General features: G+C 74.7%; 51 protein-coding genes and 1 riboswitch (1 of these 52 only partly in view). Of the genes, 27 read left to right on the top strand and 24 right to left on the bottom strand.

All coding sequences use genetic code 11. From position 1 onward, the window contains the following. Positions 1-888, top strand: partial view of an aspartate ammonia-lyase gene (aspA, locus tag ACQP6G_RS18135; RefSeq protein ID WP_429766373.1) — the 3' portion only. Its footprint begins 735 nt before the window's first position; 888 of the gene's 1,623 nt are visible here — the last part of the coding sequence; its start codon lies beyond the left edge, outside the window; it ends in the stop codon at positions 886-888. Next, on the top strand, positions 885-2,192 hold the full coding sequence (locus ACQP6G_RS18130; RefSeq protein ID WP_429766372.1) for an anaerobic C4-dicarboxylate transporter: 1,308 nt from the start codon (positions 885-887) through the stop codon (positions 2,190-2,192). Before aspA ends, ACQP6G_RS18130 begins: the two co-directional genes overlap by 4 nt. 6 nt (positions 2,193-2,198) lie before the next feature. Here the strand turns inward: ACQP6G_RS18130 and ACQP6G_RS18125 are convergent, their stop codons facing one another. Both ACQP6G_RS18125 and ACQP6G_RS18120 read right to left on the bottom strand, forming a co-directional pair. Next, the gene (locus tag ACQP6G_RS18125) at positions 2,199-2,615 is read right to left on the bottom strand and encodes a (R)-mandelonitrile lyase (protein WP_429766370.1); all 417 of its coding nucleotides are present in this window, start codon (positions 2,613-2,615) and stop codon (positions 2,199-2,201) included. Further along, positions 2,612-3,535 (bottom strand): helix-turn-helix transcriptional regulator, encoded by a 924-nt coding sequence (locus tag ACQP6G_RS18120; protein WP_429766369.1) that lies wholly within the window; start codon positions 3,533-3,535, stop codon positions 2,612-2,614. The genes ACQP6G_RS18125 and ACQP6G_RS18120 overlap by 4 nt, the downstream gene beginning before the upstream one ends. Before the next feature lie 102 nt (positions 3,536-3,637). Between ACQP6G_RS18120 and ACQP6G_RS18115 the strand changes: the two genes are divergently transcribed. The 9 genes from ACQP6G_RS18115 to ACQP6G_RS18075 all read left to right on the top strand — a co-directional run bounded on the left by ACQP6G_RS18115 (position 3,638) and on the right by ACQP6G_RS18075 (position 11,594). Beyond that, a complete protein-coding gene (locus ACQP6G_RS18115; protein WP_429766368.1) occupies positions 3,638-5,038 on the top strand; it encodes an MFS transporter in 1,401 nt (466 codons plus the stop codon). 60 nt (positions 5,039-5,098) lie between these two features. Then, entirely contained in the window at positions 5,099-5,635 is a 537-nt protein-coding gene (locus ACQP6G_RS18110) for a PadR family transcriptional regulator (RefSeq protein WP_429766367.1), read from the top strand. After that, positions 5,632-6,654 (top strand): zinc-binding alcohol dehydrogenase family protein, encoded by a 1,023-nt coding sequence (locus tag ACQP6G_RS18105; protein WP_429766366.1) that lies wholly within the window; start codon positions 5,632-5,634, stop codon positions 6,652-6,654. The genes ACQP6G_RS18110 and ACQP6G_RS18105 overlap by 4 nt, the downstream gene beginning before the upstream one ends. A gap of 65 nt (positions 6,655-6,719) precedes the next feature. Beyond that, positions 6,720-6,905, top strand: coding sequence for a hypothetical protein (locus ACQP6G_RS18100; RefSeq protein ID WP_429766364.1), 186 nt, complete (start codon positions 6,720-6,722; stop codon positions 6,903-6,905). Positions 6,906-7,052: 147 nt separating this feature from the next. Continuing rightward, positions 7,053-7,943 carry an aldo/keto reductase gene (locus ACQP6G_RS18095; protein ID WP_429766362.1) on the top strand — a complete coding sequence of 297 codons (891 nt, stop codon included), beginning with the start codon at positions 7,053-7,055 and terminating at the stop codon, positions 7,941-7,943. Between the two features lie 3 nt (positions 7,944-7,946). Next, positions 7,947-8,687, top strand: a complete 741-nt coding sequence (locus ACQP6G_RS18090; protein WP_429766360.1) for a carboxymuconolactone decarboxylase family protein — start codon at positions 7,947-7,949, stop codon at positions 8,685-8,687. Beyond that, complete coding sequence (locus tag ACQP6G_RS18085) at positions 8,684-9,049, top strand: DUF2255 family protein (protein ID WP_429766358.1); 366 nt, start codon at positions 8,684-8,686, stop codon at positions 9,047-9,049. The genes ACQP6G_RS18090 and ACQP6G_RS18085 overlap by 4 nt, the downstream gene beginning before the upstream one ends. A 77-nt stretch (positions 9,050-9,126) precedes the next feature. Beyond that, positions 9,127-10,569, top strand: coding sequence for a DUF2252 domain-containing protein (locus tag ACQP6G_RS18080; RefSeq protein WP_429766356.1), 1,443 nt, complete (start codon positions 9,127-9,129; stop codon positions 10,567-10,569). Positions 10,570-10,607: 38 nt separating this feature from the next. Continuing rightward, entirely contained in the window at positions 10,608-11,594 is a 987-nt protein-coding gene (locus tag ACQP6G_RS18075) for an aldo/keto reductase (RefSeq protein WP_429766354.1), read from the top strand. A gap of 17 nt (positions 11,595-11,611) precedes the next feature. Here ACQP6G_RS18075 and ACQP6G_RS18070 read toward each other — a convergent pair whose 3' ends face one another. From ACQP6G_RS18070 to ACQP6G_RS18055, 4 genes are read right to left on the bottom strand one after another with little or no spacing between them, the layout of a single operon-like run. Beyond that, entirely contained in the window at positions 11,612-12,043 is a 432-nt protein-coding gene (locus tag ACQP6G_RS18070) for a GNAT family N-acetyltransferase (RefSeq protein ID WP_429766352.1), read from the bottom strand. A gap of 19 nt (positions 12,044-12,062) precedes the next feature. Beyond that, the gene (locus ACQP6G_RS18065; protein ID WP_429766350.1) at positions 12,063-13,400 is read right to left on the bottom strand and encodes a cellulase-like family protein; all 1,338 of its coding nucleotides are present in this window, start codon (positions 13,398-13,400) and stop codon (positions 12,063-12,065) included. Beyond that, the gene (locus tag ACQP6G_RS18060) at positions 13,397-15,817 is read right to left on the bottom strand and encodes a beta-galactosidase (RefSeq protein WP_429766349.1); all 2,421 of its coding nucleotides are present in this window, start codon (positions 15,815-15,817) and stop codon (positions 13,397-13,399) included. Before ACQP6G_RS18060 ends, ACQP6G_RS18065 begins: the two co-directional genes overlap by 4 nt. A 40-nt stretch (positions 15,818-15,857) precedes the next feature. Next, positions 15,858-19,175: a DUF5107 domain-containing protein gene (locus ACQP6G_RS18055; RefSeq protein WP_429766347.1), complete on the bottom strand. Its 3,318-nt coding sequence runs from the start codon at positions 19,173-19,175 to the stop codon at positions 15,858-15,860. 55 nt (positions 19,176-19,230) lie between these two features. Here ACQP6G_RS18055 and ACQP6G_RS18050 point away from each other — a divergent pair, with 55 nt between their 5' ends. Then, complete coding sequence (locus ACQP6G_RS18050) at positions 19,231-20,121, top strand: AraC family transcriptional regulator (RefSeq protein ID WP_429766345.1); 891 nt, start codon at positions 19,231-19,233, stop codon at positions 20,119-20,121. Positions 20,122-20,163: 42 nt separating this feature from the next. On the opposite strand, the gene ACQP6G_RS18045 is transcribed toward ACQP6G_RS18050, so the two are convergent. After that, positions 20,164-21,450, bottom strand: coding sequence for a cellulase-like family protein (locus tag ACQP6G_RS18045; protein WP_429766343.1), 1,287 nt, complete (start codon positions 21,448-21,450; stop codon positions 20,164-20,166). Positions 21,451-21,625: 175 nt separating this feature from the next. Further along, the gene (locus ACQP6G_RS18040; protein WP_429766342.1) at positions 21,626-22,126 is read right to left on the bottom strand and encodes a nitroreductase family deazaflavin-dependent oxidoreductase; all 501 of its coding nucleotides are present in this window, start codon (positions 22,124-22,126) and stop codon (positions 21,626-21,628) included. Positions 22,127-22,287: 161 nt separating this feature from the next. Between ACQP6G_RS18040 and ACQP6G_RS18035 the strand changes: the two genes are divergently transcribed. Beyond that, entirely contained in the window at positions 22,288-25,185 is a 2,898-nt protein-coding gene (locus ACQP6G_RS18035; RefSeq protein ID WP_429766341.1) for a M4 family metallopeptidase, read from the top strand. Between the two features lie 114 nt (positions 25,186-25,299). Continuing rightward, complete coding sequence (locus tag ACQP6G_RS18030; protein WP_429766340.1) at positions 25,300-26,388, top strand: LuxR C-terminal-related transcriptional regulator; 1,089 nt, start codon at positions 25,300-25,302, stop codon at positions 26,386-26,388. Between the two features lie 104 nt (positions 26,389-26,492). Here the strand turns inward: ACQP6G_RS18030 and ACQP6G_RS18025 are convergent, their stop codons facing one another. Genes ACQP6G_RS18025 through ACQP6G_RS18010 form a run of 4 tightly spaced genes read right to left on the bottom strand, consistent with a single transcriptional unit; the run spans position 26,493 to position 32,116 of the window. Continuing rightward, positions 26,493-28,943, bottom strand: a complete 2,451-nt coding sequence (locus tag ACQP6G_RS18025; protein WP_460624632.1) for a beta-xylosidase/alpha-l-arabinosidase — start codon at positions 28,941-28,943, stop codon at positions 26,493-26,495. A gap of 14 nt (positions 28,944-28,957) precedes the next feature. Then, the gene (locus ACQP6G_RS18020; RefSeq protein WP_429766338.1) at positions 28,958-29,845 is read right to left on the bottom strand and encodes a carbohydrate ABC transporter permease; all 888 of its coding nucleotides are present in this window, start codon (positions 29,843-29,845) and stop codon (positions 28,958-28,960) included. Beyond that, positions 29,842-30,810 carry a carbohydrate ABC transporter permease gene (locus ACQP6G_RS18015; RefSeq protein WP_429766337.1) on the bottom strand — a complete coding sequence of 323 codons (969 nt, stop codon included), beginning with the start codon at positions 30,808-30,810 and terminating at the stop codon, positions 29,842-29,844. Before ACQP6G_RS18015 ends, ACQP6G_RS18020 begins: the two co-directional genes overlap by 4 nt. Before the next feature lie 7 nt (positions 30,811-30,817). Continuing rightward, entirely contained in the window at positions 30,818-32,116 is a 1,299-nt protein-coding gene (locus ACQP6G_RS18010; RefSeq protein ID WP_429766336.1) for an ABC transporter substrate-binding protein, read from the bottom strand. Between the two features lie 216 nt (positions 32,117-32,332). On the opposite strand from ACQP6G_RS18010, the gene ACQP6G_RS18005 reads away from it, so the two are divergent. Beyond that, entirely contained in the window at positions 32,333-33,379 is a 1,047-nt protein-coding gene (locus ACQP6G_RS18005) for a LacI family DNA-binding transcriptional regulator (protein ID WP_429766335.1), read from the top strand. Positions 33,380-33,461: 82 nt separating this feature from the next. On the opposite strand, the gene ACQP6G_RS18000 is transcribed toward ACQP6G_RS18005, so the two are convergent. Continuing rightward, positions 33,462-34,178, bottom strand: a complete 717-nt coding sequence (locus ACQP6G_RS18000) for a DedA family protein (protein WP_429766333.1) — start codon at positions 34,176-34,178, stop codon at positions 33,462-33,464. Continuing rightward, on the bottom strand, positions 34,175-34,969 hold the full coding sequence (locus ACQP6G_RS17995; protein ID WP_429766815.1) for a copper homeostasis protein CutC: 795 nt from the start codon (positions 34,967-34,969) through the stop codon (positions 34,175-34,177). The genes ACQP6G_RS18000 and ACQP6G_RS17995 overlap by 4 nt, the downstream gene beginning before the upstream one ends. Positions 34,970-35,104: 135 nt before the next feature. On the opposite strand from ACQP6G_RS17995, the gene ACQP6G_RS17990 reads away from it, so the two are divergent. Next, on the top strand, positions 35,105-35,392 hold the full coding sequence (locus ACQP6G_RS17990) for a hypothetical protein (protein WP_429766331.1): 288 nt from the start codon (positions 35,105-35,107) through the stop codon (positions 35,390-35,392). An 87-nt stretch (positions 35,393-35,479) separates the two neighbouring features. Here ACQP6G_RS17990 and ACQP6G_RS17985 read toward each other — a convergent pair whose 3' ends face one another. Next, positions 35,480-35,965, bottom strand: a complete 486-nt coding sequence (locus ACQP6G_RS17985; protein ID WP_429766330.1) for a DUF1269 domain-containing protein — start codon at positions 35,963-35,965, stop codon at positions 35,480-35,482. Between the two features lie 103 nt (positions 35,966-36,068). Between ACQP6G_RS17985 and pgi the strand changes: the two genes are divergently transcribed. The 7 genes from pgi to ACQP6G_RS17950 all read left to right on the top strand — a co-directional run bounded on the left by pgi (position 36,069) and on the right by ACQP6G_RS17950 (position 44,002). Next, on the top strand, positions 36,069-37,787 hold the full coding sequence (gene pgi, locus ACQP6G_RS17980; protein WP_429766329.1) for a glucose-6-phosphate isomerase: 1,719 nt from the start codon (positions 36,069-36,071) through the stop codon (positions 37,785-37,787). 157 nt (positions 37,788-37,944) lie between these two features. Beyond that, positions 37,945-38,778 (top strand): STAS domain-containing protein, encoded by an 834-nt coding sequence (locus ACQP6G_RS17975; RefSeq protein ID WP_429766328.1) that lies wholly within the window; start codon positions 37,945-37,947, stop codon positions 38,776-38,778. After that, the gene (locus ACQP6G_RS17970; protein ID WP_429766327.1) at positions 38,775-39,182 is read left to right on the top strand and encodes an STAS domain-containing protein; all 408 of its coding nucleotides are present in this window, start codon (positions 38,775-38,777) and stop codon (positions 39,180-39,182) included. The genes ACQP6G_RS17975 and ACQP6G_RS17970 overlap by 4 nt, the downstream gene beginning before the upstream one ends. Beyond that, on the top strand, positions 39,179-39,598 hold the full coding sequence (locus ACQP6G_RS17965) for an ATP-binding protein (protein ID WP_429766326.1): 420 nt from the start codon (positions 39,179-39,181) through the stop codon (positions 39,596-39,598). Before ACQP6G_RS17970 ends, ACQP6G_RS17965 begins: the two co-directional genes overlap by 4 nt. Next, positions 39,595-40,635 carry an ATP-binding protein gene (locus ACQP6G_RS17960; protein ID WP_429766324.1) on the top strand — a complete coding sequence of 347 codons (1,041 nt, stop codon included), beginning with the start codon at positions 39,595-39,597 and terminating at the stop codon, positions 40,633-40,635. The genes ACQP6G_RS17965 and ACQP6G_RS17960 overlap by 4 nt, the downstream gene beginning before the upstream one ends. Then, positions 40,632-42,395: a sensor histidine kinase gene (locus ACQP6G_RS17955; protein ID WP_429766323.1), complete on the top strand. Its 1,764-nt coding sequence runs from the start codon at positions 40,632-40,634 to the stop codon at positions 42,393-42,395. The genes ACQP6G_RS17960 and ACQP6G_RS17955 overlap by 4 nt, the downstream gene beginning before the upstream one ends. Next, complete coding sequence (locus ACQP6G_RS17950; RefSeq protein ID WP_429766322.1) at positions 42,392-44,002, top strand: SpoIIE family protein phosphatase; 1,611 nt, start codon at positions 42,392-42,394, stop codon at positions 44,000-44,002. Before ACQP6G_RS17955 ends, ACQP6G_RS17950 begins: the two co-directional genes overlap by 4 nt. Here the strand turns inward: ACQP6G_RS17950 and ACQP6G_RS17945 are convergent. After that, on the bottom strand, positions 43,981-44,595 hold the full coding sequence (locus tag ACQP6G_RS17945) for a dihydrofolate reductase family protein (protein ID WP_429766321.1): 615 nt from the start codon (positions 44,593-44,595) through the stop codon (positions 43,981-43,983). The two genes, ACQP6G_RS17950 and ACQP6G_RS17945, sit on opposite strands and share 22 nt — an antisense overlap. A gap of 97 nt (positions 44,596-44,692) precedes the next feature. On the opposite strand from ACQP6G_RS17945, the gene ACQP6G_RS17940 reads away from it, so the two are divergent. Further along, complete coding sequence (locus ACQP6G_RS17940; protein WP_429766319.1) at positions 44,693-45,832, top strand: PrsW family intramembrane metalloprotease; 1,140 nt, start codon at positions 44,693-44,695, stop codon at positions 45,830-45,832. Here the strand turns inward: ACQP6G_RS17940 and ACQP6G_RS17935 are convergent. Beyond that, positions 45,795-46,265, bottom strand: a complete 471-nt coding sequence (locus ACQP6G_RS17935) for a DUF6069 family protein (protein WP_429766318.1) — start codon at positions 46,263-46,265, stop codon at positions 45,795-45,797. The genes ACQP6G_RS17940 and ACQP6G_RS17935 overlap by 38 nt on opposite strands. Positions 46,266-46,429: 164 nt before the next feature. Between ACQP6G_RS17935 and ACQP6G_RS17930 the strand changes: the two genes are divergently transcribed. Then, positions 46,430-47,671: a sensor histidine kinase gene (locus ACQP6G_RS17930; RefSeq protein ID WP_429766316.1), complete on the top strand. Its 1,242-nt coding sequence runs from the start codon at positions 46,430-46,432 to the stop codon at positions 47,669-47,671. Next, positions 47,668-48,369: a response regulator gene (locus ACQP6G_RS17925; RefSeq protein WP_429766314.1), complete on the top strand. Its 702-nt coding sequence runs from the start codon at positions 47,668-47,670 to the stop codon at positions 48,367-48,369. Before ACQP6G_RS17930 ends, ACQP6G_RS17925 begins: the two co-directional genes overlap by 4 nt. Positions 48,370-48,381: 12 nt before the next feature. Here ACQP6G_RS17925 and ACQP6G_RS17920 read toward each other — a convergent pair whose 3' ends face one another. From ACQP6G_RS17920 to ACQP6G_RS17910, 3 genes are read right to left on the bottom strand one after another with little or no spacing between them, the layout of a single operon-like run. Beyond that, the gene (locus ACQP6G_RS17920) at positions 48,382-49,179 is read right to left on the bottom strand and encodes an ABC transporter ATP-binding protein (RefSeq protein ID WP_429766312.1); all 798 of its coding nucleotides are present in this window, start codon (positions 49,177-49,179) and stop codon (positions 48,382-48,384) included. Next, the gene (locus tag ACQP6G_RS17915; RefSeq protein ID WP_429766311.1) at positions 49,179-50,981 is read right to left on the bottom strand and encodes an ABC transporter permease; all 1,803 of its coding nucleotides are present in this window, start codon (positions 50,979-50,981) and stop codon (positions 49,179-49,181) included. The genes ACQP6G_RS17920 and ACQP6G_RS17915 overlap by 1 nt, the downstream gene beginning before the upstream one ends. Continuing rightward, on the bottom strand, positions 50,957-52,030 hold the full coding sequence (locus ACQP6G_RS17910) for a thiamine ABC transporter substrate-binding protein (protein WP_429766309.1): 1,074 nt from the start codon (positions 52,028-52,030) through the stop codon (positions 50,957-50,959). The genes ACQP6G_RS17915 and ACQP6G_RS17910 overlap by 25 nt, the downstream gene beginning before the upstream one ends. A 71-nt stretch (positions 52,031-52,101) precedes the next feature. Continuing rightward, positions 52,102-52,206, bottom strand: a riboswitch (TPP riboswitch). Between the two features lie 159 nt (positions 52,207-52,365). Here ACQP6G_RS17910 and ACQP6G_RS17905 point away from each other — a divergent pair. Continuing rightward, positions 52,366-52,632 (top strand): DUF4235 domain-containing protein, encoded by a 267-nt coding sequence (locus ACQP6G_RS17905; RefSeq protein WP_429766307.1) that lies wholly within the window; start codon positions 52,366-52,368, stop codon positions 52,630-52,632. A gap of 31 nt (positions 52,633-52,663) precedes the next feature. Here ACQP6G_RS17905 and ACQP6G_RS17900 read toward each other — a convergent pair whose 3' ends face one another. The 4 genes from ACQP6G_RS17900 to ACQP6G_RS17885 all read right to left on the bottom strand — a co-directional run bounded on the left by ACQP6G_RS17900 (position 52,664) and on the right by ACQP6G_RS17885 (position 56,420). Beyond that, complete coding sequence (locus tag ACQP6G_RS17900) at positions 52,664-53,443, bottom strand: PAS domain-containing protein (RefSeq protein ID WP_429766306.1); 780 nt, start codon at positions 53,441-53,443, stop codon at positions 52,664-52,666. A 151-nt stretch (positions 53,444-53,594) separates the two neighbouring features. Continuing rightward, positions 53,595-54,521, bottom strand: coding sequence for a sulfite exporter TauE/SafE family protein (locus ACQP6G_RS17895; RefSeq protein ID WP_429766304.1), 927 nt, complete (start codon positions 54,519-54,521; stop codon positions 53,595-53,597). 184 nt (positions 54,522-54,705) lie between these two features. Beyond that, entirely contained in the window at positions 54,706-55,161 is a 456-nt protein-coding gene (locus ACQP6G_RS17890; protein ID WP_429766303.1) for an RrF2 family transcriptional regulator, read from the bottom strand. Continuing rightward, positions 55,158-56,420: an AGE family epimerase/isomerase gene (locus ACQP6G_RS17885; protein ID WP_429766301.1), complete on the bottom strand. Its 1,263-nt coding sequence runs from the start codon at positions 56,418-56,420 to the stop codon at positions 55,158-55,160. The genes ACQP6G_RS17890 and ACQP6G_RS17885 overlap by 4 nt, the downstream gene beginning before the upstream one ends. Positions 56,421-56,523 lie beyond the last annotated feature (103 nt).

The raw sequence follows: 56,523 nt of genomic DNA, 5'->3' as shown, positions 1-56,523 counted from the left end.
GAGGTGAACCTGGGCGCGACGGCGATCGGCACGAGCCTCAACACCCCGCCCGGCTACCCGAAGGTCGCGGCGCGGCGGCTCGCGGAGGTGTCCGGGCTCGCCACGGTGCCGGCGGAGAACCTCGTCGAGGCCACGTACGACAACGGCGCGTACCTGGCCGTGCACTCCGCGGTGAAGCGGCTCGCGGCCAAGCTGTCGAAGATCTGCAACGACCTGCGCCTGCTGTCCTCCGGGCCGCGCGCGGGGCTCAACGAGATCAACCTGCCCGAGCTGCAGGCCGGCTCGTCGATCATGCCCGCCAAGGTGAACCCGGTGATCCCCGAGGTGGTCAACCAGGTGTGCTTCAAGGTGATGGGCAACGACGTCACCATCACGCACGCCGCCGAGGCCGGGCAGCTCCAGCTCAACGTCATGGAGCCCGTGCTGGCGGAGTCCATGTTCGAGTCGATCCGGCTGCTCACCAACGCGTGCGACGCGCTGCGCACCAAGTGCGTCGTGGGGATCACGGCCAACGCCGACGTGATGCGCCAGCACGTGCTCGGCTCCATCGGCATCGTCACGTACCTCAACGAGGTGATCGGGCACCACAACGGCGACCTCGTCGGCAAGGAGGCCGCCCGCACCGGCGCCTCGGTGCGCGACGTCGTCGTCGCGCGTGGCCTGCTCACCGCCGAGGAGGTCGACTCGATCCTCACCACCGAGAACTTCCTGCACCCGCGCTACAGCGGCCGCTTCTACGCGCCGGACGAGCGCGGCATCCCGGCCCCCGGCGAGGAGGGCGAGTCGTCGCGGGTCGTGGAGTCCGACGACGCGACGGGGGCGCCTTCGGACCCGGAGCACGAGCACGACGACGCCCCCGCCGACGAGGAGGGCGAGGCCGCCCGGTGATCGTCGTCCAGTTCGCCGTCGTCCTGGTCTTCGTCTTCATCGGGGCGCGCCTCGGCGGTATCGGGATCGGGCTGGCGGGCGGCGCCGGCGTCATCGTCCTCGGGCTGCTCGGCCTCGAGGTGGACCCGGCGACGGGTGTCCCCTGGGACGTGCTGGGCATCATCATGTGCGTCATCGCGGCCATCGCCGCGATGCAGGCCGCCGGCGGGCTGGACTACCTCGTGGCGAAGACGGAGGTGCTGCTGCGCGCCCGCCCGCGCAGCATCACCTTCCTCGCCCCGCTCGTCACGTACGTGATGACGGTGTTCTCCGGCACGGGCCAGGTCGCCTTCTCCACGCTGCCGGTGATCGCGGAGGTGGCGAAGGAGTCGAACGTGCGGCCGTCGCGGCCGCTGTCCATCGCGGTCGTGGCGTCGCAGATGGCGATCGCGGCGTCGCCCATCTCCGCGGCGGTGGTGGCGATGGCCGCCGTCGTCGAGCCCCTGGGCGTCGACTACCTCACGCTGCTCACGGTGGCGGGGGTGTCCACGTTGGTGGGCTGCATGGTCGGCGCCGTCGTCGCGTCCCGGCAGGGCGTCGAGCTGCAGGACGACCCGGTGTACCAGGAGCGGCTCGCGAAGGGGCTGGTGAAACGGCGCGAGCGCACGGAGTTCGTCGCCAAGCCGCGGGCGCTGCTGTCGCTGATCATCTTCGCGGCGGCGCTGCTCGTCGTCGTGCTCTACTCGACCGCGGTGTCCGACTCGGTGGGCCTCATCGAGGACCCGACCATCACCCGCAGCGGCGCCATCATGACGTTCATGCTGCTGGCGGGGCTGCTCATCGCCGTCCTCTGCAGGATCGACGTCAGCACGGTCATCACGCAGCAGACGTTCCGCTCGGGCATGAGCGCCGCCGTCTGCATCATCGGCGTCGCCTGGCTGGGCAACACGTTCGTGCAGGGCCACACCGCCGAGATCGAGGAGCTGGGCGGCGACATCATCCAGCGCTACCCGTGGATGCTCGCCGTCGTGCTGCTGCTCGCGTCCGCGCTGCTGTACTCGCAGGCGGCGACGACCATCGCCCTCATGCCTGTGGCCGCCGGCATGGGCGTGGCGGCGACGACGATGGTCGCGTCGTTCCCCGCCGTCACCGGCCTGTTCCTGCTGCCCACCTACACGACGGTCGTCGCCGCCATCGAGCTCGACGACACCGGCACCACCCGCATCGGGAAGTACCTGTTCAACCACTCGTTCATGGTGCCGGGGCTGGTGGCCGTCGCGACCGCCGTCGCCATCGGCTTCGGCCTGGCACCGCTGCTGATCTGAGCGGCGTCAGACGTCGAGCCACGGCGCGCGGGCGTACTCCTCGTCGGTGACGTGCTCCAGCCACGTGGTCGTGGCCGCGGGGTCGTCGGCGTTCTCCAGCATCGCCAGGTGCTCCATGAAGTCGTCCGGCGACGCCCCGTGCCAGTGCTCCTCCCCCGGCGGGCAGTACACGGTCTCCCCGGGCCGGGCCTCGACGACGACGCCGTCGCGCGTGCCGACCAGCGCGACGCCGGACACGACGTGCAGCGTCTGCCCGCGGGCGTGCGAGTGCCAGGCCGTGCGGGCGGCGGGCGCGAACCGCACCAGCGCCACGACCATGCGCTGGTCCCCCTCCTGCGGCGTGGTGATCGGGTCGAGCCACACGTCGCCGTGGAACTGCTCGGGCGGGTTCTTCGTCGTCGCCGGGCGGGGGATCTTCTTCATCGGTCGGTGGCTCCTTCTCGGGTGGAGGCGTCCGCGGCGGGCGCCGCGAGCGTGGTCGCGGCCCACGACGCGAGCAGCGCGAGCCCGTCGGCGGACGGCGAGCCGGGCTGCGCGGTGTAGACGTTCATCTGCAGGCCCGGGTCGGCGGGGAGCACGAGCGCCTCGTAGTCGAGCTCGAGCAGGCCGACCGCGGGGTGGTGGAACACCTTCGTGCCCGTGCGGTGCAGCCGCACGTCGTGCGACGCCCAGAGGCGGCGGAACTCCTCGCTGCGGGTGGACAGCTCGCCCACCAGGGCGGTGAGGGCCTTGTCGTACGGGTTCTTGCCCGCCTCGGCGCGCAGGATCGCGACGGCGTCGTGCGCCATCCGCGGCGACTTCTCGCCGAAGAACGTCGCGGCGGCGGCGGGGTCGAGGAAGTGGAACCGGGCGCTGTTGACGGGCTTGCCCGCCACCTGCTCCCGCGAGTCGTACAGCGGCGCGTACAGGGCGCGGCCCAGGACGTTGGTGCCGAGCACGTCGAGGCGTCCGTTGCGGACGAACGCGGGGACGTCGGCCATCGCGTCGAGGATCCGCTGCACGGCAGGGCGCAGCGTGCCGGGCGGGGTGCGGCGCGCCCGCGAGCGGGCCGCGCCGGAGGCGTTCGCCGCCCGCGCGAGGTCGAACAGGTGCAGCCGCTCGGCCTCGTCGAGCTGCAGCGCCTCCGCGAGCGCCTCGAGCACCTCCTCGGACACGCCGCCGAGGTTCCCGCGCTCCAGCCGCGTGTAGTAGTCGACGCTCACGCCCGCGAGCATCGCCACCTCCTCGCGCCGCAGCCCCGGCACGCGGCGGTTGCCGCCGTACGCCGGCAGGCCCGCCTTGTCCGGGGTGATCCGCGCCCGGCGGGTGGCCAGGAACTCCCGCGTCTCCGCCTTCAGGTCCATGTCCTCGACCGTACGTCGAAGCCCTCGGGCCCGGGAGGTACTGGCGTTACCGGGCACGTCCGGGACTCCCCCGCGGCGCCCGACCGGCGTCGACTGGTCGCCATGACCACCACCTCCGTCGCGGCGACCCCCACCACCCGGGCCGCCGTCCCCGCCCCGGCACCGACCCGCACCGACGGGATCCTCGCGATCATCCTCGTCGGCTACTTCATGGTGATCCTCGACAACTCGATCGTCATCACCGGGCTGCCGCACCTCCAGGCCGAGCTCGGGATGTCGGCCGCCGGCCTCGCCTGGGTGCAGGACGCCTACCTGCTGGCCTTCGGCGGGCTGCTGCTGCTCGGCGCCCGCGCCGGCGACGTCCTGGGACGGCGGCGCATGTTCGCCGTCGGGCTGGCGCTGTTCACGCTGGCGTCCGTCGCCGTCGGCCTCGCGCCGACGGGCGGCACGCTGGTGGCGGCCCGCGCGCTCCAGGGCGTCGGCGCGGCGGTGCTCGCGCCGTCGACCCTGGCGCTGCTCACCGCGAGCTTCCCCGAGGGGCCGGAGCGCACCCGCGCGACGGCGGCCTACGGCGCGGTCGCGGGGATCGGTGCCAGCGTGGGGCTGGTCGTCGGCGGCCTGCTCGCCGACCTCGTCTCCTGGCGCGCGGGCTTCCTCGTCAACCTGCCGGTCGGCGTCGTCATGCTCGTCGCCGGGATGAAGGTGCTGCCCGAGACGCCGCGCACCCCCGGCCGGTTCGACGTCGCGGGCGCCCTGCTGGCCACCCTCGGCCCGGCTGCCCTCGTCTACGGGTTCGTCCGCGCGGGCACCGCCGGGTGGGCGGACGGCGGCACCCTCGCGGCGCTCGGCCTCGGCGCCGCGCTGCTCGCCGCCCTCGTCGCCGTCGAGCGCCGGGCCGCGCAGCCGGTGCTGCCGCTGGGCCTGTTCGCGAGCCGGGAGCGCGTCGGCGCCTACGCCGCCCGCCTGCTCTTCATCGGCGCGATGATGGGCTTCTTCCTCTTCACCAGCCAGTACCTGCAGGACGAGCGCGGGTTCTCCGCGCTGGCGGCCGGCGTCGCGTACTTCCCGATGACGGCGGTGAACTTCGTCGTCGCGCTCGCCGTGCCGCGCCTGCAGCGCCGGGCGAGCGGCCCGGCGCTGCTCGTGGCCGGGCTGGTGCTCGCCGTGGGCGGCATGGCGTGGCTGGGCGCCGTCGACGCGGGCACGTCGTACGCCGTCGGCATCGCGCTGCCGATGGCGCTGATCGGCGCCGGGCAGGGCCTGGCGTTCGGCCCGCTGACGGCCTCCGGCATCGCGGGCGTGGACCGGTCGCAGGCCGGCGCCGCGTCGGGGGTCGTGAACTCGGTGCACCAGCTCGGCGGGGCGCTCGGCATGAGCCTGGTGCTGGCGCTGACCGGCACGTACGCGGCGGCCATGACCGCCGGCGCGCTGCTGCTGCTCGCCGCGCTCGCGGCCGCCGTGACGCTCGTGCTCCCCGCGGCGCGGCGGGACGCACGGTCGTGATCGGACGCCCGGCACTACCCTCGAATCGAGATACATCGGAACGAGGTATATGCTGACGGCGTGATCGAGCTGATGATCCTCGGCTTCCTGGCCGAGGGACCGCTGCACGGGTACGAGCTGCGCCGCCGCATGGAGCAGCTGCACGGCTTCGCCCGCACCATCAGCGACGGCGCGCTCTACCCAGCGATCACCCGACTGACCCGGGCCGGCCTCGTCACCCGGGAGGCCGAGGCCGGACGTGCCGGGGCGGCACGCCAGACCCTGACGCTCACCGACGCCGGCCGCGCCCGGCTCCACGACCTGCTGCGCGACGCCGACGGGCACGACATCACCGACGGCGGGCGCTTCGTCGTCGTGCTGTCGTTCCTGTCCCTGCTGCCGGACGCCGACGAGCGGGACGCCGTGCTCCGGCGCCGCCTCGCCTACCTCGGCCAGCCCGCCAGCTTCTTCTACGACGGCGACCGGCCGCTGCGCGCCGCCGACCTCACCGACCCCTACCGCCGCGGCATCCTGCTGTCCGCCCGTGCGACCAGCCGCGCGGAACGCGCATGGATCCGCGAGCTGCTCGACGAGCCACCCCGCGAGGAGACCTCATGAGCCCTGCCGAACCTGCCACCCCCAGCGCCCCCGACACCCCCCGGACCATGCGCGCCGTCGTCCTCGACGCGCCCGGCCCGGTGACGAACCTGCACGTGCGCGACCTGCCCGTGCCGCAGCCGCCGGACGGCTGGCTGCGGATCAGGGTCGAGGCGTTCGGCCTCAACCGGTCCGAGCTGCACACCCGACTCGGGTTCGCCGGCGACGCCGTCACCTACCCGCGCGTGCTCGGCATCGAGGCGACCGGCACCGTGGACCACGACCCCACCGGCACGTTCGCCCGCGGCCAGCAGGTCATGACGATGATGGGCGGCATGGGCCGGTCGTTCGACGGCGGCTACGCCCGGTACACGTGCGTGCCGGTCGGACAGGTCATCCCGTTCACCTCGGACCTGCCGTGGCAGATCCTCGGCGCCGTCCCGGAGATGCTGCAGACCGCCTACGGCTCCCTCACCGTCGGCCTCGACGCCCGCCCCGGGCAGAGCCTGCTGGTGCGCGGCGGCACGTCGTCGGTCGGCATGGCCGCCGCCGTCCTGGGCAAGCGGCTCGGCATGACGGTCCTGTCCACCACCCGCAACCCGGCGAAGGCCGACGCGCTCGCCGCGATCGGGGTCGACCACGTGCTGATCGACGACGGCGACGTCGCCCGCCAGGTGCGCGACCTGCTGCCCGACGGCGTCGACGGCGCGATCGAGCTGGTCGGCACCCCCACCCTGCCCGACACGCTCCGCGCGACCCGCGTGCACGGCACCGTCTGCTTCACCGGGATGCTGTCGAACGAGTGGACGGTCCGCGACTTCTACCCCATCGCCTACCTCCCGTCGGGCGTCCGCCTCACCGGCTACGGCGGCGAGGCGGAGAACCTGCCCGCCGACGTCCTGCAGGCCTACCTCGACGACGTCGCCGCAGGTCGCGCCGTCGTCCCCGTGGACCGCGTCTTCGACCTCGACCACGTGCGCGACGCCCACGCGCTCATGGAGTCCGGCGACGCCAGCGGCAAGCTCGTCGTCCTGCCATAGGTCGTCCTGCAGCAGGTCGTCCTGCCGTCACCGTCCTACCCCGCCCACGCCTGAAGGAGGCACCCGTGACCGTCACCGCCCCACGCCCCGACCACACGTCGAACGCCACGCCCGCGTCACGCACGGGCCGCGTCGTCACGCCGGCCGACGCCCTTGCCGCCGGCGACCAGACCGCGCTGGTCGCCGCGCTCAGTGACCTGGTCCTCGCCGCCTGGCGGCGACGTCGTGCCCGGTCACGCCGCGTCGGATGATGCGCGCCGCACCCGAACCGACGGGGAGCGGCCGCTGGAATCGCGGTGTCCTGCTCGGGGAATCGCAACGGCTCGCCGAGTGGTTCCCTCGAACGGGGTACCAGCAGAGCCTCCCCCGCTCCGCCGCACGTGCCTAGCGTGGAGGGCATGGCCGACACGATCCCCACCCTCACCCTGAACAACGGCGTCGAGCTGCCCGCCCTCGGGTACGGCGTCTTCCAGACCCCGCCGGACGAGACGGTCACGGCGACCGTCGAGGCGCTGCGCGTCGGCTACCGGCACATCGACACCGCCGCCGCGTACGGCAACGAGCGCGAGGTCGGCGAGGCGCTGCGCCGCTCCGGCGTCCCGCGCGACGAGGTCTTCCTCGAGACGAAGGTCTGGATCAGCGACTACGGCTACGACGCGACGCTGCACGCGTTCGACAAGTCCGCCGGCAAGCTCGGCGTCGACACCATCGACCTGCTGATCCTGCACCAGGCGCTGCCGAGCCGGTTCGACCTCACCGTCGAGGCCTACCAGGCCCTCGAGACGCTGCTCGCCGACGGCAAGGTCCGCGCCATCGGCGTCAGCAACTTCATGCCCGAGCACCTGGACCGGCTCCTGCCCGAGACCTCCGTCGTGCCGGCGGTGAACCAGGTCGAGGTGCACCCGTACTTCCGCCAGCCCGACGTCCTCGCCGCCAACGCGAAGCACGGCATCCTCACCCAGGCCTGGTCGCCCATCGGCGGCATCACGTTCTACCGGGACACCGGTCACACCAGCACGCTGCAGGACCCGACGATCCTGCGCCTGGCCGAGGCGCACGGCGCGACGCCCGCACAGGTGATGCTGCGCTGGCACCTGCAGCAGGGCCGCTCCGCCATCCCCAAGTCGGTCACCCCGAGCCGCATCGCGGAGAACCTCGACGTCACGGGCTTCGAGCTGTCGGCCGAGGAGCTGGCCGCGATCGACGCCCTCGACACCGGCCGGCGCGGCGGCCCTGAGCCCGACGCCATCACCCTCGAGACCTTCGGCCGCGAGATCCCGGAGGCCTGACCGATGCCTCTCACCGCCACCTCGCTCGCGGCCACCGACCCCGAGCTGGTCGCGATCGCGGACCGGTTCGCCTCGGACGTCGAGCGGGACGCCCCGCTCGAACCGCGCCTGCGGGCCCTGCTCCGGGTCGCGGCGCTCGTCGCGACCGGCGGCACCGCCGTCCTGCGGGTCGAGATCGACGACGCGCTCGCCGCCGGCGTCACGCCCGTCGCGCTGAAGGAGGTGCTGTACCAGGCCGTGCCGTACGCCGGTCTCGGGCGCGCGGTCGAGGCGGTCGTGGTGGCGAACGAGCTGCTCGCCGACCACGACCACGAGCTGCCGCTCCCCGGTCAGGGCACCGTGACCCCCGCGACGCGCGACGCCGACGGCCTCACCGTGCAGAAGCGGATCGTCGGCGACGACGCCGTCGACGCCATGCACGCGAACGCCCCGGCCGACGAGCAGCACGTGCAGCGCTTCCTGGCCGCGCACTGCTTCGGCGACCACTACACCCGCGGCGGCCTGGACGTCCCGACCCGCGAGCTGGTCACCCTGGCCCTGCTCGTCGCGCTCGGCGGCGCCGACCCCCAGGTGGCCGGGCACGTCCGCGCGAACCTCCACGTCGGCAACGACCGGCCCACGCTGGTCACCGTCCTCACCCAGCTGCTGCCCGTCGTCGGGTACCCGCGCACGCTCAACGCCCTGCGCGCCGTCGACGACGTCGCCCCGTTCACCCCCGAGCCCCCCACCGAGGAGGAGTCATGACCGACTGGAACCCCGCCGACCTGGCGGCGATCGACGGCGACGGCGAGCTCCGCGTCGCGGCGCACCGGCCCGACGGCTCGCTCCGCACGCCCCGGATCGTGTGGCACGTCGTCGTCGACGGCGCGTTGTACCTGCGGTCGGTGCGCGGCTCCGAGGGGGCCTGGTACCGGGGCGTGCAGCGCACCGGTACCGGCGTGATCGACGCCGGCGGCGTCCGCACCGAGGTGACCTTCACCCGGGACGACGCCCACGACGACGCCGTCGACCGCGCCTACCACGCCAAGTACGGCGACGGCTCGGCGGTCCGCTCGATCACGAGCCCGACCGCGACGTCGACCACGCTGCGCGTGGACCCGCGCTGACCTTCCTGCGGTCGCGACCCCCGGGTGCGACCCCCGGCGGCGGGGCCCACCATCGAGGAGGTATCGGAGGTGGGCCCATGAGCACCCGTGACGACGTGGCAGAGCAGCTCGCGCCGCCCCCGCCGACCGACTTCGGGCTCCGGGCCGAGCACGGCCGCGCCGCCCGACGCCGCGCCCCGAGGTCGTCCCACGCGGGGTGGGCGCCCCCGCCTGACCGCCCCGACCCGGTCGCCCTGCTCGAGGAGCAGGAGGTGACCCGAGAGCCGGACCTCGTGCCGATCCGTCACCGCCGGATGATGGTGTCGCCGTTCACCTTCTACCGGGGCGCTGCGCTGCTCATGGCGACCGACCTGGCCCGCACCCCCGTGTCGGGGATCGTCACCCAGGTCTGCGGCGACGCGCACCTGTCGAACTTCGGCGTCTTCGGCACGCCGGAGCGGGCGATGGTGTTCGACATCAACGACTTCGACGAGACCCTCCCCGGCCCGTGGGAGTGGGACGTGAAGCGGCTGGTCGCCAGTGTCGAGGTGGCGGGCCGGCACCGCGGGTTCGACGCCGGACAGCGCCGCGACCTCGACCTCGCCGTCGTGCGGGCCTACCGCGAGCGCCTGCTGCGGCTGGCCGGGTCCGGCGTGCTCGCGGGGTGGTACGACAGGCTCGACGCGGACCGCGTCGTGGCCTGGATCGAGACGGAGCACCGCGCCAAGCGCCTCGGCCGCAAGCAGGTGGAGCGGATGGAGGCGGACCTCGCGAAGGCCCGCACGAAGGACAGCACGCGTGCCGCCGCCAAGCTCGTGGAGGTGGTCGACGGCGAGCCGCGGATCGCCGCCAGCCCACCGCTCGTCGTCCCGGTCGAGGACCTCGTGCCCCTCGCACGCGACCGGGAGCGGGCGGAGGACTGGATGCGGGGCCTGATCGCGTCGTACCTGTCGACGCTCCAGCCGGAGCGCCACCCGATGGCGGAGTTCTCCTACGTGCACATGGCGCGCAAGGTCGTCGGCGTCGGCAGCGTGGGCACGCGCGCGTGGGTGGTGCTGCTGCGCGGCCGGGACGAGGCCGACACCCTCGTGCTGCAGGCCAAGCAGGCGGAGCGCTCGGTGCTGGAGCGCTTCCTCCCGCCGAGCCGGTACGACAACCACGGCGAGCGGGTCGTGCGCGGGCAGCGGCTCATGCAGGCGGCGGGCGACGTCTTCCTCGGCTGGCAACGCGTCGCCGGCGTCGACGGCGTCGTCCGCGACTACTACCTCCGCCAGCTCTACGACTGGAAGGGCGGCGTCGACGTCGAGGTGATGGACGCCGCGGGCGCGCGCGCCTACGCCCAGCTCTGCGGCGAGGCGCTCGCGCGGGCCCACGCCCGCACCGGCGACCGCATCGCCCTCGCCGCCTACCTCGGCCGCAGCGACGTCTTCGACCGGGCGGTCGCGGACTTCGCCGCCGACTACGCGGACCAGAACGACCGCGACTACGCCGCCTTCCTGGACGCGGTCGCGTCAGGCCGGCTCGCTGCCGCGGAGGCATGACCACCGACCACCGACCACCGACCAGCAGGAGACCGCACATGCACACCCGCACCCTCGGACAGGGCCTCGACGTCTCGGCGATCGGCCTCGGCGCCATGGGCATGTCCCAGAGCTACGGGCCGAACCCGGGCAGCCGCGACGACATGATCGGCGTCCTGCGCGGCGCCGTCGACCGCGGCGTCACGTTCGTCGACACCGCCGAGGTGTACGGCCCGTACGTCAACGAGGAGCTCGTCGGGGAGGCCCTGGCGCCCGTCCGCGACGCCGTGGTGATCGCCACCAAGTTCGGCTGGGACATCCGCGACGGCCGCAGCGTGGGCCTCGACAGCCGGCCCGAGCAGGTCCGCCGCGTCGCCGACGCCTCGCTGCGCCGGCTGCGCACCGACCGGATCGACCTGTTCTACCAGCACCGCGTGGACCCCGACGTGCCGATCGAGGACGTCGCGGGCACGGTCGGCGAGCTGGTCGCCGAGGGCAAGGTGCGCCACCTGGGCCTCTCCGAGGCGTCGGCCGCGACGATCCGCCGCGCCCACGCCGTGCACCCCGTGACCGCCGTGCAGAGCGAGTACTCCCTGTGGACGCGCGACCCGGAGGCCGAGGTGCTGCCCGCCCTCGCCGAGCTGGGGATCGGGTTCGTCCCGTTCAGCCCGCTGGGCAAGGGGTTCCTCACGGGCACGGTCGACCCCGGCACGTCCTTCACGCACGGGGACATCCGTCGCACGATCCCTCGGTTCACCGCAGAGAACCGGGCCGCGAACCTCGCCCTGGTCGACCACGTCCGCGCGCTCGCCGACGCGAAGGGCGCCACGCCCGGCCAGGTCGCGCTCGCGTGGCTGCTCGCCCAGCAGCCGTGGGTCGTGCCCATCCCTGGTACCCGACGCCTCGAACGCGTCGAGGAGAACGCCGCCGCCACCGCCGTCGCCCTGTCGGCGGACGAGCGGGCGGGCCTGGACGCCCTCGCCGCCCGCGTCGGGGTGCGGGGGAACCGCTACAACGACGCCGGCATGAGCATGGTCGGGCGCTGACGGCGGCCGACCGGCCGTCAGGGCCGGTCGGCCAGGACCATCCCCAGGCTCTGCGGCGCGGACTCGACGAACCCGAGGCTGCGGTACAGCGGGCGGCCCGGCGCGTCCGCCATGAGCGTGACGTACGGGTGCGCGGGCGCGCGCTCGTCGATCTGGGCGAGCAGCCACTCGAGCACCTGTCGTCCCAGTCCCTGCCGCTGGTGGTCGGGCAGGGTCGCCATGTCGGCGACGTGGAAGTACCAGCCGCCGTCGCCGAGCACCCGCCCCATCGCGACCGCCTCGCCCGTCGGCCGGTGCCTGACGTGGACGAACGCCCAGCTGTTCGCGACCGCGTAGCCGGCCTGCTCGGCCGTCTTCGGGCTGAGGCCCGAGTCCCGACGCAGGCGCAGGTACGCGTCGACGTCGGGCGCGGTGGGGACGAGCTCGTACGGGTCGTTCGCGGCGGCCATGCGGTCACCCTAGGCGGGCTCAGGCGGCCGTGCCGCGGACGACGGCGGTGCACTCGCGCTGCAGCTCGTCGTCCTGCCACATGGCGTGCTGCGGCGCGGCGTTGGAGCACACGACCGAGCCCCAGGCGCCGACGTCGGCCGCGTGCCGCACGGCGTCCCGGCAGATCTGCGCCCCGACCGGCCCCTCCTCGAACCGGGTGTCGCGCGGCGTGTAGCCCACCCAGCCCTCCCCGAGCACGAGCGGGATCCCGAGCCGGGCGGCGTGGTCGGCCGCGACCCCGATCCACTCGCGCAGCCGCTCCGCCATCGCGATGCGGTGCGCGCCGTAGCGCTCGTACAGCCACCGGTCCACGGCCTGCGGGTCGCACCAGTCGTGCACGTAGATCTCGGCGTGGCCGACGATCGACGCGCGCCGCTTCCACTCCTCGTCCGGCGGCGGCGCCCACTCGCCGAGCCGCGGCGCTCCGGGCCGGAGCAGCTCGGCGTCGGCCCGCGCCTGCGGGAAGTCGGCGGGGTCGCCGCGCAGCGCGAACTCGCGGACCAGGTCGTCCAGGACCCCGTAGACGTACGGGTGGACGCCGAGCACCTGGGCGTTGCGCGGCAGCCCCCGCATCGCGGTGACCGGGACGGCGGCGTAGTTCGGGCCGCAGAGCACGCCGGGGTGGCGCGCGGAGAACGCGGCGATGCCGCGCTCGAGCCGGTCGCGCAGCTCGACGACCGGGTCCTCGACACCGGGCAGCCCGGCGGTGAGGTGCCCGGCCTGGACCTCATTGTGCGGCTCGACGCACGCCAGCACGTGGTCGAGCCCCTCGTCCCGCAGCAGGTCCACGAGGTCGGCCATCGCCTCGCCGAGCACGGTGAGACGGTCGTCGGGATCCACGGCCTGGAGGGCGTCGTACCAGGCGCGGTCGGCCGCGAACGCCGGGCTCTGCTGGTACTCCCACGACGACGCGATCACCGTCATGCCGTGCCGCTCGGCGCCGCGGAACAGCTCCAGCAGGTGCGCGCGGGCGTCGATCGTCGTCGGCTCGCGCACGTCGTACCAGCGCACCCGCGACGCGTAGCCGCCGCCGATCGGCCCGAGCCGCAGGGCGGTCGTGTCGAGGCCGGACCGGAACAGCAGGAACGGCATCGCGCAGACCCGCACCGCGTTGTACCCGAGCTCCACCGCGCGGGCGAACGCCGCGTCCAGGTCCTCGAAGGGCTCCCCCGGCCCGGTGCGCACGTACCAGGAGAAGTCCCACAGCGTGATCGCCAGCCGCCCGGGCAGGTGTGCGGGCACCCCCGCGGCGGCCGCGGTCCCCGTCACCGCGCCCGCGCCCGCGCCCGTCACCATGCGGGCCGCCGTGCCGCTCATGCCCCCTCCCCCACGGCCAGGACCACCCGCGCCACCCGGACGACGTCGACCGCGGCGACGGCGATCCCGTCGGGCACGTCGCGCACCGACGGGTCCACCCAGACGCCGGTCGCGGCGCGCCACGGCAGCAGCTCCAGCGTCAGGCCGTCGCGGGCGACGTCGTCGCGCCACGGCGAGAGGTCGACGTCCCACTCGCGGCCGTGCCAGAAGTGGTCGCTCACGACGACGTCGCCGCCCGCTCCGTGCACGACGGCGCGGCCCACGTCGCCCTTCCACGCGACGCGCAGCAGTGCGCGGTCGACGCCGCCCAGCGCGTCGGCGGGCACGTCCAGGGGCACGCGGGCCGCGCCGGAGAAGTCGGTCGGCGCGCCGAGCCGGTCCATCGGGCCGCCGCGCGTCGGCTCCGGCGGCGCGGGGGCGTCCGGGTGCAGGTCCGTCGCGACCCGGCGACTCCCGGCGGCGGGCACGGCGAGCGTCCACGACGACCACGGGCCGGCGGCGCCGGACGGGTCGAGGTGGGCCTCGTCGCCGCCCGCCACCTCGAGGGTCCGGGGCGCGGGCAGCATCGACACCGTGACCGCCGGGTCCTCCGTGTGCACGACGAGCGCGCCGTCGAGCGCGTGCACCGGGGCGTCGGCGAGGACGAGGCGCTCGCGGCCGCCGACGTCGAGCCGGTACAGGCGGTTCGCGGACGCCTCGTCGAGCACCAGGACGTCGACCTCTCCGGACGGGCCGCGCAGACGCACGACCGTCTCTGGCCCCGGCTCGCCGACCAGGTCGAGGACGGTCACGCCGTCCTCGGCGCGCGCCTCGACCGGGCCGGTCGCGGCGACGTCACCGTCGACAGCGAGCTCGACGGGCACGCCGTCGGTCGCGACGAGCACGACGAGGTCCCGCCCGGTATCGATCCGTGTGAGGACCTGCGCCGTCGCGCTGCGCAGCACGAGCCCGTCGGCGAGCGGGTACCGGACGGGCCAGGCCACGGAGACGCCCGCGGGCAGGTCGACGGGACGCGTGGGCACGGTCACCGTCGCGTCGTCGAGCTCGACGGCGACCCGGACGCCCTGCTGCGGCGGCAGCGGCCGGCGCGCCGGCTGGTACGTGGTGAGGAAGACGTACCCGCGGTGCCCGTCCGACCGCACCGACCAGCGCAGCTCGTCCGGTTCCTCGCTCCCGCCGCCCACGGTCGTGGTCATGGCCGCGAGCGCCGCCCCGTCGGCCTGCAGCCACAGGTGCTGGCGGCGCAGCAGGTGGTGGTGGCGGCGCACCTGGCCGTGCTCGCCGACGGGGGCCCCGAAGTCGTAGGTGCGCGTGGGCACGTCGTTCGGGTAGCCGGTGGCATGCGACTCCTGCTCGGTGCCGCGCGGCCCCACGCGCTGCGTGCCGCCGGCGTACATGTAGTACCCCTGCCACACGGAGCCGCTGCCGACCTTCGCCAGCGCGAGAGCGGCCACGTCGTCCGGCGTCACCAGCGGCCGCCGGTGGTAGGCGACGTGCATCCCGCCGCCCAGCTCGCACGTCGCGTACGGCAGGGCGTCGTCGTCCTTCAGGGGGACGGCGTCGGGCGCGACGACGACGCCGTCGAGGGCCTCGCGCAGGTCGGCGCCCACGCTGAGGTCGTCGCGCACCGTGCTGTACCGGAAGTGCACCGGCGAGAACGCCGGCCACTCGGTCTCGCCGTCCTCCCAGAACCCGTCGGCGTACGCGGAGTAGAGCGGCAGCAGGGTGGCCGGCACCTGCGCGCCGCCCCACCCGGTCGCGGTCCACAGCGGCACGCGCAGGCCCAGCTCCTCGGCAGTCGTACGCAGGGTGGCCAGGTGCTCGGGCTGGTCGTAGAGCTCGTTGTCCACCTGGGCCCCCACGACGGGTCCGCCCTCGGCGTGGGTCAAGCCGTCGAGCTGCGCGACCGTCTGCGCGTAGTAGGCGCGGACCAGCTCCAGGTACGCCGGGTCGTTCGTGCGCGTCGCCAGCCCGCGCTCGACGAGCCAGTCGGGGAAGCCGCCGTACCGCGCCTCGCCGTGGGCCCAGGGCCCGAGCCGCACGACGACGTCCAGACCGTGCCGCCCGGCGAGCTCGACGAAGGCACGAAGGTCGAGGTTCCCGTCCCAGCGGAAGTCGCCCGGCGCGGGCTCGTGCGCCTGCCAGAACACGTACGTGGCGACGGAGTCCAGCCCGCCCGCCCTCGCGTGCCCCAGCACCTCGGACCAGCGTTCCCGCGGGACGCGCGAGTAGTGCACCTCGCCCGTCACCGGGAACCAGGGCGCCCCGGCCCGCTCGAGGTACCGGCTGGTCACCGCCACCAGGTCCGGCGCACCGGGCGGGTCGCCCAGCTCGAGGTGGTCGCGGCGCGGCGGGGACGGACGGTCGACCCGCACGCGGTGCGTGACGGACCGTCGGCTGTCGAGGGCGTCGGGCATGGGCTCTCTCCTTCGAGAAGCGGGGTCGGGTCGGGGCCGGTCAGGCCGAGGCGGTGGCGGCGACGTGCCGGTCGAGGGCCGCGAGCTGGTCCCGCAGGGCACGGACCCGGTCGTCGTGGTCGTCCTGCACGTCGTGGGCGAACAGCAGCATGGCGGGCAGCGACGTCGCGAAGTAGTCGACGGTCGCCCGGTGGCCGGACTCCTCCTGGACGTACCGCGCGAGGCCGTCGCGCAGCCGCCGCGCCTCGTCGTCGCGGCCGAGCCTGCGCAGCGCGAGCACGGAGGCCCCCGTCCGCTCGGAGAACTCCTGGACGGCCATGCCCTCGAAGTCGCCCTGCTGGTCGGCCGCGGTGCGCCAGGCGTCCCGGGCCTCGTCGGCCCGCGACGGGTCGACGACGGAGAGCGCGTCGAGCGCGTCGCCGAGGAGCAGGTGCAGGTCGGCGGTGTTGGCGAGCGGGTGGCGCGCCTCCCCGAGCGACTGCGGCGGAGTGAGGGCCGCGGTGGCATGCCCCAGCCCGGCCGCGGCGTCGCCGCCGTCCAGGGCCTGGCGGCCGAGGTCCAGGTGCGCGGCGTCCCAGGCCGCCAGCACGCGCCCCTCCCCGCCCTCCCACGGCTGGAAGGACCGGCCGGCCAGGACGTCGAGCGCCTCCGCCGCGCGGCCGAGCGCGGTGAGCAGCTCCGCGAGCTGCACGGACAGGTCGTCCCGGGCGCCGACCAGGTCGGGGCGGTCGAGCAGCGTCGCCAGCCGGCGCTCCGGGGCCGTGCCCCGCCGCGCCTCGAGCTGGTCCGCCTCGTACAGCAGGCGGGCGTCATCGGGGGCGAGGTCCCGCGCCCGGGCGTACCAGCCGGCCGCCGCCGCGGCGTCCCCGCGCACGTTGTAGGCCGCGACGCCGAGGTTCCGCAGCACGACGGGGTCGGTCCCGTCGCCCGCCGCCGCGACCTCCCAGGCCCCGACCGCGTCCTCGCGGCGGCCCGCCGCGTAGAGGCGGTGCCCGGCGAGCCCCGCGACGAGCGGGTCCTGCGGCCAGGCCCGGCGCAGCCGCGCGAGGGCGTCGTCGTCCGTGGCGGCCGGGAACGCCCAGCCGCGCGGGGCGCGCCGGGCCCGCTCGAGCGCGTCAGCCGCGGCCGCCCGGTCGCCGCGGGCCAGCTCGAGGTCGGCGCGGTGCAGCAGCGCGAGCACGCGAACGTCCCGCTGCCCGCGCGGGGACGGGCGCGTCGCGACGTCCTCCAGCAGCTCGACGGCGTCCGCGACCTCGCCCGCCGACGCGTGCTCCAGCGCGACGTCGAGCGCGATCGTCGGGTCTGAGGTCGGGCCGGCCGGCATGTCGGCGAGCCCGAGCCGGGCGCCGAGGTCGCGTGCCCACGCGTCGAGGGGGTCGACGGCGAGCGTCCCGCGCACCAGGTCGCGGGCGCGGTCCGCGTCCCCGACCCGCCGCGCGGTGATCGCCGCGAGGTTGCGCCCCTGCACGTGCTCGGGGCTGCGGCGCAGCAGCGCGTCCAGCCCCTCCGCGGCCTCGCCGTCGCGCCCCTCGGCGAGATCGAGGCGCGCCGTGGCGACGGCCGCGGCGTCCCGCCACGCCTGGTCCCACGACGCCGTCCCCAGCGCCTCGCGCGCCTCGGCAGTCCGGCCCTGCCGGGCGAGGACCACGCCCAGCCGGTAGTGCGCCTCGCCGTCGCGCGGGTTGGGGTTGCGCACCGTGAGTCGTGCCGTCGCGGTGCGCAGCAGCCGCTCGGCCTCGTCGAGCCGGCCGGCGCGCGCCCGCCGGGCCGCGAGCGCCGTCGCGCACCGCGCGTCCCCGGGATAGCGGCGCAGCGCCTCCGCCCAGTACGGCTCCGGCGAGCGCGTCGCGTGCCGGTACTGCTCCAGGTGCAGCCCGGTGACGTACAGCTCGTCGACGGAGCCGATCTCCGCCGGCGCGGGCGGCTCGGTGGCTGGTGCCGGTGCGGGGGCGTCGGGGTCCGCCGCGGCCCGCGGACGCCAGGCCACGAGGGTCGCGCCGGCGTGCTCCACGACCAGCTCGTAGGCGGTGGGGTCGACGCCGGCGCGCCCCGTCAGCTCGCGGACCAGCGGCGCGCCGGGCGCGACGTCGGCCCGCTCGTCCAGCAGCACCTCCCCGCCGGCGCGCAGCACGACCCGCGCCCCGGGCCGCGGGGACGTCGCCGCGACGCCGACGCGGACCGCCGTGCCCTCGACGTCGAGCCGGACGGCGGCCTCCCGCGTCGCCTGGTGCACCGGGCCGACGTCCTGGATCGGGTACCAGTACTGCGAGAAGGCCGTCGTCTCGCCCGGGCGCAGGAACGCGAAGTCGGGCTGGTTGTCGGTGAAGACGCCCGCCATGAGCTCCACGTACGGGCCGCCCGTGTCCGTGAGGTGCCGGTCCCACGCCCAGCCGAACGGCGCGTTCCCCCACGTCCACATCTTCTTGCCGGGCGAGACGCGGTGGTCCGCCCAGTGCACGAACCCGGCGCCCGCCGCATGGTCGTAGCCGCCGAAGAAGTCGTCCTGCGACCCCAGGCACATGTACGACGTCGGCACGGGGATGTTGCGGTACCGGTCCAGGCGGTCGCCGTCCGGCCGCTCGGGCGTGCGCCGCGCCGGGTAGTCGACGCCGTAGTAGCGGTCCGACGCCGCGGGGAAGGTCGTCACGGCGCGCTTGGCGTGGTCGGCGACGACCGTCACGTCCGTGGGGAAGAACGCCTGGTAGTCGTCGTGCACCGCCGCGGCCACGTTGGCCCACCACAGGAACGTCTGCACGTCGTCGGTGCGGTTGACGAGACGGACGCGCAGCTCGACGAGCGCGCTGTCCGGGCGCAGCCGCACCCCGTGCATCCCCTGCATGCGCGCGAACGGGTCGTGGTCGGAGCACCAGACGGTGACCGCCCCGTCGGGCTCCTCCTCGATCCACGACTCGGTCGGCAGGAAGGTGGCCGGGCGGTGGTGCTGCGGCCAGTTGAGCTCGACACCGCCCGAGAGCCACGGCCCGAGCAGCCCCACCAGCGCGGGCTTGATGACGTCGTTGCGGTAGAAGAAGTCGTAGCCGCGCGTGCGGTCCAGGCCCACGTGGATGCGCCCGCCGAGCTCGGGCAGCACCATGAGCCGCACGAACGCGTTCTCCAGGTGGACCGCGTCCCACTCGCGCGGGGCCTTCTGCTGCTCGACACGGTCCACGAACGGCATCGGGTACACCGCCCCCGACGACCCCTGGTACACCCGCTGGTCCAGGTACGCCGGGTACCGGTCCGGCTCGCCGATGTCGTACGTGTCGATGGACACCGGTTCGCGCCACCCGCGCACGGGCCGGTCGGCGAGGCTGTCCGGGACGGCCGGCAGGACGATCCGCGACTCTTCTCCTGGCATGGGACGAACGTAGGCCGCTTGACCGCGCGGCACGATGGGCGATTCCCTGGCGCACATGGACGAAACGACGGTCGACGCCGCTGCGGCGCTCCGGGACGGCTTCGCGGGTCAGCGCATGGTCGTCGTACCGCGGCCCACGGTGCGCGCGGCGCTCGCGCGCCCCGTGACCGGACGCCTCCTCGTCACCGACGCGGGCTTCTTCCCCCACGCCGCTCGGCACGGGCGCGCGCGGCCCGAGGGCGCGCGGCAGCACGTCCTGCTGGTCTGCACCGACGGGTCCGGGTGGTGCCGCACGCCGGACGGGCGGACGGCCGTCCGGCCGGGGGACGTCGTCCTGCTGCCCGCCGGCGCGGCCCACGAGTACGCCGCCGCGGACGACGACCCCTGGACGCTCTGGTGGCTGCACGTGACCGGGCGGGACGCGGACGAACTCGTCGGCGCCGCCCGCGACGCCGCCGGGGGCCCGGTCTCGCACCTCCGCGAACCGGCGTCCGTGGCGAGCCTCGTCTCGCAGGCCATCGACGCCCTCGACGACGGCACGGCGGGCGGGCTGGTGCGCGCCGGCGGTGCCGCCTGGCACGCCCTCGCGCAGGTCGTGGCCACGGGGCGCCGCTCCCCCGGCCCCGCACCGGACCCCGTGGAGCGCGCCGTCGAGCACCTGCGGTCGACCGCCCCGCGCCGGACGTCGGTGGAGTCGCTGGCGGCCATGGTCGGGCTGAGCCCGTCGCAGCTCGGCAGCCTGTTCCGGGCACAGGTCGGCACCTCGCCGCTGCGCTATCAGACCGGGCTGCGGATGGCCCGGGCGCGAGAACTCCTCGACAGCACGGACCTCCCGGTCACAGCCGTCGCGCAGGCCAGCGGGTACGACGACGCCCTGTACTTCTCGCGTCAGTTCACCCGCGTGCACGGGTCGTCACCGACCACCTATCGCGCCCGGGGCCGCTAGGCGGGAGGGCCGAGGCCCCGGCGCGGCAGGGTCGAGCGCCCCTCAGGCGGAGGCGTCCCCCTGGATCAGGCGGCGGTTCCAGCGTCGCTGCCACTCGACGTTGTCCCAGCCGGGGTGGTGGGGCGCCGAGTTGGAGCCGAGGACGGCGCCCCAGGCGCCGAGCTCGATGCACCGGGTGATCGCTCGTTCGGCGATACCCTGCCCGACGGGGCCGTCCTCGAACTCGGCGAGCAGCGGGGTGTAACCGACCCAGCCCTCGCCGATCACGAGAGGGGTGCTCGTGCGCTGCGCGTGGCGCGCCAGCACGTCGAGCCGCTCGTCGACCGCGGTGCTCATGGCCTCGCGCCACTGACCGTAGTTCTCGTACAGCCACCGGTCCCAGCGTGCGGTGTCCATCCAGTCGTGGCTGTAGAACATGCTCGCGGAGACGCCGGTGGCGGACAGACGCCAGGGGTCGACCGTGCCCTCGTACGACGCCACGTCGGGGGCGTCGTCGCGCAGCAGGGACCGCAGCTCCGGGGAGGGGAAGCCCTCCGTCGAGCGCACCCCCGCCCACTTCTCGAGCGCGCCGAGCACGCCGTAGACGTAGACGTGGAAGTGGGCGACCTCGCCGTTGTCGGGGACGGCGGCGATGTCGAGGTGCGGCGGGATGCCGTAGCAGCTCGTGGCCAGGATGTCGGGGTGGCGCTGCTGCATGCGGGTGACCGCAGACTCCACGAACGGGCGCTGCGGCCAGTAGACGTCGGACGGGCCGCCACCGCCCGCCAGGGAGAGGCGGCTCAGGTCGACCTCGTTGTGCAGCTCCGCGTAGGCGATGCGCTCGGCCAGGCCGTGGTCCTTGAGGAACTGCACGAGGTCGGACATGGCGTCGGCCATGACGCGGTGACGGTCGTCGGGATCCACCGCCATGAGGGCCTCGTACCACTCCGGCCCCTCGAGGAATGCCGGGCTCTGCTGGTACTCCCAGGACGACAGGATGACGTAGCAGCCGTGGCGCTCCGCCGCCCGGAAGAGCTCCAGGAGACGGGCCCGCCCGTCCAGGACGGCCCCGCCGGCGGCGTCGTACCACCGCGTCCGGACCCCGACGTCGCCGCCCATGCTCGTGAGGCGCAGCGCGGAGGTGTCGATGCGGTGCTCGCCGAAGAGGAGGAACGGCATCGCGCAGATGCGCACGGTGTTGTAGCCCCGCTCGACGGCCTGCCCGAACGCGGCGTCGAGGTCGGCGAACGCCTCACCCGGGGTGGTCTGGGTGTACCAGGTGAAGTCCCACAGGCTGATCGCCAGGCGGGTGGGGAGGTGCGAGGGCACCTTCGACGCGTGGTGGGGCACGGCGCGGCCTTCCGGTGATCGGGTGTCGTGCTGGTCAGTCGTGCGATGCGACCGAGGCACGAGGACCGCGGCGCCGCCGTGGCGTCGCCCCCTCGTCCTCGAGCGGCCTGACGATCACGGTAGGGACCCCGCGCAGGGGCGGGGAATGTCCGATCCGGCGGACGACATGGACGAATCAGCGGTCGCCCGCGTCCGCCCGCTCGAGCACGAACAGCCGCACCACCCGCCCGGACTCCCGCTCGTAGGCGCGGTACCCCGGCCACTGCGCCTCGATGCGCGCCCACAGCGCGTCCCGGTCGCCGTCGTCGGTGACAGGCGTCGCGCGGACGTCGAAGCGCCGGCCGCGGACGCTGACGGCGGCGTCCGGGTGCGCGAGCAGGTTGTACGTCCACGCAGGGTGCCGGTCGCGCGCGAACGACGTGCCGGCGACCACCAGCCTCCCCCGGCCCACCGGTGTGTACATGAGGTACGTGTCGCGCGGCTCGCCCGACCGGGCCCCGACGGTGTGCAGCACCAGCGAGGGCACCAGCACGGCGGAGAGCTGGAACCGCCCGCGCGTGAGCCGCGCCAGTGCGCGCTCCACGGGCGGCAGGGCGGCGGGGGCGACGGCCCGGAACGCGCGCGTCCGGGTGATCGGCGCGACGACGGACCGGACGACGTGCAGCACGCTGGCCATGCCCCATCCTGGCGGGTGCCCGGCCACGCACGGAAGGCTCGCCTCCCCCGTTCACATCTGTGCACGCCGACTAGTCGGCACGGCAGATCGTTGACCGTGATACCGGTCCGCACGTTCCCTGAACCCGTCGAGCTGGTTCACCTGGGACGAAGGAGACGCCGATGGCGACCTCAGCGCACGAGCACAGGGCACGGGCAGGGACGGACACGCCGAGGACCGGGCAGAGATGCCGGCGGGCCTCCGGCTACGGCCTCACGGCGCTCGTCGTCGCCGGCCTCGTCATGACGGGGATGCCCTCCGTCGCGTCGGCGCAGACGGCCGGCACCGCGCAGCAGTCTCCGGCGGCGACCGCGACCACGCCGACCCCGGGCGGCGAGACCACGACGGACACGCCCGCGCTGGTCACCGGGCTGGAAGAGAAGGCCGACGCGTCGGCCACCCCCGCCACGGCCGCACGTGGCTACCTCAAGTCCCGCAAGGCCCGCTTCCACATCGCCGACCCGGCCACCACCCTGAAGGCCGCCGGCACCGAGAGCGCCGACGGCCAGGAGGTCGTCCGCCTGCAGCAGCAGTACCAGGGCGTCGACGTCCTCGGCGGCGAGTACGTGGTCCGGATGGAGAAGTCCGGCGGCCGGCGCACGGTCACCGGCACGTCGGGGAAGTACTACACCGACCTGGAGCTGGACACCGTGACCCCGGCCGTCTCGGAGAAGGTCGCGGTCCAGCGCGCGGTCGCCGCCGTCGCCGGCACCCCCGGGGGGATGCTCCGCAAGGACACGCCCGAGACCCTCACGTCGTTCAGCGGCGAGTCGCAGGGCGTGGCCATCCTCCCGCAGGGGGACGGCGTGCTGACCCGCCACATCACCGTCACCGGCGTGGACGCCGACGGGATGCCGGTCAGGCAGGAGGTGTACGTGGACGGCGCCGGCGGCTTCCCGGTGCTGCAGTACAGCGCGATCAAGACCTTCGGTGCGCCGGACGGCGACCCCGCCGCCGCGGCGGCCGGGTCCGCCTCGACCGCCGAGGCCCCGGAGGCGGCCTTGAGCTCCACGCCGGGCTCCGTCGTGGGGACCGGCGTCCGCTACGACGGCGAGACGGTCGACCTCGGCCTCTACCAGGCCGGCGCGGACAAGCCCTTCCAGATGCTCGACTACACCCGCCGGGCCGAGGACAAGCCGTTCGAGGGCCCGCTGATCAAGACCTACGACGCCCACGGCGCCGAGGCCGCCTACGCCTCCGGCGTCTGGCCCAGCCAGGCGACGATCGGCGAGAGCGCCACCGCAGACCTCGGCCAGGAGTTCACCGACTCCGGCATGGTCGACGCGCACTGGGCGGCCGGCCAGGTCTACGACTACTACAAGGACACCTTCGGCCGGGCCGGGCTCGACGGGCGGGACGGTTTCATCAACTCGATCGTGGGCGTCACCTCGAACGGCGGCCCCTACAACAACGCCTTCTGGGACGGCCAGAAGATGGTCTACGGCCAGGGCGGCGGCGACTTCCGCACCTTCTCGGCGGACACCGACGTCGTCGGCCACGAGATGACCCACGGGGTCGTCGAGCACACCGCGAACCTCGTGTACGTGGGCCAGTCCGGGGCGATGAACGAGGCCGTCGCCGACTACTTCGGCAACGCGATCGACCTCGAGGCGGGCGGCGTCTCGATGGACGACCCGGACGCCGCGCTCCTCGGCGAGGACCTGTGCACGACCGCCGCCCCGAGGGACTGCGCGCTGCGCGACCTGAACGACGGCGCCACCACCTTCGCCGACTTCGTCGGCGCCGGCATCAGCGGCGACAACGGCGGCGTGCACCTCAACTCCACGATCTTCTCGGGCTCCCTGTGGGACGTCCGGGAACGGCTCGGCTCCGAGCTCGCCGACCAGATCGTCTACCGTGCGCTGTCCGCGTACATGACCCCGCTCGACGACTTCCTCGACGGTCGCGCGGCCGTCGTCGCCGCCGCGAAGGAGCTGGGCGCCACCAAGGCGCAGCTGAAGATCGTCAACGGTGCCTTCGACGCGCACGGCATCGTGGCCGGCTGGGAGAAGACGCTCGGCGTCGACAGCGACCTCCTGATCGCGGACGTCAACGTCGGCGACACCGGGGTCGGCGCCGGCGGCGGCAGGTACGCCGTCTCGCGGAGCAACGAGGACGGCTCGATGCCGTACTCGGTGTGGGTGGGCAGGACCGACGGCAAGGGCCGGCCGGAGCTCGTGAGCGGCAACAACGGCAGCTTCAACGTGTACGCCGACACCGACGGCACCACCGTCGTCTGGGCCGAGTACACCGGCAGCTCGATCGACATCTGGTCGCGTGCCGTAGCCGGTGGCCTGCCGAAGCGGGTCGTCTTCAGCCACAACGGGCCCGTCGGGTCCCTGGCCGTCGACGGCGACCTCGCGGTCCGGACCGTGACCGACTACACCACCGGCACCCAGCACGTCGGGTGGGTGAACCTGAAGACCGGCGCGTCCGGCCTGGTCGACCCCGGCACCCCCGCGGTGTCCACGGCGCTGCCCTCGGTCAAGGACGGCAAGATCGCCTACGCGAAGCTCTGGTACACGGCGGACGGCCCGCGGCTCGGCGTCGAGGTCTTCGACACCGTCGCCGGCACCAAGACCCTCATGCCGATGGACAACGCCACGGTGATGGGCATCGGGCAGACCGCTGTCACCGACGACGGCGTCGTCTGGATCGAGGACACGGACATCACCGACGCTGGCCAGGCCGCGGTGCGCAAGGCGTCCTTCGACGGCTCCACGCCGGTGACGCTGGCCCCGGAGGCGCCCACCAGCACGCTCTACCCCTACACGCTGACGGCGTCCGGCACCGCGGTGACGATCACGTCGATCCCGCCGGCGACGACGTGGGCCAACGCGACGCTGCCGAAGCTCTTCCAGGTCGGCGCCGACGGCACGAAGGGCACGCAGCGGATGTCCTGCAGCCGCGGCGAGCAGATGTTCGCCGCCGCCGACGAGGGCTCCCGCGTGCTGTGGTTGGACGGCACCACCAGCCACACCAACCTGGTCAAGCGGGACCGCCCGGTCGGCAGGTGCTGACCTGTCGTTCCTGACAGGCCGCGGCCGGGTGCCCCACGGGGGCGCCCGGCCGCGGTCGTGCGCGGGACGACGTGTCGGCTTGTCTCCCCTGTCGCCAGACCGCACACTCCGGGCGTGCCCACCGCCGAGCCCGACCGCCCGCCGACCGAGGACGGGACCGCCCCCGTCGACCTCGGGTCCGACCAGCCCGAGCTGTCCCGGCTCGGGCTGGACGACGACATGCTGCGGCTGTACCGCGCGGCCCTACGCACCGGCGCGACGGCGTCGGGCGAGCTGGCCGCGCTGTCGGGTCTCGACCTCGACCGGACGGAGCGCGGGCTGGCGCGGCTCGCCGCGGACGGCTTCCTCACGGCGTTCGGGGCGGTGGCCCCGCGCGCGGCCCTGCGGACCGTCGTCACGCGGCGGATGGCCGAGCTCGCGGAGCAGGAGGCCGAGCTGCGCACGGTGGACGCGATGGTCGACGGCCTGGCCGACGGGCTGTGGCCCTCCGACGCGCGCCTGCCCGTCGGCGACGCCAGCCTCGTGGTCGGCACGCCAGAGATCGCGCGTCTCACGACCCACCTCGTGATGTCCGCGCGGCACGAGGTGCTCGTGCTGGACACGCCGCCGTACGTGCAGATCGGGACCGGTCGCTCGGACGCCTCGTCCGCGCACTTCAGCGTCGGCGCGGACGACGACGTCGACCAGGCGCTCGCCCGCGGCGTCGTCTCGCGGCGCATCGTCTCCCAGGACGGGCTCGACACGCCCGGGCGGGCCGAGGGGATCCTCGAGCTCGGGGGCGCAGGGATGACCGTCCGCGTGCGCGCGACGCTGCCTACGAAGCTCCTGGTCGTGGACCGCGAGACCGCGCTGCTGCCGCCGTCGTCGTCCGCCGACGCCGCCACCACGGCCCTGGTGCTGCGCGGCGGCGTGCTCGCGCACGTCCTCGTGCCGCTCTTCGAGGCCCTGTGGGAGGACGCGGTGCCGGTCGTGGCACCGCCGGGCGACGCCCCGCACCCGGACGGCGCGCTCACCACCGAGGAGCGCGAGCTCCTGACGATGCTGGCGGCGGGCCTCAAGGACGAGGCCGTGGCGCGCCAGCTGGACGTGCACGTGGCCACGGCCCGCCGCCGCATCACGGCGCTGCTGGCGCGCCTCGGGGCGAGCAGCCGGTTCCAGGCCGGCGTGCAGGCGGCCCGGCGCGGCTGGCTGGCGGACTCCTGACATCGGGCCAGGGGAGCCGTCCGGTCAACGGGGCGGGCGCAACACCTCTGACCGAGCAGGCACAGGCCGGGCCCGAGGGGTCACCCCGGGCCCGGCCCTGCCGGTCACGCGACGGTGGACGTCACCACCCGCGGGTCGGCGACGGTCACCTCGTAGGTGTCGCCGGTGACGACGAGCGTCGCGCGCGGCGTCGCCGTCCCCGGCAGGTCGCGCTTCTCCGAGCGGCGGGCGCTGGTGATGGCGCCGCCCGTGGCGTGCTGGACGTCCTCGGCCTCGGCGTCGGGCGTGGCGGCCACGTGCGACCCCACCCACACCTCGACGTCGCCCGGCTCGACGACGCGCACGAGGCGGCGGTCGGCGAACGCGAGCCGCGTCGTCGGCACGTCGAACGTCACGACGACGGACTCCCCCGGCTCGAGCGCGACGCGGCGGTACCCGAGCAGCTGCGCGACGGGCCGGGTCACCGACCCGATGACGTCGCGCCCGTAGAGCTGCACGACGTCCGACCCGGCGACGGTCCCGGTGTTGGTCACCCGGACGGCGGCGGCGAAGCTGCCGCCCGCGGCGACCTCGCCGTCGACGGCGAGGTCGGTGTACGCGAACGTCGTGTACGACAGGCCGAAGCCGAACGGCCGCAGCGGCGTCGAGTCCGTGGACGTCACGTCGGACGGCCCGCCGAGCACGGGGTGCAGGTACGAGTACGGCTGCGCCCCGGCCGACCGCGGCAGCGACACCGGCAGGCGGCCCGACGGGTTCACCGCGCCGGCGATCGCCGCGGCGACGGCCGTGCCGCCCTCCTCGCCGGGGAAGAACGCCTGGAGCACCGCGCCCGGGCGCCGGTCGTCGGAGTCCCCGGCGACGTCGAGCGCCCAGTCGATCGCGTACGGCCGGCCGCTGAGCACCACCATGACGACGGGGGTGCCGGTGGCGAGCACGGCCTCGACGAGCCCGCGCTGCACGCCGGGCAGCTCCAGCGACTCCGCGTCGTTGCCCTCGCCCACGGTGCCGCGGCCGAACAGGCCCGCGTGGTCCCCCACGACGACGACGGCGACGTCCGCCGACGACGCGGCGGCGACCGCCTCGGCGAAGCCGGACGTGTCCTCGCCCTCGACGTCGCAGCCCGCGGCGTGCACGAGCTCGGGCTGCGGCAGGCCCGCGGTGCGGAACGCGCCGCCGAGCGACTCGAACACGGTGGGGATGTGGAAGCCCTTCGGCACCTCGGGGTGGTGCGCCAGCACGTGGTTGGCGAACGAGTAGCAGCCCATGAGCGCGTCGCTGCGGTGCGCGTTGGGGCCGACGACGGCGACGCGCGACGGTGCGGCGCTCCACCCGGTCAGCGGCAGCACGCCGTCGTTGCCGAGGAGCACGAGCGACTCCTCGGCCAGGCGGCGCGCCACGTCGCGGTGGGCGGGCGAGTCCAGGTCGACCACGGCGGGCGGCTCGCCGGCGAAGGCGTCGTCGTCGAGCAGGCCGAGCTCCTCCTTCTGCGCGAGGGCGCGCAGCACGGCGCGGTCCACGTACCGCTCGTCCAGGCCACCCGCACGGACGACGTCCGCGAGCGGCTCGAGGTACGCGTCCCCCGACGGCAGCTCGACGTCCAGGCCGGCCGCGAGCGCCTGCGCCGCCGCCTCGCCGCGGTCGGCGGCCACCCGGTGCATCACCTCGAGGAACGCGACGCCGAAGTAGTCCGCGACGACGGTGCCGTCGAAGCCCCACTCGTCGCGCAGGATCCCGGTGAGGTGCTCCGGGCTGGCGTGCATCGGCACGCCGTCGACGTCGACGTACGACGCCATGACCGACCGCACGCCGCCGTCGCGCACCGCCATCTCGAACGGCGGGAGGAAGACGTCGGCCATCTCGCGCGGGCCCGCCGAGACGGGCGCGTGGTTGCGCCCGGCGCGCGACGCCGAGTACCCGACGAAGTGCTTGAGCGTCGCGTGCACGCCGGCGTCCTGCAGGCCCCGCACGTACGCGGTGCCGACCGTGCCGACGAGGTACGGGTCCTCGCCGATGCACTCGTCGACGCGGCCCCAGCGGGGGTCCCGCACGACGTCGAGCACGGGTGCGAGGCCCTGGTGGATGCCGAGCTCCCGCATGGACCGCCCGATGACGTCGCCCATCTCGGCCACGAGGTCGGGGTCGAACGACGCACCCCAGGCGAGCGGCGTGGGGAACGTCGCCGCCTTCCACGCGGACAGGCCCGTGAGGCACTCCTCGTGCACGAGGGCGGGGATGCCGAGCCGCGTCTCGCGCCGGAGCCGCTGCTGCTCCGCCCACAGCCAGGCGGCGCGCTCCGCCGGGTCGACCGGCCGCGTGCCGTAGACCCGGGTGTAGTGGCCGATGCCGTGCCGGGTGACCTCCTCGAGGCGGCCGCCGTCGCCGGCGGCCATCTCGCCCTGCATGGGGGCGACGACGTCGCCGCCCTGGTCGAGCCAGTAGCCGACCAGCTGCGCGAGCTTCTCCTCCAGGGTCATGCGGGCGTGCAGCGCGGTCACGCGCTCGGACACCACGGGCAGCGCCGGCAGCTCCGGCGCCGTGGGGACAGGGTGGGTCACGTGCTCTCCTTGGGTCATCCCTTCACGGCTCCCTGCAGGCCGTTCACGATGCGCTTCTGCATCGCGAGGAAGAACACCAGCGCAGGGATCATCGCCAGCGTCGTGAAGGCGAACACGCCCGCGGTGTCGGCCGAGTGCTCCGAGGAGAAGTCGGCGACGCCGAGGGGCAGCGTCCGCATGTCGCCCTGCAGCAGCAGCAGGGGCAGGAGGTAGGCGTTCCAGGAGCCGACGAACGCGAGCACGCCGACGGTCACCATCCCCGGCCCGGACAGGGGCAGCAGGATCCGCCAGAAGAACCCGACGCGGCTGGCGCCGTCGAGCTGCGCCGCCTCCTCGAGCTCGGTGGGCAGCGCCTGGAGGAACGGGCGCAGGATGACGACCGTCATCGGCAGCGCGAACGCCGCCTGCGGCAGCGCCACCCCCCACCAGGTGTTGCCCATGTGGTAGTTCTGCGTGATCAGGATGAACAGCGGGATGATCGCCACGGTCGCGGGGAACAGCAGCCCGATCACGAACACCATGAACAGCGCCTCGCGCCCCTTGAAGCGGTACCGCGCGAGGGGGTAGGCGGCCATGATGCCGAACACCACGACGACGGCGGTCGTGACGACGGCGATGATCATGGAGTTGAGGAAGTAGCCCCAGAACGGCGAGCCGGCCGAGAGCACGCCGGCGTAGTTGTCCCACACCCACGGACTGGGCAGGCCGGCCGGGTCCTCCGCGAGCTGGGCGTTCGTGCGGAACCCACCGAGCACGCCGTACAGCACCGGCCCGAGGGTCACCGCCACCACGACCAGCGCGATCGCGTAGACCAGCGGGTTCCCGCCGGAGAAGGTCGTCCTGCGGCCGCTGCGGGCGGGGGCAGGGCCGGAGGTGCGGGCGGGGGTCGTCACGGCGCTCATCGGCCGCCCTCCTTGCTGTCGCGGCTCAGGATGAACTTCTGGTACGCGAGCGCGAGCACCAGCGCGATGACGAACAGCACCACCGAGGCGGCGCCGGCGATGCCGAAGTTCTGCCGCTTGGTGCCCTCGTTGACGAGGAACGTCGCCATGGTCGTCGTGGCGTTCGCGGGCCCGCCGCCGGTGAGGATCCACACCATGTCGAAGAGCTGGAGCGAGCCGATCATCGACAGGAAGCCCCAGGTCCGCATGGTCGGGCCGAGCAGCGGGATGGTGATGCGCCGCTGCACCTGCCACCAGGAGGCGCCGTCGAGCTGGGCGGCCTCGTAGAGCTCGTCGGGCACTCCCTGCAGCCCCGCGAGGAACAGGATCACGGCGAGGCCGAGGTACTTCCAGGTGAGCACCACGAGCACGGTCCCCAGCGCGTACTCGGGCGTGCCGAGGAAGCCCTGCTCCGGCCCGTGCAGGCCGACGGCGGCGAGCATCGTGTCGATGACGCCGTACTCCGGCTGCAGCAGCTGGAACCACACGACGCCGGCGATGACCTCCGCCAGCACGTACGGCACGAAGATGATCGTGCGCAGCAGGCCCTGGCCCCACATCTTGCGGTTGAGCAGCAGCGCGATCGCGAGCCCGAGCGGGAGCTGCAGCAGGATCGAGCCCACCACGATGACGAGGTTGTGCACGACGGCGACCGTGAAGACCTCGTTGGTCAGCACCGACACGTAGTTGCGCAGGCCGACGAAGTCGACCATCGGCCCGAAGCCCTTCCACCTGTACAGCGACATCTGCACGGCGGTGGCCACGGGGACGACGACGAACGCGACGAGCAGCGCGAGCGCCGGCGTCACGAACAGGGCGATCTCCGCCCGCTTGCGCCACACGGCGGACCTGCCGCGGCGCTCCGGACGGCGGTCCGCCGACCGTGCCGGGGCACGGTCGGCGGACCGGACTGCGGTGTCCGTCATCGTGCGGTCACTGGTCCGCTTCCGCGGCGGACTGCACCGCGTCGACGACGTCCTGCGGGGTCGCCTTGCCGGCGAACTGCAGGGCGATCGCGTCGTTCATCGCGCCACCCACGGACGCGCCGAGCAGCGTGTCGAGGTAGAGCTGGATCTCCGGGGCGCTGTCACGCACCTCCAGCAGCTCCGCCAGGGCGGGGTCGGAGACCTTCTCCGAGGCCGTCGGGTTGGTCGGCAGGCCCATGTCGAGCTCGGCGAAGCCCTGCTGGACCTCGTCGCTCAGGAGGTACTGGGCGAAGTCGACCGCGACGTCGGGCGCGTCCTTCGACACGGCCCAGGCGTCGCCGCCGCCCATCTGGGCGCCGTCGGTGCCCTGCTGGCCGTCGATCGAGGGGTAGGGGAACCAGCCCGTGTCCTCGCCGAGGCCGGACCCGTCCTCCGTGAGCCCCTGCATGACGCCGGGCTCCCAGTGGCCGGCCAGCTCCATCGCGACCTTGCCCGAGGCGAGCAGGCCGGACGCCGACGTCGCGCCGGTCTGGGCCGGGGTGGTGAGGAAGCCCTTGTTGAACGGCTCCGTGGCGAGCAGCTCGTCGAGCGTCTCGCCCGCCTTGACGAAGCACGGGTCGGAGTAGTCGACCGAGGTGACCGCGGTGTCGAGGGTGTCGGCCGAGCACTGGCGGATCACGTTGTAGTACCAGTAGTGCGCGGCGGGCCACTTGTCGCCCGCACCGACCGAGGCCGGCGTGATGCCCGCGGCCTGCAGCTTGTCGAACGCGGCGTACAGCTCGTCCATCGTGGTCGGGGTCTCGGTGATCCCCGCCTTCTCGAACAGCGACTTGTTGTACCAGAAGCCGACGACGCCCATGGAGAACGGCAGCGCGTACGACGCGCCGTCCACCTGGAAGCCGGACATGTACGGCTCGATGGTGCTGATCGTGTCGGCGGCCGGCTCCGACAGGTCCTTGAGCAGCCCGGCCTCGACGTGGTCGGCGAGCTCGCCGCCGCCGCGCTCCATGAACACGTCGGGCGCGTCGCCCGCCTGGAAGGCGGCGTCGAGCTTGGTGAGCATGTCCTCGTGGGCCATGGCGCTGACCTCGACGGTCGTGCCGGGGTGGTCCTTCTCGAAGTCGGCGGCGACCTGGTCGTAGTACTCCTTGCCCTCACCGGTGTTGGAGTTGTGCCACCACGTGATGGTGCTGGCGTCGGCGCTGCTGCCGTCGTCGTCGCCCTGCGAGCCGGTGCCCTGGCCCGCGCAGGCGGCGCCCAGGAGCGCCACGGTGGTCCCGAGCGCGACCGCGGTGGCGCCTCGCATGAACCTCGTCCTCGTCATCATCGATCCCTTGTCCTCGTCGACGGGCACGGCAGCGACGCTGCCGCGAGGTAGGTGTTGTGCCTGACACGAGAGTGGCAGGCGGACAGCGCGACCGTCAATCGTTGTCGATAACGATTTCGAAACCTCACCCGTCGTCGCCCCCGACGCCGGACGACGCCGCGTGACCGCCGCCCTCATGGCGCATACTGTCGACTCGTGAGCACCGCCGCCGACCCGTCCAGGGGTCCCTCCGCGCCCGTCGCCGGGCGCGTCACCATCTCGGACGTCGCCCGCGTCGCCGGCGTCTCGGTCGCCACCGTGTCGAAGGTCGTCAACAACCGGTACGGCGTGGCCGCCGGCACGTCCGAGCGGGTGCTCGCCGTCGTCGAGGAGCTCGGCTACGAGTCCTCCCTGGTGGCCCGCAGCCTGCGCCGCACCAGCACCAACGTCATCGGCGTGCTCGTCGCGGAGTTCGAGCCGTACTCCACCGAGCTGCTCAAGGGCATCTCGGCCGCCGTCGACGGCACCGGCTACGAGCTCCTCGCCTACGCCGGCCGCACCGACGGCGGAGCGCGCACGGGCTGGGAGCGACGGTCGCTGTCGCGGCTGGCCGGCACCCTGGTCGACGCGGCGATCGTCGTGACGCCCACCATGGTGATGTCGGCGGACTCCCCCGTGCCCGTGGTCGCCGTCGACCCGCACACCGGGCCCGAGGGCACCCCCACCGTCGACTCCGACAACACGACCGGCGCGCGCGAGGCCGTCGAGCACCTCATCGACCTCGGCCACCGGCGGATCGCGCACCTGGGCGGCCGCGCCGACCTCGAGTCCGCCCGCCTGCGCGAGCTCGGCTACCGGCAGGCGCTCGAGGGCGCCGGCATCGCCGTCGACCCCCTGCTCATCAAGGTGGGCGGCTACCGGCCGGACCTCGCCGACGCGCCCGTGCGCACCCTGCTCGACCGGCCGGACCGGCCCACCGCGGTGTTCGCCGCGAACGACCTGTCCGCCATCCACGTGCTGGAGGTCGCCGCCGAGCTCGGCCTGCGTGTCCCCGAGGACCTGTCCGTCGTCGGCTTCGACAACATCCCCGAGTCCTGGGGCAGCGCTCCCCCGCTCACCACCGTCGCGCAGCCCCTGCACCGCATGGGCGCCGAGGCGCTCCGCATGGTGCTCGACCTCCTCGAGGGCACCGCCCGCGAGCGGCACCTGCGCCTGCCCACGTCACTCGTCGTCCGTGCCTCCACGGCGCCCCCGCCGAGGTAGTACGAGATCCCGCGAGGTAGTACCCGCACTGCCGAGGTAGTACGAGATCCCGCGAGGTAGTACCCGTCCTGCCTCGGCGCCGTCAGCGGGCGCGTCCGTGCCGGCGCTCGGGCTCGCGCGGACCGCGCCGGGCGAGATAGCGCTGCCGCAGCCGCACCACGACGAACCACAGCACGAGCAGCCCGATGACGACGAGCACGGCGTTCGAGATGATGCCGCTCCACTGCGCCAGGACCGGCTCGATGGCGGGGCCGAAGGCGTAGCCGAGGCCCACCCAGATGCCGTTCCACACGCCGGAGCCGATGGCCGTGTACAGCGTGAACGACCAGAACGGCATGCGCTCGATGCCCGCGGGGATCGAGATGAAGCTGCGCACGAGCGGCACGCAGCGCCCCACGAGGACCGCGACGCGCCCCCACTTCGCGAAGAACGCCTCGGCCTTGTCGAAGTCGGAGCCGTCCATCAGGGGGATGGCGTCGACGATCGCGCGGGTGCGGTCGCGCCCGAGCAACCGGCCCAGGTACCACCAGACCCAGGCGCCGAGCACGGCGCCGACCGTGGCGGCGAGGATCGCCAGCCAGGCGTTCATCTGCCCGTCGTAGGCGAGGAAGCCGGCCGCCGGCAGCACGGCCTCGGACGGGATGGGCGGCACGAACGTCTCGATGAGGACGGCGGCGCCGACGCCGATCTCGCCGAGCGTGGTCATGAGGCCCAGCACCCAGCCGATGAACCCGTCGTACTCGGCGGACGGGTCCGTCGCCGAGGCTGCGACGGCGGCGGCGTGCACGACGCCGGTCACGAGCCCGCCCCGGCGTCGGGCGTCGCCGCGAGCGCGGCGTCGAGGGCGGCACGGGTCGCGGCCACGACCTCGGGGTCGGTGACGTCGTAGCCGCTGCTGCCCCCGCCCCCGGGGCCGCCGTCGGCGACCACGGTGCGCTTGGCCGAGAGGTGGACGGCGTGCACGCCCGCGCCGACGAGGGCGGGGACGTCGTCCAGGCGGACACCGCCGCCGGCCATGACCTCGACGCCGAGCTCGCGGCCGCGCGTCGCGAGCGCCGCCAGGACATCGAGGGCCTCGCCGGCCCGCGGGGCGCCGCCGGAGGTGAGGACGCGGCGCACGCCCGCGCGCGCGAGGACGTCGAGGACGGCGACCGGGCCTGGCACCTGGTCGATCGCGCGGTGGAACGTGACGTCCGCGCCGCCGGCCGCGTCCACGAACGCCGCGAGCGCCGCGGCGTCGACCGCGCCGTCCGCGGTCGTGGCGCCGACGACGACGCCGTCCGCGCCGGCGTCCAGCACCGCGCGCACGTCGCGCACCTGCACGTCGACCTCGTCGGCCGCGAAGACGAAGCCCCCTGCCCGCGGGCGTACCAGCACGTGCACGCCGACGCCCGAGCCGCGCAGCGCGTCGGCGACGGCGGCGACCATGCCGAGGGACGGGGTGAGCCCGCCCGTGCCGGCGAGGGCGGCGCACAGCTCGAGGCGGTCCGCGCCGCCCGCCACCGCGTCGCGCGCGCCCGCGACGTCCTGCACGGCGATCTCCAGGGCGACGCCGCCCCGAGGGGCGAAGTCCTGGCCGGTGGAGAGCATGGGCACGGGGTCTGTCGAGGGGTCGGCAGTCACGGCGGCGAGTCTACGGGGGCGCAGGTGTCCGGGACCGGGGCGACCTGTGACGGGACGGTGCTGGTCGGAGGCGCTGTCCCGTGAGGGTGGCAGGATCGTCGGGTGCCCTCCTACCGCGTGAGCCTCGCCGTCGGCCTGCTGCAGCCCGGGGTGGACCCCGCCGACGTGCTGCCCGCCGCGGCGGACGCGGCGCGCGAGCTCGTCACCGTCGAGGCGTACGACGTCGGCGTCGTGCGGGGCCGGGCACGTCTCACGGTCCGCTTCACCGCGGAGGACGACGCCGCCGCGCACCGCGTGGCGGACGCCGTCCACGACCGCGTCGACGCGCTGGCCGACACCTTCGGCGGCACGCTCACCCGGCGGTGGGGCGGCCGCTGGCAGCCCGCCTGACGCGGGGCCCCGACGGCACGGGCGAGCCCGCCGGCCCCGAGAGGCGCGGCGGGCTCGTCGTGCGGGCGGCGTCGGGGCCGCCCGGGGTCACTGCCCGAACGCCTCCAGCAGGTTCCGGCGTTCCGCGTCGGTGAGGTTGGTGCTGACCAGCGTCGCGTTGACGCCGTGCAGCCGCTCCCCCAGCCGGTCGGGGTCGATCGGCTCGGTCACGATGAAGAGGGCGGACGTGCCGGGCACGATCTCCTTCTTCATCTGCTCGATGTCCTTCGCGGTGATCCCGACGTCGGACAGCGACCGGGTGATGCCGGCGATCGCCGCCCCGGCGGCGGCCCCCAGGACCGGCAGGAAGAACAGCGCCCCGAGCAGCAGGCCCCACACGGCCCCCCAGCCCGAGGCCTTGGCGGTGTCGTCGTGCGAGCCGTGCGTGTCGGGCTTCTTCGCGCCTTCCGGCCAGCTCACCACAGCGTGGTCGACGACCTTCACCAGACCGTCCGCCTCGCCGCCCTTGACGGCCTTGAAGGCGCGGTCGGCCGCACCCGGGTCGTCGAACTTCCAGACCGTGAAATTCGCCATGCGTGCCTCCGTTGCGCCAGGCCGGGTCCGTCCCCGGCAGTCGTCATCCTGGCAGCGTGAACAGGCCGCGCAACCGGGCGGGGCGGTCAGTACCGTGGGGCCCATGACCTCCTCCCCCGTCGATCCCACCACCACGACCTCCTGGGGCGACCTGTACGCCCACTACCAGGAGTTCCGGGGCGACCTGCGCGGCTGGTTCGCCGCCGACCCCGGCCGCGCCGCGCGCATGACCCACGTCGCGGGCGACCTGCACGTGGACCTCTCGAAGAACCTCGCCACGGACGAGACGCTGGACCTGCTGGTCCGCCTCGCGCACGAGGTGCACCTGCCCGAGCGCATCGAGGCGATGTTCACCGGCGAGCACATCAACGTCACGGAGGACCGCGCCGTCCTGCACACGGCGTTGCGCCGCGCACCCGGCACGCAGCCGCCGCTGGTCGTGGACGGGCAGGACGTCGACGCCGACGTCCAGACCGAGCTCGACAAGCTGAGCGCGTTCGCCGACCAGGTCCGCGACGGGTCGTGGTCGGGCATCACGGGCAAGCCGGTGCGCACGGTGGTCAACATCGGCATCGGCGGCTCCGACCTCGGGCCGGTCATGGTCTACGAGGCGCTCAAGCCGTACGGCCGCACCGGCACGGACGCCATCGAGGCCAGGTTCGTCTCGAACATCGACCCCACCGACGTCGCGCAGAAGACGGCGGACCTCGACCCGGAGACCACGCTGTTCGTCGTGGCGTCCAAGACCTTCGGCACCCTGGAGACGCTCACCAACGCGCGGCTCGCCCGGGCCTGGCTGTGGGAGAGCCTCATCGCGGCGGGCGTCATCGAGGACGACCCGGACGCGAAGCAGGCCGCCGTCAAGGCGCACTTCGTGGCCGTCTCGACCGCCCTCGACAAGGTGGCCGACTTCGGCATCGACCCGGCCAACGCGTTCGGCTTCTGGGACTGGGTGGGCGGCCGCTACTCGGTGGACTCCGCCATCGGCACGTCGCTGGCGATCGCGTTCGGCCCCGACGTCTTCCGCGACCTGCTGGCCGGCTTCCGCGCCGTCGACGAGCACTTCCGCAGCACGCCCTTCGAGGCGAACGTGCCCGTCCTCATGGGCATGCTGAACGTCTGGTACGGCAACTTCCTCGGCGCCCACACGCACGCCGTCCTGCCGTACGCGCAGCAGCTGCACCGCTTCCCGGCGTACCTGCAGCAGCTCACCATGGAGTCCAACGGCAAGTCGGTGCGCTGGGACGGGTCCCCCGTCACCACCCAGACCGGCGAGGTCTTCTGGGGCGAGCCGGGCACCAACGGCCAGCACGCCTTCTACCAGCTCATCCATCAGGGCACGCGCCTCATCCCGGCGGACTTCATCGCCGTCGCCACCCCCGCGTACCCCCTCAAGGACGACGAGGGCGACGGGAAGGCCGTGGCCGCGGGCGCCGACGTGCACGAGCTGTTCCTCGCCAACTTCTTCGCCCAGACCAAGGCGCTCGCCTTCGGCAAGACGGCGGAGGAGGTGCGCGCCGAGGGCACGCCCGAGGAGATCGTCGCGGCCCGCGTCTTCTCCGGGAACCGGCCGACGACGTCGATCGTCGCGCCGGCGCTCACGCCGTCGGTGCTCGGTCAGCTCGTCGCGCTGTACGAGCACATCACCTTCGTGCAGGGCGTGGTGTGGGGCATCGACAGCTTCGACCAGTGGGGCGTGGAGCTCGGCAAGAAGCTGGCGCTGGAGATCGCGCCCGCCGTGTCGGGCGACGACGCCGCCCTGGCCGCGCAGGACTCCTCCACGCAGGCGCTCATCCGCTACTACCGGGAGCACCGCGCCTGAACCAGACGGCGAGCGGGTGAAGTTTGCCGGGTGCGCGGGGACTGCGCCGCTGGTCACGGGAGCGCTGCCGCACGACGGTGCGGCAGCGCTCCCGGCGCTGCGTACACTGACCGCGGTCGAGCAGACGGCCAGCCCCCCTCGTCCGGAAGGATCCGCGATGACTGCTGTCGCGCCGAGTGCCCTGGCACAGACCCTCGTCGACCATGCGGAGACCGTCCGCCCCGCCTGGCTGGACGCCGCGGTGGACGAGCTGCGCGGACGCACCACCCGCGGCGAGCTCGAGCGCGAGCAGTCCGACATCTACCAGGCCCTCGTCGACGGCCTGCAGGCGGGAGGCACCGACCTGCAGTCGGAGGCCTTCGACCAGCTGCGCGGGATCCTGGCGGACGTCTCCGCCGCGCGCGCCCGGCTCGGCTTCACGCCCCGCGAGACCGCCGTGGGCGTGTTCGCGCTCAAGGAGGGGCTGTACGGGCTGGCCGGGTCGGACGACACCATGACGCGCGTCCTGCCGCTGCTGCGCCTCGTGGACGAGCTCGGGCTGTTCACGTTCGAGGCGTTCGCCGCCGCCCGCGAGTCGATCATCAGCGAGCAGGCCGAGCAGCTCCTGGAGCTGTCGACCCCGGTCGTCAAGCTCTGGGAGGGCATCGTGGCGGTGCCGCTGGTCGGGACCCTCGACTCCGCGCGCACCCAGGTCGTCATGGAGAAGCTGCTCAACACCCTCGTCGAGACGGGCAGCACGCAGGCCATCATCGACATCACCGGCGTGCCGGCGGTCGACACGCAGGTGGCCCAGCACCTGCTGCGGACGGTCGTCGCGGCGCGCCTCATGGGCGCGGAGTGCACGATCAGCGGCATCCGTCCCCAGATCGCGCAGACCGTCGTCGCGCTCGGGATCGAGTTCGGGGACATCCGCACCCGCGCGACGCTGGCGGACGCGCTCGTGGACGCGCTGCGGGAGGGTCGCCGCTCGCACACCGAGGTGACCGCGTGAGCGACGCCGTCCCCATCCTCAAGATCGGGTCGACGCTCCTCGTGTCGATCCAGGTGGACCTCCAGGACGACACCGCGCTGCAGCTGCAGGAGGACCTGGCCGAGCGCATCACACGCACCGGCGCGCGCGGCGTCGTCATCGACATCTCGGGCCTGGAGATCGTCGACAGCTTCATCGGCCGGATGCTGGCGTCGGTCGCCGCGATCTCCCGCGTCCTGGACGCGCAGACGGTGGTGGTCGGCATGCGGCCCGCCGTGGCCATCACGATGGTGGAGCTGGGGCTGTCCCTCGGCGGCGTCCGCACCGCGCTGGACGTGGAGCGCGGTCTCGCGATGCTCGCCCCGGCCCACGAGTCCGCCGAGAGCGTGCTGCTCGCGGCGGCCGCCGAACGAGAGTCGAGATGACGACCGCGCCCTCGGCCACGGCGACGGAACGGCTCGAGGTGCGTGCCGACTCCGACGTGGTCCGGGTCCGACAGCTCGTCCGCACGGTCGCGCAGCAGGCGCGGCTCTCCCTCGTCGACCAGACGAAGCTCGTCACGGCCGCGAGCGAGCTCGCCCGGAACACGCTGGTCTACGGCGGCGGCGGCGAGGTCGAGGTGGAGCTCGTCGCCGACGGCCGACGGTCCGGGGTCCGGGCCGTCTTCTCCGACGAAGGTCCGGGCATCGCCGACCTCGACCTCGCGCTGACGGACGGCTGGACCAGCGGCAACGGGCTGGGCCTCGGGCTGTCCGGCTCACGGCGGCTGGTGGAGCAGTTCTCGATCGACACGGCACCGGGAGCCGGGACCCGGGTCGAGATCGTGACCTGGTCGCGATGATCTCCCCGTCGGGGCCGTCCTCGCCCGACGCGGCGGTCGCCCTGGAGGCCGGGGTGTGGCACACCGTCGACCATCCCTCCGCCGTCGGCGCGGTCCGGCGCGCCGCGACGACGGCCGCGCTGAGCCTCGGGCTGGGCGAGGCGCGCGCCGCGGAGGCCGGCCTCGTGGTGTCCGAGCTGGCGTCCAACCAGACCCGGCACGCCGGCTCGGGGTCGGTCGTGCTGCGCGTCCGTCGTTGGGACGACCACGCCGCGCTCGAGGTGCTGGCGGTGGACTCCGGCCCCGGAATGCGCGACCTCGACGCCGCGATGCGGGACGGGGTGTCCTCGCGCGGCACCCTCGGCATCGGGCTCGGCACGCTGCCGCGGCTCACCTCGTCGTGGGACGCCTGGTCGGCGCCCGGGCAGGGCACGGTGGTGGCCGCCACCTTCGCCTCCCCCGGCTCCCGCCCCGATCCCGCACCGGGGGCGGGGCTGACGCGGCCGATGACCGGGCAGGCCGTCTGCGGCGACGCGTTCGCCCTCCGGACGGACGACGGTGTGACCTCGGTCCTCGTCGCCGACGGGCTCGGCCACGGTCCCCTGGCCGCCGTCGCGTCGCAGTCGGCGGTCCGCGCGTTCCTCGAGGCGGAGCCCGCCGGCCCCTCCGCACTCCTCGCACGGGTCCACGGCGCTCTGGGCGGCACGCGCGGCGCGGCGGTCTCCGTGTCGCGGGCGGAGCGCGGGACGCTGCGGCACGCCGGGCTCGGCAACATCGGCGGCACCGTGCAGGGCGCCGACCGGCCGCGGAGCCTCGTGAGCCAGCCCGGCATCGCCGGCACGCACGCACGGGCCGTCCGCGAGGTCGCCGTGCCCGTCGGCGCCGGCGACCTGCTCGTGCTGCACTCCGACGGGCTCACCGACCGCGCGAGCCTGGCCGCCTACCCCGGGCTGACGGCTCGCACCCCTCTCGTCGTCGCGGGCGTGCTCATGCGCGACTTCGCCGTGCGACGGGACGACGCGTGCGTCGTGGTCGTCCCCCTGGGAGGCACCCCGTGACCACGGCCGGCACCCCGCTCCTCACCACCCGGCTCGAGGGCGACACGGACCTGCTCGCCCTGCGCCGCGCGGGCCGCGAGATCTCCCGCGCCCTGGGCCTCGACGTCCACACCCAGGTGCGGGTCGCCACCGCGCTCTCCGAGGTCGGTCGTGCCGCCGTCGCGCTCGGGCCCGTGGAGGTCACCATCGGCCTCGACCGGGGCGCCCGGCCGCTCCTGCGTGCGGACCTCGAGTCGGCCGCCGGCCTGACCACGACGGGCAGCGCCGCCGACGGTGGCGTCCCGGCGGCACGGCGTCTCGTCGACGAGGTCGTGCTCGGCGCGGACGGCCGCCACGTTACCCTCGTGGTCGAGCTGGGCGCCTCCGCGCCTCTCGACACGGCGACCACCGACGCCCTGCGCCGCGCGATCACCGTCGGCTACGGGGCCAACGCCCTCGACGAGCTGCGGGTGCAGAACGCCGAGCTGCTGCGCACGCACGACGAGCTGGTGACGCAGCGGGAGGAGCTCCGCCGGCTCAACACCGAGCTGGAGGAGACCAACCGCGGCGTCCTCGCGATGTACCACCAGCTCTCCGCAGAGCTGGAGGAGACCAACACCGGCGTCGTCGCGCTGTACGCCGAGCTCGACGAGCGCGGCCGGGAGCTGGCGGCCGCGAACGAGGCCAAGTCGCGCTTCCTGCGCAACGTCAGCCACGAGCTGCGCAGCCCGGTCAACTCCATCATCGGGCTGACCTCGCTCCTGCAGGCGTCGACGATGTCCGGGGACCAGGCCGAGCAGGTGGAGTTCGTGCGCGACAGCGCGGCCACGCTGCTCACCCTCGTCGACGAGCTCCTCGACCTCGCGCGCGCGGAGGCCGGGCACCAGGACGTGGCGCCCGCGCCGATCGACGTGCCCGCGCTGCTCGACGAGCTCCGGGGCACGACGCTCCCCCTGGTGCGCGACGGGGTGGAGCTGGTGGTCGCGTGCGAGCCCGGGCTGGCGCTCGTGAGCGACCGACGGCTGGTCGCGCGGGTCCTGCGCAACCTCCTGACGAACGCCGTCAAGTTCACCGAACGGGGCAGCGTGCGGCTCGACGCCCGCGTCGAGGGCGACGCCGTGCGGTTCGTCGTCGAGGACACCGGCCTGGGGATCGGCCCCGAGCACCTGGACGCCGTGTTCGAGGAGTTCGTCCAGGTGCCCAACCGCCTCCAGCCGGGCGTCCGGGGGACCGGCCTCGGCCTGCCCTACGCCCGGCGCACCTCCGAGGCTCTCGGCGGGACGCTGACGGCGAGCTCGGCCCCCGACGTCGGCAGCACGTTCACCGTCGTCCTCCCCGTCGCGCCCCCGGACCCGGCGGGGACCGCGACGGCGGTGCCCACGCCCACGCGCTCCCCCGCCACGGCCGGGCGGGACGCGGAGACCGGGCTCGGCCACGTCCTGGTCGTCGACGACGACCGGTCGTACGGCGCGTACGTCGCGGGACTGCTGCGCGAGGACGCCGGCCGCGTCAGCGTCGCCCACGACGGGCGGCACGCGCTCGCTCTCCTGCGGGACGCCCCTGCCGATGCGGCCGTCGTGGACGTGCGGCTGCCGGAGCTCGACGGCGTGGGCCTGCTCGCGCGGCTCCGTGCCGAGCACCCCCACCTGGCCGTCGCGCTCATGTCCAGCGGCCCCGCCCCGGACCAGACAGGGGTGGGGCGGCCGGCGCCCTTCCTGCCGAAGTCGACGCTCGACCGCGATTCCCTCACCCGCGCGCTCCGTGGCGGCGGTGCCGCATGACGCCCGCCGACCGCACCGTCCTCGTCGTGGACGACACCCGCGCGCACCGCTACGTCATGGCGACGTGGCTGCGGGGCGCGGGCTTCGACGTGCTCGAGGCAGGGACCGGCGCGGAGGCGCTGGACCTGGTGACCGCGACGATCGACGCGGTGGTCCTCGACGTCAACCTCCCGGACCTCACCGGGTCCGAGGTCTGCCGCCGGATCAAGGCGGACCCGCTGACCGCCCACGTTCCGGTGATGCACGTGTCCGCCACGTCGATCGACGCCGCCGCACGGACCGCCGGGCTGGCCGGCGGCGCCGACGCCTACCTGCCCGAGCCGCTCGACCAGGACGAGTTCCTGGCCACCGTGGGCGCACTGTGCCGCGCGCACGACGCCCATCGCGGTGCCGGGCGCGCCGTGCGTCGGTTCGAGGCGCTCGCCGACGCGCTCGCACTCCTGCACCAGGCCCGGACCCAGGAGCTCGTGGCCGACCTCGTCGCCCAGGGCGCCTGCGCCGTGCTCGGGCGGCCCGCCGTCGCGATGGTGGTCGTCGACCAGCAGACCGTGGTCCGCGCGGTGTGCCCTGCCCCGGACGCGCCGCTGGTGCGCGGGCGAGGGACGCTCCCCGTGCTGCCGCCGGGGCCGGTCTCGTCGGCCACGTTCGGCGCCGACGACGTGCCCGACCACTGGGTCCCCCTGCTGGCGCAGGCGGGCGTGCCGCGGTCCGCCTGGTGGACGGTGTGGCTGCGCGACGCCGAGGGCAACCTCGTGGGCGGGCTGGCGCTGCAGGCCGACGACGCCTCCAGCAGCCCGTCGGCGGAGGAGCGTGAGGTCGCCGCCCGGTTCACCGAGGGCATCACCGTGGCCCTCCGGAACCTCAAGACGTTCGCCGAGGAGCACCGCATCGCGATGGCGCTCCAGCGGCGGCTCCTGCCCTCCGGTCTCACGGTGCGCGGCGGTGTCGAGGTCGCCGCCCGCTACGAGGCGTCGGACGAGCGCCTCGACGTCGGCGGGGACTTCTACGACGCCTTCGACCTGCCCGACGGCCGGGTCGCCGTCGTGATCGGGGACGTCCAGGGGCACTCGCTGCGGGCGGCCACCGTCATGGCCGAGGTGCGCCTCACCCTCCGCGCCTACCTGCGCGAGGGCCACGATGCCGCTCGCGCGCTCGACCTGCTCAACGACTCGCTGCGGCAGGACCACCCGGAGCTCACCACGGTGTGCGTCTGCGTCATCGACCCCGCCGACGGCAGCATCGAGATGACCGACGCCGGCCACCTGCCTCCGCTCGTGGTCCGGACCGACGGGACGGTGATCGCGGAGAAGTCGCCGGCCCGCCTCCTGGGTCTGGCGAGCCCGGACGAGCGGCCCGCACGGCGCGACGCGCTGGGCCCGGGCGACCTCCTGGTGCTCGTCACGGACGGGCTGGTCGAGCGCCGCGACCGCAGCCTGCGGGAGGGCGTCCACGAGCTCGTGGACGCGGCCCGCACGCTCGCCGGGCTCACCCCTGCGGAGGTGTGCGCACGCCTCGTGGACAGGTTCACCGACGCCGGCCGGGAGGACGACGTCGCCGTCGTGGTCGTCCGTCGGACGAGCGACCCTCAGTCGCCGCTCGGCACCTGACCCTTCACGTCGTCGTACCCCGCCAGGCTCGGCAGCTCGCCCGGCGCGTAGACCAGGCGGACCACGCCGGTCGGGAAGGCCTCGGACCGGCGCAGGGCCAGCGGGTAGACCGTGTCGCCCTCGTCGAAGAGGCGCGCGCCGCGGCGGGCCGCGACCGGGTGCACCAGCAGGCGCAGCTCGTCGAGCAGCCCCGCCGCGAGGAGCTGGCGGACGACCGACAGCGACCCTGGCACGAGGATCTTCTCCACGCCGTCCTCGGCCTTCAGCGCCTCGACTGCGGCCGGCAGGTCGCCGTCGAGCCGCTCGACGTGGCGCCAGCCGAGGTCGTGCGTCGAGCGGGTCACGACCACCTTGCGCATGTCCCCCAGCCGCCGGGCGAACGCCGCGTCCTCCTCGCCCGCCTCCTCCCGACCGGGCCACGCGCCGGCGAAGCTGTCGTAGGTGACGCGGCCGATCAGCAGGACGTCGGTGTCGCGGTAGTCGTCGTCGACGGCGCGGGCCATGTGGTCGTCGAAGTAGGGGAAGTGCCAGGCGGGGTCGATCTCCGCGACGCCGTCGAGCGAGATGAACAGGGTGGACACGACCGTGGCCATGAGGGCTCCTCCGGGACGGGCGGACGGCGGGGTCGACCTGGTCCGCTGGGGAGATCATCGCGGTGCCGCAGCCCCGTCGCACCTAGGATCAGGGCCCATGCCGGCCCTGGACCCTCGCGCGATCCTCGACGGGCGCCCCACGCGCCGCCCGTCGGTGGGCGTCATCGTCGCGATCGCCGTGTCGTCGGCGTGCCTGCTCGCCGCGCTGGTGGTGACGTCCGCGGAGGGCCCGACGTTCCTCGAGGGCCTGATCCTCGCCGTCCTGCCCCTCCCGCTGCTGCTGGCGGGCGTGCTCGCCCTCGACCGCCTCGAGCCGGAGCCGCCGGACGCCCTGGTGCTCGCGTTCCTGTGGGGCGCGGGCGTGTCCGTGCTGGTCGCGATGGGGATCAACACCGCCGGGCTCACCCTGCTGTGGACGCCGCTGCTCGGCCAGGAGGAGGGCTTCGTCGCGACGGCGGTGCTCACCGCGCCCGTCGTCGAGGAGACCCTCAAGGCGCTGGTCCTCGTCGGCATGCTCTGGTTCCGCCGGCACGAGCTCAACGGCCCGACCGACGGCATCATCTACGGCTCGATGGTGGGCCTCGGCTTCGCCACGATCGAGAACATCCACTACTACACGGTCGCCGGCCCGGAGGGGCTGGCCGCGACGTTCGTGGCCCGCGGCCTCCTGTCGCCGCTGATCCACCCGCTGTGCACGTCCCTCACCGGCCTGGGGATCGCGACGGCCGCGCTCGCCCCGCGCGGCTGGGCCCGGGTGTGGCCCGTGCTCCTCGGCCTGCTCGGCGCGATGACGTACCACGCGCTGTGGAACGGCGCCGCGTCGCTCGGCGTCGAGGCCGTCGTCGCGGTGTACCTGCTGGGCCTGGGGGTCGTCGTCGGGCTGCTCGTCGTCGTGCGTCACGACCGCGCGCGCATCGTGGCGCTCATCGGGCAGCACCTGCCGCAGTACGGTCCGCTGGGCGTCGTCGCCCTGCCGGACGTCGTGATGCTCACGTCGCTGAAGCGCCGCCGCCGGGCCCGGGCCCAGGTGCGTGCCGCGGGCGGCCCCGGCCCGGCCCGCGCGATGCGGGACTACCAGCAGGCGGCGACCGAGCTGGCGATGCTGCACCGCCGCCTCGACCGCGGGCTGGTGGACCGGGCCGCGTTCGAGCGGCAGCGCGGCCCCCTGCTCGCGCTCATGCTCGCGGCACGGGACGTCGTCACGCCGCTCTGGCGCCCCGAGGCTCCGCCCCGCTGAGGCCCACCATGATCACGCCGCCGACGGCGAGGTGCTCCAGCAGGAGCAGCACCGTCGCGCCGGCGTTCTCGGCACCCAGCGGGCCCAGCAGGGACACCAGCAGGACGGCGCCGCTCAGCACCAGCCACGCCGTGCGGCCGCCGTCCGGGCGGCGCAGCAGGAGGGCGCGGACGCCCCAGCCACCCAGTGCCGCCGTGAGGCTCGTGGCGATCACCAGGGAGATCGTGACCTCGAGGGTGCCCGACCCGGCCCGGACCTGGGGGTCCACGCCGGCCAGCGTGCCGACCAGGAAGACCACCGCCCCCGTGAGCACGGCACCCACCACGACCGTCCGCGGACGGTTCCACCACGCCCGGTCGCGCCACGTGCGCCTCGCCGGTCCCCGCGGCGTGCGGCCCTGCGTCCCGCCGGTCCTGTTCGTCGTGGTGTCCATGTCGTCCCCTCCTCGGCGCCGGCGCCCTGCCGGCACGACGACGTTCCCGCGCGGCGTGCCTGCCGCGCGCCCTGCCGCGGTCGGTCGTCGCCTGGTCGCCGGTCGGGACCACCCCCGACTTTCGACGGTGTCGCGGCGCGACCGCCCGCCGTAGCGTCCCGGTCATGACGTCCACCGGCACCACCCCGCAGCCCGCCGTCGTCGGCCCCCGGCCGGCCGGCGTCCCGGGCCCGCCGCCCGCCCAGGGACCCCCGCCCGTGCCGCGCGGCGTCGTCGCGACCGCCTGGGGGCTCGTCGCCGTCCTCACCGCCGCCGCGACGGCGGCCGTCGTGACCGCCGCACCGGACACCTCCGTCGTCGGCACGACGCCGCAGGTGCCCGCCGTCGTCGACGTCGCCGTCGCGCTCGCGTCCCTCGCCCTCGTCCCGTTCCTGATGACGCGCCGCAGCGTGCCCGCCGCGCTCGCGCTCGCCGCCCTGGCCGCCGTGTCGGGGGCGGCGACTCCCGCGGCGACCGTGGGCACGCTGCAGGTGGCGCGCTGGTACCCGGTCCGCACCGCCGCGTGGGTCGCGGGGGCGGGGATCCTGGGGCACGCGGTCCAGGCGCTGTGGCGTCCGGTGGGCCTGCCGCTGGGCTGGTGGCTCCTGTGCGACGTCGCGGTCCACGCCGCGCTCTTCGGCTGGGGCGCGTACGGGCGCGAGCGGTCCCTCGTGCTGTGGTCCCTGCGCGACCGGGCGCGCCGGGCGGAGGCCGAGCAGGAGCGGCGGGTCGCGGAGGCGCGCACGGCCGAGCGCACCCGGATCGCCCGCGAGATGCACGACACCCTCGCGCACCGCCTCTCGCTCCTGGCCGCCACCGCGGGCGCGTTGGAGTACCGCCCGGACGCCGACCCGGCCGCGCTCGCCGCCGCCGCGGGGCGGGTCCGCGCGGGCGTGAGCGACGCGCTCGAGGACCTGCGGCAGGTCATCCGACTGCTCCGCGCCGGCCCGGACGACCTCGGCCCCGTACCCGGCCTCGACGACGTGCGCCGGCTCGTCGACGACTCCCGCGCCGCCGGGACCGACGTGACGTACGAGCGCACGGGCGACGACGTCCCGCCGGCCACGGTCGCGACGGCCGTGTTCCGGGTCGTGCAGGAGTCGCTGACCAACGCGCGCCGGCACGCGCCGGGCGCGGCCGTGCGGGTGACCGTCGCGACCGCCCCGGGCGAGGTCCGGGTGCGGGTGGTGGACGACGGCGCGGCACCGGGCGCCGTCGCCCCGGACGGGGTGGGCACCGGCACGGGGCTGGTCGGGCTGCGCGAGCGCGCCACGCTGCTGGGCGGCACGCTGGCCACCGGGCCGAGCTCGGGCCCCGACGCGTCGCGCGGCTTCACGGTGGAGGCGTGGCTACCGTGGGACGCGTGACGACGACGCCCGGGCCCGGCCCGCTCCCCGCCACCGGCCCCGTGGACGAGACCCCCGTGCGGATCGTCCTGGTGGACGACGACGCGCTGGTGCGCGCGGGCCTGCGCCTCATGCTCGACGGCGCGCACGGGATGCGCGTGGTCGCGGAGGCCGCCGACGGGGCCGACGTGCCGGGCGTCCTGGACGCGCACCCGGCCGACGTCGTCCTCATGGACCTGCGCATGCCGGGCGTCGACGGCGTCACCGCGACCCGGCGGGTGCGGGCGCGCCCGGCGCCGCCGGCCGTCGTCGTGCTCACCACGTTCGACACCGCCGAGGAGGTGGGCGGGGCGCTGCGCGCCGGGGCCGCGGGCTACCTGCTCAAGGACATGCCGCCCGCCCGCATCGCCGCCGCCGTCCACGCGGCCGCCGCGGGCGAGCCGGTGCTGGCGCCCGACGTCGCGCGGCGGCTGATGGCCGCCGTCGCCGGCTCGGACGGGTCGCGCGACCGCGCCCGCGCCGCCCTGGACGCGCTCACCGCCCGCGAGCGCGACGTCGCCGTCGAGCTCGGCCTTGGCGCGTCGAACGCCGACATCGCGGCCCGGCTCTACCTCAGCGTGCCGACTGTGAAGGCGCACGTGTCGAGCGTGCTCGAGAAGCTCGGGCTGGAGAACCGCACGCAGGTCGCCCTGCTCGTGCACGACGCCGGCGAGGCATGAGCGCAGGCCCTGTCAGCCCCGCACGGGCTCCTCGGGGCGGCCGGGCACCGGCACGTCGCCGTCCGCGGACAGCCCCAGGAACTCCGCGACGCGCGGACTCGCGGGCGCGCGCAGCAGCACGTCGGGGGCGTCCACCTGGAGCAGCTGCCCGGCGTCCATGACGGCGACGCGGTCGGCGACGGTGAAGGCCTCGTCGTGGTCGTGCGTGACGAAGACGGCGGTGGTGCCGGTGGCCTGGAGGGTGTCGCGGACGTCGACGGCGAGCCGCTCGCGCAGGCGGCGGTCGAGGGCGGACAGCGGCTCGTCGAGCAGCAGCAGCCGCGGGCGGGGCGCGAGGGCCCGGGCGAGCGCCACGCGCTGCTTCTCCCCGCCCGACAGCGTCGCGACGGACCGGCGTTCGTAGCCCGCGAGCCCGACGTCGGCGAGCAGCTCGGCGACCCGCGCGGCCCGCTCGGCACGCGGCACGCCCAGGGTCTCGAGCCCGTAGGCCACGTTGCGGCCGACGTCCCGGTGCGGGAAGAGCTGGCCGTCCTGGAAGAGCAGGCCGAAGTTCCGCCGGTGCACGGGCACGCCCGCGAGGTCCGCGCCGTCGAACGCCACGGTGCCGCCCGCGAGCGGCTCCAGCCCGGCGACGGCGCGCAGCAGCGACGACTTGCCGCAGCCGCTCGGCCCGAGCAGCGCGACGATCTCGCCTGCCGCGACGTCGAGCGAGACGCCGTCCACCGCGACCGCCCCCGGTCGGCGGCGCGTGGCGCCGTACCGCACCACGGCGTCGCGCACGACGAGCCCCGTCGTCTGGCCCTGCTCCATCAGAACTCCCCTCCCGGCCGGTCGCCGCGCAGGCGCTCGGCCACCATCATGACGGTCGCGGTGAGCACGGCCAGCACCACGGACGCCGCGAGCGCCATCCCGTAGTTCTCGGCCCCGGGCCGCCCGATCAGCCGGTAGATCACCACAGGCAGCGTGGCCGTGTCGGGGCGGGCGAGGAACGACGTCGCACCGAACTCTCCGAGCGAGACCGCGAACGCGAACCCGATCGCCAGCCCCAGCGACCGCGCGCCCAGCGGGCCGTCGACGGTCCGCAGCACCCGCCCCGGCGCCGCGCCCAGCGTGGCGGCCGCCTCGCGCAGCCGCGGGTCGATGGCGCGCAGCACCGGCAGCATCGTGCGCACGACGAGCGGGATGGCGACGACGGCCTGCGCGATCGGGACGAGCGCGCCGGAGGTGCGCAGGTCGACGTCGAGCCCGAACGGCTTGTCCAGCGTGATGAGGAAGCCGAAGCCCACCGTCACGGCGGAGACGCCCAGGGGCAGCATGAACGCGGCGTCGAGCACCCCGACGGCGCTCCGCAGACCCGCCCGCCGCGGGCGACGCGACACGACGAGCGCCACGAGGCCGCCCACGACGACGGCGATCAGCGCGGCCCACGCCGCGGTGCGCAGCGAGTTGCCCAGTGCCTCCCAGACCGTGACGGTCAGGGCGTTGGGCCCGCCGGTGGTGCCGAGGGCCACGTAGTTGTCGAGGCCCCAGGAACCGTCGGGAGCCCGCAGCGACCGCGTGACGAGCCCCGCCATGGGCAGCACGAGCAGCCCGGCGACCACGACGAGGGTGACGAGCGCCGGCACGACGTCCGTGCCGTCGGCACCGGTGCGCAGCCGCAGCCGGTGCGCGGACACGCTGTCGCTCGTGAGGTGCAGGGCCCGCTCCCGGCGCGCCCGGGCGCGGGAGCTGACCAGCAGCGCGCCGGCCACCACGACGAGCTGCAGCACCGACAGCACCGCCGCCGAGCGCAGGTCGAGGAACTGGGTGGTGCGCGTCCAGATCTCCGTCTCGATCGTGCCGTAGCGCAGGCCGCCGAGGACGAGGACGACGCCGAACGCCGTCGCGCAGAACAGGAAGACGACCGCGGCGGCCGACGCGATCGCCGGGCCGAGCGCGGGCAGCGTCACGGTGCGGAACGCGCGCCACGGCGTGGCGCCGAGCGCGCGGGCGGCCTGCTCGGCGCGCGGGTCGAGCCGCTCCCACATGCCGCCGACGGTGCGCACCACGACCGCGTAGTTGAAGAAGACCAGGGCGAGCACGATGCCCGCGAAGCTCTCCTCCAGGTGCGCCCAGCCGAGCGGCCCGCCGGGGGCGAAGAGCGCGCGGAACGCGACGCCGACGACGACGCTCGGCAGCACGAACGGCACGGTCACCAGGCCGCGCACGAGGGTGCGCCCCGGGAACCGGCACCGGTACAGCACGTACGCGCCGGGCAGGCCGAGCAGCACCGACAGCGCCGTGCCCGTGATCGCCTGGGCGAGCGTCTGCCCGACGATCCGCCACGTGCGCTCCTGGGACAGCACCTCTGCGAAGCCGGACAGGTCGAGCTCCCGCCCCGCCGCGGTCTCGGTGAAGAACCCCTGCAGGACGAGCGACACCACCGGCCACGCGAAGAAGACCGCGAGGAAGCCCAGCGGGAGCGCGACGGCCGCGCCCCAGCCGAGCCACGCGCCCCATCGGTCTGCACCCCGCCGGGCGGCGCGCCACCGCGCCGCCCGGGCTGCCGGGCGGGCGGTGGCGCGCGGGACGCGGGGCACGGGGCGCGTCAGCCGACGACCGTCGCCGTCCACTGCTCGATCCACTCGTCGCGGTGCGCGGCGACGTCGGCGGGCGCCACCTCGAACGGCTCGTCGGCCAGGGGCGCGAACTGCTGCCAGTCGGCGGGCAGCTCCACGCCCGGGTCCGCGGGGTACATGTACATCTGGCCGGGCACGTCGGCCTGGAACTCGGCGCTCGTCAGGAAGTCCACGAGCTTCTCGGCGCCCTCGGGGTTCTCGGCGCCCGCCAGCACGCCCGCGTACTCGACCTGCCGGAAGCAGGTGTCGAGCATCGCGCTCGTGGCGGAGGTCTTCCCGTCGTCGCTCACGGTGAACGCGGGCGACGTCGCGTACGACAGCGCGATCGGGCGCTGCCCGCCCTCGCCGGCGCCGGAGAAGTCCACGTAGTACGCGTCCTCCCAGCTCTCGGCCACCTTGAGGCCGTTGTCGCGCAGGTCGGCCCAGTAGGCCTCCCAGCCGTCCGCGCCGAACGCGCCGATCGTCGCGAGCAGGAACGCGAGGCCGGGGGACGACGTCGCCGGATTGGTCACGACGGTGAGGTCCGCGTACTCCGGCTTCGCGAGGTCCTCGAGCGTCGTCGGGGGCGTGACGCCGTGCTTCTCGAACCAGCCGTCGTCAAGGTTCATGCACACGTCGCCCACGTCGACCGGCGTCAGCGTGCCCGCCAGGTCGTCGGGCGCGTAGGCCGCGACCTCCGGGGCGAGGTCGGCCGGCTGGTACTCCTCGAAGACCCCGGCGTCGACGGCCCGCGACGCGTACGTGTTGTCCACGCCGAAGACGACGTCGCCCAGCGGCGCGTCCTTGGTGAGCACGAGCTGGTTCACCAGCGTGCCCGCGTCGCCCGGGGCCACCTGCTCGACGGTGAGACCGGACTCCTTCTCGAACGCGGCCAGGACGTCGTCGGAGACGGCGAACGAGTCGTGGGTGACGAGCGTGACCGTGCTCGACGCCGCGCCGCTCGCGTCGTCCGTGGGCGTCCCGCCGCACGCCGCCAGCAGCGGCAGCAGGGCGACGACGCCCGCGGTGGCGGCCGTGGTCCGGGCCGTGGTCGTGAGCTTCATGCTGTCCTCCTCAAGGTGCGAGAAGGGGGTCCTGCGGGCACCCGGCACCGTCGTGGTGCGGCCGTCCGCAGGGAACGAGATTCCCGACTTCCTCCACCGGTGCTAACCGGGTCAGGTTCGAGGGTCTGCGGCGGTCCGCACTCTCAGCGCCGGTGGGCGCTCCCCTGTCGTATCACCACGAGCCTACCCGCCGACGCCGCGCTACCGTGGTGCAGTCCTCGGCCTCGGGGTGTGACGTGCCTGACGTGCCGTGACGCCGTCCGGCGGCCGCGGACGCACGCGAGACGACGCGCGGTCGTGCCGCGGCCGCGCCGGGACCTACCGAGGGAGAGCACGTGACGGACACCGAGCAGCCGCTGGGCGTGAAGGTCGGCACGGTGGTGCTGACGATCGCCGCCGGATGGGTCGCGCAGAAGCTGATCGGGGTGGTCTGGGAGAAGACGACGGGCAGCGTGGCGCCCACCAACGTGGACGACGACGAGATCTCGATCATCCAGGCCGTCACCTTCGCGGCGGTCTCGGGCGGGGTCGCGGTGCTCGCGAAGCGCCTCGCCCGCAAGGGCGCCGTGCGCGCGGCGGCCCGGTTCGTCCCCGGCCGCTGATCCCCCGCTCCTGACGGGCCCGCCCTGCGGGTCAGTGGCTCGCGCGCGGACGCCGGCGGGCGAGCTGCGCGTCGTGCCCGTGCGGCCGGTCCACCGGCCGCACGGTGGCGAGCGCCTGGCTGAGCCGGTCCGCCGCGTCCTGGGCCGGCGGGGCGGACCGCACCACCTCCGCCGCCGTGAGCGCGGCGTCGCGGTCCCCGACGGGCCGCGCGAGCCCTTTCATCACCTGTTCGCCCGCCGACTGGGCGGAGATCCCGACCTGCGCGCCGGCGTCCGCGAGCACCTCGGTGGCGACCGACTCGTCCACGCCGCACACCGCCATGATGGCTCCCTTGGCCTGCTCGGCGGCCGCGGCCGCGACGAACGCTCGGGACACGGCCCGGTGCGCCTCGCGCTCCAGCGCGTCCCGCACGACCGGGCTCGCGTCGATGACGTAGCCGACGATCTGCGACGACGCGCCGTCGGCCCCATGCCTTCCCTGTCCGGTCACGACGACGGTATGGGTGCGCCCGTGGTCGTCCACGACGCGGTGCGCCCCCGAGAACGGCCGCCCGGTGCCGAGCGCGACCACCGCCGTCCGGGAGAGCCGCTCGCGGTCGTCGGGATGCAGGTGGGCGCGCAGCACCTCCGGTCCCGGCGCGATCTTGCCCGGCTCGCGACCGAAGATCCGGAAGACCTCGTCCGACCACCACCACTCCCCCGTGGCGACGTCGACGCGGTACCGGCCGACGAGCAGCTGGCTCCCCGCACCCAGCAGCTCCGCGAGGGCGACGAGCTCGCGGCGCGGTGTGTCGTTGGTCGTGCTGGACATCGAGGCTCACCCCCAGTGCCGTGCAGCTGGGTCAGGCGCGCAGTTCTCCTGGCTTCACCACCGTACCGGGACGGCGCGACACCGCCACCGCACGGCGGGTGACGTGCGGTGGCGGTGTCGTCGGTGGCCTCGGCCGTGCCGGGGGCAGGCGTCAGGCGACCGTCGTCGCCGCGGCCTCGGGGTGCTCGCCGGCCGCCTCGGCCCGCTCCGCCGCGACCGCCTTGCGGTGCTCGCGGAACGAGTAGGCGACGGCGGCGGCCCAGCCGACCGCGATGAGCCCGAGGACGAGACCCCGCACGCCGTCGCTCACCGGGAACTCGTCGAGGCTCAGCAGGGTGCGGACGTTGGTGAGCACGATGATCCCGCCGACGGCGGAGCCGAGGACGCGCGGCGGCACCAGGCGGACGAGCCACGCCGCGATCGGCGCCGCGATCAGGCCGCCGATGAGCAGCGCCAGGGCCCAGGTCGGGTTGATGCCCGCGGTCCCAAGGCCGAAGAGGAAGCCGAGGCTCGCGGCGACGGCCACGAAGAACTCGCTGGTGTCGATCGAGCCGATCACCTTGCGGGGCTCCATGCGGCCGCTCGCGAGGATGGCGGGCGTGCCCACCGGCCCCCAGCCGCCGCCGCCCGTGGCGTCCATGAACCCGGCGACCAGGCCGAGCGGGGTGAGGAACCGCTTCCGGAGCGGCTGCCCGAGGCGGTCCGTGCGCAGCCCGCGGAGCGTGAAGCGCAGCAGCACGTACAGGCCCAGCCCCAGCAGCAGGATCGACATCAGCGGCTTGGCGATCTCGGTCGACAGCCACGAGAGGAAGGTCGCGCCTGCGAACGCGCCGACCGCACCGGGGATGCCGATCTTGGTGACGACCTTCCAGTCCACGTTCCCGAACCGCCAGTGCGACGCACCGGACGCCAGCGTCGTCCCGACCTCGGCGAGGTGGACGGTCGCCGACGCGGCCGCGGGGTTGGTACCGATCGCGAGCAGCAGGGTGGTCGAGGTGACGCCGTAGGCCATGCCCAGGCTGCCGTCGACAAGCTGCGCACCGAGGCCCACGAGGGCAAGGAGGACGAGAGTCCGCACGGGGGTTCCCTCCGTTTCGGCGCGGCAGCGGGTCCGCCGCGTCTGCAGTGAAGTTACCCGATCGGCTCTATCGGATTCAACGGTCTCAAGAATCTGTCTGCATGCTGAGACGCGCCTTCCGGGGTCGGCGCGGGCCGTGCCGCGCCCCGACCGCCCCGTGCCGGTCAGGCCGCGGGAGCGGGGCTCACGGGTTGATCCACGCCGATTCATGCTCGGTGAGCCGGCGCACGACGTCGGGGATCGTCCCGGCCGCGAGGTCCGCCAGGGTCACCTGTTCCAGCACGGCCCGGACGTTCACGCGCAGCGCCACCCACACGTGCAGCAGCGACGCCGCCGCGCCGGTGTACTCCAGGTCCGAGGGCCGCGCGTCGCGCACGAACACCAGCGGCCCGTCCACGGCGCGCACGACGTCGGCGACGGTGACCTTGTCGGCCGGACGGGCCAGCACGTACCCGCCGCCCGCGCCGCGACGGCTCGCGACGATGCCCTCGCGCCGCAGGTCGCTCAGGATCGCCTCGAGGAAGCGGTGGGGCACCTGCTGCGCGCGGGCGAGAGCCTCGGCCGGCACGGGGCCCTCGCCGGACGCGGCGAGCTCGGCGGCCGCCCGCACCGCATAGTCGGCCTTCGCGGAGATCCTCACGACGTCGCCACCGCGTCGCCCAGTCGCGTGCCGGCCAGCAGCGGCCCGGCCTCCCGGGCGGACGCCGCGAACGACCCGGTGAGGGGCAGGTCCGGCAGGATCACGGCCTGGGCCGCGTGGTAGATGTCGGGCTTGCCGACCCAGGTCCGGCCCGAGGGGCGGTTGGCCGTGTCGAGCTCGTGGAACCAGGAGCCCCGCTCGTGGTCCACCAGGTGGGCGTCGATCCACGCCCACCACGTGTCGGCGAGCTCGGCGTAGCGCGCCTCGCCCGTCGTGCGGTGCAGGACGTCGGCCGCCGCGGCCGCCTCGGCCGCCACCCAGTGGAAACGGCGCGCCTCGACCGGGGTCCCGTGCCAGTCCGTCGTGTACACGAAGCCGCCCCCGAGCCCGTCCCACCCGTCGGCCACGGCGCGATCGAACAGCTGCCGTGCTGCGTCGGTGCGCCGGCCCTGCGTCCCCGCGGCGACGTCCACCTGCAGGAGCAACCGCGCCCACTCCAGGCCGTGGCCCGGTGTGGCGCCGTACGGCTTGAACGGGTCGTGCGGACGGTCGGCGTTGTACTCGAGCTGCGGCCGCCACTCCGTGTCGAAGTGCTCCGGGATCCGCCAGTCGTTGCCCGCAGCCCAGCCGATCACGCGGTCGGCCACGACCGCCGCCCGATCGAGCCAGCGGGTCTCCCCCGTGGCGTCGTGCGCGGCAAGGAGCGCCTCGACGGAGTGCATGTTCGCGTTGACCCCGCGGTACGGGTCGACCGTGCCCCAGTCGCGCGACCGCTCGTCGAGGTGCAGCTGGTGCTCGGCCTCCCAGAACCGTCGGTCGAGCACCGACAGTGCCGCCTCGAGGAGCGTCACGGCACCTGGCACGCGCGCCACGGTCCCGGTCGAACCGGCCAGCACGACGAACGCATGACCGTACGCCTGCTTGATCCCGTCGAACGCGTCGCCCGGACCCCGGGAGGCCAGCCAGCCACCCTCGTCGGCGTCCGCCAACGCCCGCGACAGGCCGGCGATCCCCCGGTCCAGCAGCGCACCTGCGCCCTCGACCCCCAGGAGATGTCCGAGCCCGTAGGAGTGCGTCATCCGGCAGGTGATCCACAGGTGAGCCGGCTGTGCCGGGTCGACGGCCCCGGCCTCGTCGAGCCACCCGGCGGTCCCGTCCCCTCCCAGGGACGACCGCGCGAAGTCCAGCAGGCTCACGAAGTGTTGGGCTCGCCACGACGACGTCGGTCCGGTGGCAGGAAGGTGCGGTGCTCCAGTCACCCGACGAGCCTATCGGCACGGCGGCGTGGTGGGGTGTTGCGGGTATGCGAAAGGCCCACCCCGGTGTGGGGTGGGCCTTTCGTGAATGGGTGTCCGGCGGCGT

The sequence above is a fragment of the Isoptericola nanjingensis genome, from assembly GCF_050311635.1.
Taxonomy (GTDB): Bacteria; Actinomycetota; Actinomycetes; order Actinomycetales; family Cellulomonadaceae; genus Isoptericola; species Isoptericola nanjingensis.
The sequence above is the reverse complement of the archived record's forward strand: the minus strand, read 5'-3'. Positions and strand labels throughout refer to the sequence as shown.

Excerpts from the sequence above, each read along its gene's own strand:
- ACQP6G_RS18125 (WP_429766370.1), bottom strand. The coding sequence starts at position 2,615 with ATGAAGAAGATCCCCCGCCCGGCGACGACGAAGAACCCGCCCGAGCAG.
- ACQP6G_RS18120 (WP_429766369.1), bottom strand. The coding sequence starts at position 3,535 with ATGGACCTGAAGGCGGAGACGCGGGAGTTCCTGGCCACCCGCCGGGCG.
- ACQP6G_RS18115 (WP_429766368.1), top strand. The coding sequence starts at position 3,638 with ATGACCACCACCTCCGTCGCGGCGACCCCCACCACCCGGGCCGCCGTC.
- ACQP6G_RS18105 (WP_429766366.1), top strand. The coding sequence starts at position 5,632 with ATGAGCCCTGCCGAACCTGCCACCCCCAGCGCCCCCGACACCCCCCGG.
- ACQP6G_RS18095 (WP_429766362.1), top strand. The coding sequence starts at position 7,053 with ATGGCCGACACGATCCCCACCCTCACCCTGAACAACGGCGTCGAGCTG.
- ACQP6G_RS18090 (WP_429766360.1), top strand. The coding sequence starts at position 7,947 with ATGCCTCTCACCGCCACCTCGCTCGCGGCCACCGACCCCGAGCTGGTC.
- ACQP6G_RS18085 (WP_429766358.1), top strand. The coding sequence starts at position 8,684 with ATGACCGACTGGAACCCCGCCGACCTGGCGGCGATCGACGGCGACGGC.
- ACQP6G_RS18080 (WP_429766356.1), top strand. The coding sequence starts at position 9,127 with ATGAGCACCCGTGACGACGTGGCAGAGCAGCTCGCGCCGCCCCCGCCG.
- ACQP6G_RS18075 (WP_429766354.1), top strand. The coding sequence starts at position 10,608 with ATGCACACCCGCACCCTCGGACAGGGCCTCGACGTCTCGGCGATCGGC.
- ACQP6G_RS18070 (WP_429766352.1), bottom strand. The coding sequence starts at position 12,043 with ATGGCCGCCGCGAACGACCCGTACGAGCTCGTCCCCACCGCGCCCGAC.
- ACQP6G_RS18065 (WP_429766350.1), bottom strand. The coding sequence starts at position 13,400 with ATGAGCGGCACGGCGGCCCGCATGGTGACGGGCGCGGGCGCGGGCGCG.
- ACQP6G_RS18060 (WP_429766349.1), bottom strand. The coding sequence starts at position 15,817 with ATGCCCGACGCCCTCGACAGCCGACGGTCCGTCACGCACCGCGTGCGG.
- ACQP6G_RS18055 (WP_429766347.1), bottom strand. The coding sequence starts at position 19,175 with ATGCCAGGAGAAGAGTCGCGGATCGTCCTGCCGGCCGTCCCGGACAGC.
- ACQP6G_RS18050 (WP_429766345.1), top strand. The coding sequence starts at position 19,231 with ATGGACGAAACGACGGTCGACGCCGCTGCGGCGCTCCGGGACGGCTTC.
- ACQP6G_RS18040 (WP_429766342.1), bottom strand. The coding sequence starts at position 22,126 with ATGGCCAGCGTGCTGCACGTCGTCCGGTCCGTCGTCGCGCCGATCACC.
- ACQP6G_RS18035 (WP_429766341.1), top strand. The coding sequence starts at position 22,288 with ATGGCGACCTCAGCGCACGAGCACAGGGCACGGGCAGGGACGGACACG.
- ACQP6G_RS18020 (WP_429766338.1), bottom strand. The coding sequence starts at position 29,845 with ATGAGCGCCGTGACGACCCCCGCCCGCACCTCCGGCCCTGCCCCCGCC.
- ACQP6G_RS18015 (WP_429766337.1), bottom strand. The coding sequence starts at position 30,810 with ATGACGGACACCGCAGTCCGGTCCGCCGACCGTGCCCCGGCACGGTCG.
- ACQP6G_RS18010 (WP_429766336.1), bottom strand. The coding sequence starts at position 32,116 with ATGCGAGGCGCCACCGCGGTCGCGCTCGGGACCACCGTGGCGCTCCTG.
- ACQP6G_RS17995 (WP_429766815.1), bottom strand. The coding sequence starts at position 34,969 with ATGCTCTCCACCGGCCAGGACTTCGCCCCTCGGGGCGGCGTCGCCCTG.
- ACQP6G_RS17985 (WP_429766330.1), bottom strand. The coding sequence starts at position 35,965 with ATGGCGAATTTCACGGTCTGGAAGTTCGACGACCCGGGTGCGGCCGAC.
- pgi (WP_429766329.1), top strand. The coding sequence starts at position 36,069 with ATGACCTCCTCCCCCGTCGATCCCACCACCACGACCTCCTGGGGCGAC.
- ACQP6G_RS17975 (WP_429766328.1), top strand. The coding sequence starts at position 37,945 with ATGACTGCTGTCGCGCCGAGTGCCCTGGCACAGACCCTCGTCGACCAT.
- ACQP6G_RS17965 (WP_429766326.1), top strand. The coding sequence starts at position 39,179 with ATGACGACCGCGCCCTCGGCCACGGCGACGGAACGGCTCGAGGTGCGT.
- ACQP6G_RS17960 (WP_429766324.1), top strand. The coding sequence starts at position 39,595 with ATGATCTCCCCGTCGGGGCCGTCCTCGCCCGACGCGGCGGTCGCCCTG.
- ACQP6G_RS17950 (WP_429766322.1), top strand. The coding sequence starts at position 42,392 with ATGACGCCCGCCGACCGCACCGTCCTCGTCGTGGACGACACCCGCGCG.
- ACQP6G_RS17945 (WP_429766321.1), bottom strand. The coding sequence starts at position 44,595 with ATGGCCACGGTCGTGTCCACCCTGTTCATCTCGCTCGACGGCGTCGCG.
- ACQP6G_RS17940 (WP_429766319.1), top strand. The coding sequence starts at position 44,693 with ATGCCGGCCCTGGACCCTCGCGCGATCCTCGACGGGCGCCCCACGCGC.
- ACQP6G_RS17935 (WP_429766318.1), bottom strand. The coding sequence starts at position 46,265 with ATGGACACCACGACGAACAGGACCGGCGGGACGCAGGGCCGCACGCCG.
- ACQP6G_RS17930 (WP_429766316.1), top strand. The coding sequence starts at position 46,430 with ATGACGTCCACCGGCACCACCCCGCAGCCCGCCGTCGTCGGCCCCCGG.
- ACQP6G_RS17920 (WP_429766312.1), bottom strand. The coding sequence starts at position 49,179 with ATGGAGCAGGGCCAGACGACGGGGCTCGTCGTGCGCGACGCCGTGGTG.
- ACQP6G_RS17910 (WP_429766309.1), bottom strand. The coding sequence starts at position 52,030 with ATGAAGCTCACGACCACGGCCCGGACCACGGCCGCCACCGCGGGCGTC.
- ACQP6G_RS17900 (WP_429766306.1), bottom strand. The coding sequence starts at position 53,443 with ATGTCCAGCACGACCAACGACACACCGCGCCGCGAGCTCGTCGCCCTC.